The organism is Pseudomonas sp. FP1740 (assembly GCF_030687165.1).
Classification (GTDB): Bacteria; Pseudomonadota; Gammaproteobacteria; order Pseudomonadales; family Pseudomonadaceae; genus Aquipseudomonas.
The window spans coordinates 5,179,823-5,234,815 of record NZ_CP117461.1 but is presented as its reverse complement, the minus strand read 5'-3'; the positions used below and the strand labels follow the sequence as shown (position 1 = coordinate 5,234,815).

Below are 54,993 nucleotides of genomic sequence, written 5' to 3'. Positions count from 1 at the left end.
TCGCCACATCCGTTAGCCTGGAGTTCTACACATGCATCCCCGCGTCCTTGAGGTCACCGAACGGCTTATCGCCCGCAGCCGCGCCACGCGTGAGGCTTACCTTGCATTGATCCGTGGCGCCGCCAGTGACGGCCCGATGCGTGGCAAGCTGCAATGCGCCAACTTCGCCCACGGCGTGGCCGGATGTGGCAGCGACGACAAGCACAGCTTGCGGATGATGAACTCCGCCAACATCGCAATTGTTTCGTCATATAACGACATGCTCTCGGCGCACCAGCCGTACGAAGTCTTTCCTGAACAGATCAAAAAAGCCCTGCGCGAAATCGGCTCCGTCGGCCAGTTCGCCGGCGGCACCCCGGCCATGTGCGATGGCGTGACCCAGGGCGAACCGGGCATGGAACTGAGCCTGCCGAGCCGTGAAGTGATCGCGTTGTCCACCGCCGTGGCGTTGTCCCACAACATGTTCGACGGCGCGCTGATGCTCGGCATCTGCGACAAGATCGTGCCGGGCCTGATGATGGGCGCGTTGCGTTTCGGTCATCTGCCGATGATTTTCGTGCCGGGCGGGCCGATGGTGTCGGGTATCTCCAACAAGCAGAAAGCCGATGTGCGCCAGCGCTACGCCGAAGGCAAGGCGACCCGCGAAGAGCTGCTGGAATCGGAGATGAAGTCCTACCACAGCCCTGGCACCTGCACGTTCTACGGCACCGCCAATACCAACCAATTGCTGATGGAAGTCATGGGCCTGCACTTGCCGGGCGCCTCGTTCGTCAACCCGAACACGCCGTTGCGCGACGCTCTGACCCGCGAAGCGGCGCATCAGGTCACGCGCCTGACCAAGCAGAATGGCAACTTCCTGCCGATCGGCGAAATCGTCGACGAGCGTTCGCTGGTCAACTCCATCGTGGCCCTGCACGCCACCGGCGGCTCGACCAACCACACCTTGCACATGCCGGCCATCGCCATGGCTGCGGGCATCCAGTTGACCTGGCAGGACATGGCCGACCTCTCCGAGGTGGTGCCGACCCTGAGCCACGTGTACCCGAACGGCAAAGCCGACATCAACCACTTCCAGGCAGCGGGCGGCATGTCGTTCCTGATCCGTGAACTGCTGGAAGCCGGCCTGCTGCATGAAAACGTCAACACCGTGCTCGGCCACGGCCTGAGCCGCTACACCCAGGAACCGTTCCTCGATAACGGCGAGCTGGTCTGGCGCGAAGGCCCGATCGAAAGCCTCGACGAAAACATCCTGCGCCCGGTGGCTCGCGCATTCTCGGCAGAGGGCGGTTTGCGCGTGATGGAAGGCAACCTCGGCCGTGGCGTGATGAAAGTCTCAGCGGTCGCCCTGGAAAACCAGGTCGTCGAAGCCCCAGCCATGGTGTTCCAGGATCAGCAGGACCTGGCCGATGCGTTCAAGGCCGGTTTGCTGGAGAAGGATTTTGTCGCGGTGATGCGCTTCCAGGGGCCGCGCTCCAACGGCATGCCGGAACTGCACAAAATGACGCCATTCCTCGGCGTGCTGCAGGACCGTGGCTTCAAAGTTGCGTTGGTGACCGACGGACGCATGTCCGGCGCCTCGGGGAAAATCCCGGCGGCGATCCACGTCAGCCCCGAAGCTTATGTGGGCGGCGCTTTGGCACGGGTGCGTGAGGGCGATATCATCCGCGTCGATGGCGTCAAAGGCACCCTGGAGCTTAAGGTGGACGCCGAAGAATTCGCAGCACGCGAGCCGGCCAAAGGCCTGTTGGGCAACAACATCGGCACCGGTCGCGAACTGTTTGGTTTCATGCGCATGGCCTTCAGCTCCGCAGAGCAAGGCGCCAGCGCCTTTACTTCTGCCCTGGAGACGCTTAATTGAAACTGGCTTTGGTCGGTGACATCGGTGGGACCAACGCACGTTTCGCGTTGTGGAAAAACCAGCAGCTGGAATCGGTCCAGGTGCTGGCAACGGCAGACCACGCCACCCCGGAAGAAGCGATTGCGCTGTACCTGAGCGGGCTCGGCCTGGCGCCGGGTTCGATCGGTTCGGTGTGCCTGTCGGTGGCGGGCCCTGTGAGCGGTGATGAATTCAAATTCACCAACAATCACTGGCGGCTCAGTCGCAAGGGTTTCTGCAAGACCTTGCAGGTGGATCAACTGCTGCTGGTCAACGATTTCTCGGCCATGGCGCTGGGCATGACTCGCTTGCAGCCGGGCGAGTTCCGGGTGGTCTGCGAAGGCACGCCGGAACCGTTGCGGCCAGCAGTGGTAATCGGTCCGGGTACAGGCTTGGGCGTAGGCACGTTGCTCGATCTGGGCGAGGGCCGTTTTGCCGCGTTGCCGGGGGAGGGCGGTCACGTCGATCTGCCGCTGAGCAGCCCGCGGGAAACCCAACTGTGGCAACACATCTACAACGAGATCGGCCATGTCAGCGCTGAAACGGCATTGAGCGGCAGTGGTTTGCCGCGGGTCTACCGGGCGATCTGCGCGGTGGATGGTCACACGCCTGTGCTCGACACACCTGAGGCGATCACGGCGGCCGGGCTGGCGGGTGATCCGATTGCCCTGGAAGTGCTTGAGCAGTTCTGCTGCTGGCTCGGCCGCGTGGCCGGCAACAATGTGCTGACCACCGGTGCACGGGGTGGTGTGTACATCGTTGGCGGGGTGATTCCACGGTTTGCCGACTTTTTCGTTAAAAGCGGTTTCGCCCGGTGCTTTGCCGACAAGGGTTGCATGAGCGATTACTTCAAAGGCATTCCGGTGTGGCTGGTGACAGCGCCGTATTGCGGCCTTGTTGGCGCGGGTGTGGCGCTGGAGCAGGCGCAGTAATGATCGTTCCCACGCTCTGCGTGGGAATGCAGCCCGTGACGCTCCGCGTCACTGGACGCGGAGCGTCCCTTGAAGCGTTCCCACGCAGAGCGTGGGAACGATCGAATTTACACACGATCAGGCATAATCCTCCCCAACACAAACAACAAGGATGCCGCCGTGAGCTCAGTCAACAAGTCGATTTTGTTGGTCGATGACGATCAAGAGATACGCGAGTTGCTGGACACCTACCTGACCCGTGCCGGTTTCCAGGTCCGCACCACGCCCGATGGCGCAGGCTTTCGTCAGGCGCTGAACGAGGCGCCGAGCGATCTGGTGATCCTCGACGTGATGCTGCCCGACGAAGACGGTTTCAGCCTCTGCCGATGGATCCGCCAGCACCCGCGCCAGGCCCACGTGCCGATCATCATGCTCACCGCCAGTTCCGACGAGGCCGACCGCGTCATCGGCCTGGAACTGGGCGCCGACGACTACCTCGGCAAACCCTTCAGCCCCCGTGAGTTGCAGGCGCGCATCAAAGCCTTGTTGCGCCGCGCGCAGTTCGGTCAGGAGCGTTCCGGCGGTGAGGTGCTGGCCTTCGACGACTGGCGGCTGGACATGGTCAGCCATCGGCTGTTCCACACCGACGGCGAAGAAGTGATTCTCTCCGGCGCCGATTTCGCCCTGCTGAAACTGTTCCTCGATCATCCCCAGGAAATCCTCGACCGCGACACCATCGGCAACGCCACCCGTGGTCGTGACCTGATGCCGCTCGATCGCATCGTCGACATGGCGGTCAGCCGTTTGCGCCAGCGTCTGCGCGACACCGAAAAGCCGCCGCGGCTGATCCGGACGGTGCGTGGCAGCGGCTACCAATTGGCAGCCAACGTGGTTGCCGGCAATGGCCACTGAGTTTCTGCGCAAGCTCGCCGGGCGCGTGCCGGTGCCGCGCTCGCTGCTCGGGCGCATGTTGCTGCTGACCCTGTTGGCGGTGCTGTTCGCCCAGACGCTGTCGAGCGTGATCTGGGTTTCGCAATTGCGCGCCACCCAGCTCGAAGGCCTGGTCACCAGCGCCCGCAGCCTGGCCCATTCGATGACGGCCAGCGTCAGTTATTTCCGCTCGTTGCCGGTGGCGTTCAGGCCGCTGGTGCTCGACCAGTTGCGCAGCATGGGCGGCACCCGGTTCGTGGTGACCCTCAACGACAAACCCTTGGGCATGGAAGTGCTGCCGATCACGCCGCGCAAAGAAGCGGTGCTCAAAGCGGTGGACGAGGTGCTGCGCCAGTCGCTGGGCCAGGACGCCGATATTTCGGTGACGTTCGTCAGCCCCGAAGACCTGCGGATCTTCAATAGCGGGCTGAAACTCGATGAATTGCCGCGCTCCTGGGCACACTACGCGTTGACCCTGGAGCCAGTGAACCCACCGGTGCTGGTCACGCAAATCCAGATGGCGCCGGGGGAATGGTTGTACATCGCTTCGTTGTTGCCCGAGCCCTACACCAGTCTCGAAGAGCAAGGCCTGCCGGCGCAGCAAGTCTGGTTCATCGTACTCACCAGCGGCTTCTTGCTCCTGTTCATCGGCCTGCTGGTGCACTGGCAGAGCCGACCGCTCAAGCGATTGGCGCGGGCGGCGCGGGACATGTCCCTGGGCGCCGACGTCGAACCGGTCGCTCAGGGCGGTGGCAGTGAAGTGGTGGAAGTCGGTCGCGCGTTCAATGCAATGCGTGAACGCATCAGCCGTTACCTGACCGAGCGCAGCCAGTTGTTCAGCGCGATTTCCCATGACTTGCGCACACCGATCACTCGGCTGCGACTGCGGGTCGAATTGCTTGAAGACGAAAAGCTGCAAGCCAAGTTCGGTCGCGATCTGGATGAGCTGGAGTTGCTGGTCAAAGGCGCGCTGCAATGCGTGAAAGACACTGACATCCACGAAAACATCGAACCGGTGGACCTCAATCATGTGCTCGACTGCCTGGTGGAACCGTATCTGGCGCCCAACGGCAATGGCCGCGTGACTCAGCAGGGGCGGGCGCTGGCGCCGTATCCCGGCAAGCCACTGGCGCTCAAGCGCTGCATCGGCAACCTGATCGACAACGCCTTGAAGTACGGGCAGAACGCGCATCTGCACATCGATGACGACGAGAGCGCGTTCGTCCTGCATGTCGACGACGAAGGTCCGGGTGTGCCGGAGCAGCGGCTGGAGCAAGTGTTCGAGCCGCACTTCCGCCTGGCCGGGCAGCAGCAGGGTTATGGCCTGGGGCTGGGGATTGCGCGCAACATCGCCCATAGCCATGGCGGCGAAGTCAGCCTGCAAAACCTGCGTGAAGGCGGGTTGCGCGTGACGTTGCAGTTGCCGCGACCAATGGATTGAAAGCGACCCTGAAAGAGGGACTGCTGCGCAGTCCAACGGGGGCAAGCCCCCTCGCCACAAGTAACCACTCACTTCAAAATCAGGGTGAATGTCACAACTCGGTGACAAAAGCCGCCCCCTTCGTTACCTGCCCGCCACCGACCGTTGTTTAGACTGGTCCCAGTCATAACAACAAAAAAGGTACCGCATGGACACCTTCCAACCCGCCTTCAGCAGTTGGCTGAACGCGCCTGCCCATCAGCAATGGCTTGCCGCCGAAGGCCTGCGCCTGCTGGCGTTTGCCAGGGCTTCAAAGCTTGCCGAAGGTTTCGGCAATCTTGATGAAAAGGGGCGCCTCCCAGCCAGCGCCCAAGCTGAAACCATGAACACCGCGCGCATGACCCACAGCTTCGCCATGGCCCACATCCAGGGTTTGCCGGGGTTCGCCGAGCTGGTGGATCACGGCATCAAAGCCCTCAGCGGGCCGCTGCGTGACGCCGAACACGGTGGCTGGTTTGCCACGCCCGAACACCGCGACGGCAATACCGGCAAAGCCGCTTACCTGCATGCCTTCGTGGCGTTGGCCGCGAGTTCTGCGGTGGTTGCCCAGCGTCCCGGTGCGCAAGCCTTGCTCGATGAGGCGATCCACATCATCGACAGCCATTTCTGGAGCGAGGAGGAGGGCGCCATGCGCGAGTCCTTCAACCGCGACTTCAGTTGCGAGGAGGCCTATCGCGGCGCCAACAGCAACATGCACGCCACCGAAGCCTTCCTCGCCCTGGCCGATGTCACCGAGGACCACCGCTGGCTGATTCGCGCGCAGCGCATCGTCGAGCGTGTCATTCATGAACACGCCGCCGCCAACGATTATCTGGTGGTCGAGCATTTCGACCGCGACTGGCAGCCGCTGCGCGACTACAACCACGACAACCCGGCCGACGGTTTCCGTCCTTATGGCACCACACCGGGTCATGGTTTCGAATGGGCGCGGTTGTTACTGCACCTTGAAGCGGCCCGGGTGCAAGCCGGGATGCTCACACCGGGCTGGCTGGCCACCGATGCGCAAAAACTCTTCGAGCACAATTGCCGTCACGGCTGGGACGTCGACGGCGCGCCGGGCATTGTCTACACCCTCGACTGGGACAATCGCGCGGTGGTTCGTCATCGTTTGCACTGGACTCATTGCGAGGCCGGCGCCGCCGCCAGTGCGCTGCTAAAACGCACCGGTGATGAGCAATACGAGCGTTGGTACCGACTGTTCTGGGAATTCTGTGACAGTCATTTCATCGATCGCTGCGATGGCAGTTGGCATCACGAGCTCGATCCGCTGAACCGCCCGAGCGCCGATATCTGGGCCGGTAAACCTGACCTGTATCACGCCTGGCAAGCCGTATTGATCCCGCGCCTGCCATTGGCGCCGAGCATGGCCAGTGCGCTGGCGCAATTGTCCCAGAGCGCTCCTGTGTAACCATGTGGTGACATTCGCGCGTCCCTTCGTTACCTGCGAAGGGCGATCCCCTGTTTAAAATCCTATGCAGCGCAAGCACCAGACTTGCATGCATAACAACAAGAAAGGTACTACTAGATGAATGCGATTTCTCGCCTCGCTACTGTCATTTCTCTCGCTTCACTGCTTCCCGTTGCTGCATTCCCGCTCAGTGCCCTTGCCGCCGATTCCAAAGGTTCGGTGGAAGTCGTTCACTGGTGGACGTCTGGTGGTGAAAAAGCAGCTGTCGATGTGCTCAAGGCTCAAGTCGAAAAAGACGGCTTCACCTGGAAAGACGGCGCAGTCGCCGGCGGTGGCGGTGCCACTGCCATGACCGTACTCAAAAGCCGCGCCGTGGCCGGTAACCCACCGGGCGTAGCGCAGATCAAAGGTCCGGACATTCAGGAATGGGCGTCTACCGGTCTGCTCGATACCGACGTCTTGAAAGACGCTGCCAAAGCTGAGAAGTGGGACAGCCTGCTCGACAAGAAAGTCTCCGATACCGTGAAGTACGACGGTAACTATGTGGCCGTGCCGGTGAACATTCACCGCGTCAACTGGTTGTGGATCAATCCGGAAGTCTTCAAGAAAGCCGGCATCGAAAAAGCGCCAACCACCCTTCAGGAATTCTACGCGGCCGGTGACAAGCTCAAGGCTGCGGGCTTCATTGCGCTTGCCCACGGTGGCCAACCTTGGCAGGACAGCACCGTGTTCGAAGCGGTGGTCCTGTCGGTCATGGGCGTCGATGGCTACAAGAAAGCCCTGGTCGATCTGGATAACGCGGCGCTGACCGGTCCTGACATGGTCAAGGCGCTGACCGAGCTGAAGAAAGTCGCGACCTACATGGACGCCGACGGCAAAGGCCAGGACTGGAACCTGGAGGCGGCCAAGGTCATCAACGGCAAGGCCGGCATGCAGATCATGGGTGACTGGGCCAAGAGCGAGTGGACAGCGGCCAAGAAAGTCGCCGGCAAGGATTACGAGTGCGTAGCCTTCCCGGGCACCGACAAGGCCTTCACCTACAACATCGACTCGCTGGCCGTGTTCAAGCAGAAAGACAAGGGCACTGCTGCAGCTCAGCAGGACATTGCCAAGGTCGTGCTGGGTGAGAACTTCCAGAAAGTCTTCAGCATCAACAAGGGCTCGATCCCGGTTCGAAACGACATGCTGAGCGATATGGGCAAGTACGGTTTCGACTCCTGCGCCCAGACGGCTGCCAAAGACTTCCTGGCGGACGCCAAGACCGGTGGCCTGCAGCCGAGCATGGCGCACAACATGGCGACCACGCTGGCGGTACAGGGTGCTTTCTTTGATGTCGTGACCAACTTCATCAACGATCCGAAAGCCGATCCTGCCACTGCTGCCAAGCAACTCGGCACTGCCATTAAAGCGGCCAAGTAACCGTTAGCCGCGCCCCCCCTGTGGGAGCGGGCCTACTCGCGAAAGTGCAGTGTCAGGCACCCATGTCGGTACTGGCACGACACGCTCGCGAGGGCCGCTCCTACAAGGGAAAGCGCTTGTAATCCTTTCTCTTCGTACTGGATCTTCCCATGAGTTCTGTTGCTGTGTTCAGCAAGGCCTCGCCGTTCGATGCACTGCAGCGCTGGCTCCCCAAGCTGGTGCTGGCGCCGAGCATGTTCATTGTTCTGGTGGGGTTCTATGGCTATATCCTGTGGACCTTCGTCCTGTCGTTCACCACTTCGACTTTCCTGCCGACTTACAAATGGGCAGGTCTGGCGCAGTACCAGCGGCTGTTCGACAACGATCGCTGGTGGGTAGCGAGCAAGAACCTGGCGCTTTTCGGCGGCATGTTCATCGGCATCACCCTGGTGATCGGTGTGTTGCTGGCGGTGTTTCTTGATCAGCGCATTCGTCGCGAAGGTTTCATTCGCACCATTTACCTGTACCCGATGGCGCTTTCGATGATCGTCACCGGTACCGCCTGGAAGTGGCTGCTCAACCCGGGCATGGGCCTGGACAAATTACTGCGTGACTGGGGCTGGGAAGGCTTTCGCCTGGACTGGTTGATCGATCCGGATCGCGTTGTGTACTGCCTGGTGATCGCGGCGGTATGGCAAGCCTCGGGCTTTATCATGGCGATGTTCCTCGCCGGCCTGCGTGGCGTTGATCAATCGATCATCCGTGCCGCCCAGATCGATGGCGCGAGCATGCCGCGCATTTACCTGAAAGTGGTGTTGCCGAGCCTGCGCCCGGTGTTCTTCAGCGCAGTGATGATCCTGGCCCACATCGCTATCAAGAGTTTCGACCTGGTGGCGGCAATGACCGCCGGTGGCCCGGGTTATTCCTCCGATCTGCCTGCGATGTTCATGTATTCCTTCACCTTCAGTCGCGGCCAGATGGGCATGGGCTCGGCCAGTGCGATTCTGATGCTCGGTGCGATTCTCGCGATCATCGTGCCTTACCTGTACTCCGAGCTGAGGGCCAAACGTCATGACTAGTTTCGCTGCCAAACCTGCCATCAGCCTGAGTCGCATCGCGATCTATGGCGTGCTGCTCCTTGCGGTATTGCTGTACCTGATACCGCTGGTGGTCATGCTGTTGACCAGTTTCAAGACGTCGGAAGATATCAACTCCGGCAACCTGCTGAGCTGGCCGACCGTGGTCAGCGGTATTGGCTGGATCAAGGCCTGGGGCACGGTTGACGGGTACTTCTGGAACTCGATCAAGATCACCGTTCCGGCGGTAATGATCTCCACGGCCATCGGCGCGTTGAACGGCTATGTGCTGTCGATGTGGCGCTTTCGCGGGTCGCAGTTGTTCTTCGGCCTGCTGCTGTTCGGTTGCTTCCTGCCATTCCAGACGGTCCTGCTGCCGGCCTCGTTCACCCTCGGCAAGATGGGCCTGGCCAGCACGACGACAGGCCTGGTGTTCGTGCACGTGGTCTACGGCCTGGCGTTCACCACGCTGTTTTTCCGTAACTACTACGTCAGCGTTCCCGATGCGCTGGTGAAGGCGGCGCGGCTCGATGGCGCGGGGTTCTTCACCATCTTTCGCTTGATCATCCTGCCGATGTCCACCCCGATCATCATGGTCTGCCTGATCTGGCAGTTCACTCAGATCTGGAACGACTTCCTGTTCGGCGTGGTGTTCTCAAGCGGTGACTCGCAACCCATTACGGTGGCGTTGAACAACTTGGTCAACACCAGTACCGGGGCCAAGGAATACAACGTTGATATGGCGGCGGCAATGATCGCCGGGCTGCCGACCCTGCTGGTCTATGTGGTCGCAGGTAAGTATTTCGTGCGCGGGCTGACGGCCGGCGCAGTCAAGGGGTAATCATGGCTACGCTCGAACTTCGCAATGTAAACAAAACCTATGGCCCCGGCCTGCCGGACACCCTCAAGAACATTGAGCTGTCGATCAAGGACGGTGAATTCCTGATTCTTGTGGGTCCTTCGGGTTGCGGTAAATCGACCCTGATGAATTGCATCGCCGGCCTTGAGACCATCACCGGTGGCGCGATCATGATCGGTGACCAGGACGTCAGCGGCATGAGTCCCAAAGACCGCGACATCGCCATGGTGTTCCAGTCCTACGCGCTGTACCCGACCATGAGCGTGCGCGAAAACATCGCGTTCGGTTTGAAGATCCGCAAGATGCCCGCCGCCGATATCGACGCGGAAGTCGCTCGCGTGGCCAAGCTGCTGCAAATCGAGCACCTGCTCAACCGCAAGCCGGGTCAACTCTCCGGTGGTCAGCAACAGCGCGTGGCCATGGGCCGGGCGTTGGCGCGGCGGCCGAAGATCTACCTGTTCGACGAACCGCTGTCCAACCTCGACGCCAAGCTGCGGGTCGAGATGCGCACCGAAATGAAACTGATGCACCAGCGCCTGAAAACCACCACGGTCTACGTGACCCACGACCAGATCGAAGCGATGACCCTGGGCGACAAAGTGGCGGTGATGAAGGACGGGATCATCCAGCAGTTCGGTACCCCGAAAGACATCTACAACAACCCGGCCAACCTGTTCGTGGCGAGCTTCATCGGTTCGCCGCCGATGAACTTCATTCCCCTGCGTTTGCAACGCAAGGACGGCCGTCTGTTGGCGTTGCTCGACAGTGGTCAGGCGCGCTGCGAATTGCCGCTGGGCATGCAGGATGCCGGTCTCGAAGACCGCGAAGTGATCCTCGGCATGCGCCCGGAACAGATCGTGCTGGCGAACGGCGAGCCAAACGGTTTGCCAACCATCCGCGCCGAAGTGCAGGTCACCGAACCGACCGGTCCCGACACCCTGGTATTCGTCAATCTCAACGACACCAAGGTCTGCTGCCGTCTGGCACCGGACGTCGCACCGGCCCCGGGCGAGACCCTGACGCTGCAATTCGATCCATCGAAAGTGCTGCTGTTCGATGCCAAGACCGGTGAGCGTCTGGGCGTTGCCGGCCTGCCAAAAACCGAAGCTCACAGCGCCAACGTGGCCCAGTTCAAAGGCCGCTGAAGATCAAATGTGGGAGCGAGCAAGCCCGCTCCCACAGGGGGGATTAGTGGCGGATGGAGACATCCGTCGCAATCGATGTAAACCGCGTTAGATAAAAACAGTTAATAACAATAAAACGAGGATGTAGGGATGAAGAAGAAGAACAACGCTCAGCTGATCTGCCAATTGTCAGCGGTTGCGGCGATGATGCTGGCCGGTAGTGCGCACGCGGCTGACGCGTTCAGTGCCGATTCCCAATGGATGACGGGGGACTGGGGTGGCGAGCGGACCAAGCTGATCGAGCAGGGTATCGACATCAAGGCCGACTATGTCGGTGAAGTGGGCGCCAACCTGCACGGCGGCTACAACGACGACAAAACGGCGCGTTACGCCGACCAGTTTGGTCTGGGCGTGGCGCTGGACCTGCAAAAACTGTGGGGCTGGGATAACACCCAGGCCAAGATCCAGCTCACCAACCGTAACGGTCAGAACATCTCCAATGACCGTGTCGGCGACCCGCGTGCCGGCACCTTGAGTTCCTCCCAGGAAGTCTACGGCCGTGGCCACATGGTCCGTCTGACCCAGCTGTGGATCAAGCACCAGTTCCTCGACGGGAAACTGGACGTCAAGGCTGGTTACTTCGGCGAAGGCGAAGACTTCAACACCTTCCCTTGCGAGTTCCAGAATCTGGCATTCTGCGGTTCCCAGGCGGGTAACTGGGCGACCGGTATCTGGTACAACTGGCCGGTCATGCAGGCGGCGGTTCGCGTGAAGTACAACATCACGCCTGAGTTCTATGCGCAGATCGGCGCGTACAATCAGAACCCATCGCAACTTGAGCACGGTAACGGTTTCAAGCTCAGCGGCAGTGGCACCAAGGGCACCGTCTTGCCGGTTGAATTGGTCTGGTCGCCGAAGGTCAACAACCTGCCGGGCGAATACCGTGTCGGTTACTACAAGAGCACGGCCGACGCCAATGACGTCCGTAAGGACGACGACGGCAATGATGCAGCGACCACCGGCAATGCCTATCGCAGCCATGACAGCAAGCACGGCTACTGGTTCGTGGCGCAGCAACAACTGACCACCCATAACGGTGATGCTTCGCGCGGTCTGAACATCGCGGCCAACGCCACCTTCCACGACAAGGACACCAACTTCGTCGACAACTACCAGTCGTTGATGTTTGTTTACAAGGGCCCGTTCGATGCGCGTCCAAAAGACGACGTCGGGATCGGTTTCTCCCGTATCCATGTCAACGATGACGTGAAGAAAAACTCTGAGTTGGTCAACGCCGCCAATGGTGTCACCGACTACAACGATCCACTGTTCGCGCCACTGCGTAGCACCGAGTACAACTACGAGATCAACTACGGTTTCCACGTTACCAACTGGCTGACGGTGCGTCCTAACTTGCAATACATCACTCACCCGGGTGGTGTGGATGAAGTTGATAACGCGCTGGTCGCCGGCCTGAAAATTCAGTCGGTGTTCTAACGCTGTTGCGATAAGCTCCTCTCTATGTGCGCATATTTGCGGACGGCCATGGCTGTCCGCTTTTTTTTGGGGGTGGCGCGCCCTCGGGTGACAGATGATTTTCAGGACCGTGGCACATGCTTGAGCATCCGCTACAACGCTTCTTCAAATCCTTGCGCGAACGTCCGGTGTTTGCGTGGGAGCGCTATCAGATGCGCGACGTGCTGGTGATCGACCATCCGCTGTGTCAGGCGGTGTTCAGTCGTCAGGGCGCGCAGTTGCTGCACTTCCAGCCAAAGGGTCAGAAACCCTGGCTGTGGTGCGCGGCGAAATGGCCGCACGTGGGTGCTATTCGCGGCGGCGTGCCGGTGTGCTGGCCGTGGTATGGCCGCCACCCAAGCGAAAACGCCTGGCCGTCCCATGGCTGGGCGCGCCTGCTGGACTGGAAGTTACTCGACAGCAGCAGTGACGACGATGGCGTGCACCTGCACTGGCAGTTACAGCTGTGCGACTGGCAAGTGGACTTGCACGCGCACCTGGGCGAACGCATGGATTTGCACTTGAGCACGGAGCATCAGGACGACATGCCGTGCCAGTTGAGTCAGGCGTTGCACGCCTATTGGCGTATTGGTGACGTCGGTGAGGTAGCGCTGTCTGGGCTCGAAGGAGCGCAAGGTTACGACCAGTTAAACCGCCAGGCTTGCCAACAGGAAGGCGAGTTGCGGGTCGACGGTGGGTGTCAGCGCGTGTTCCAGCATGACGGCGAATTGCAGCTCAAGGACCACGCCTGGCAGCGCGAACTGTGCATCGACACCGGTGATCATGCAGACACGGTGGTCTGGCATCCCGGCTCGCGGCCATTGCTGGGCGTGAGCTGGAATGAGATTTCCGAGTTCGTCTGTGTGGAAGCGGCCAGCGGCGGCACCGACAGCCTGTGCCTGGCGCCGGGGGAGCGGGCGCATCTGAGTTTGCAGGCGCGGGTTGGGGCATAGCCGATGCGCACAACCTTTGTGGCGAGGGGGCTTGCCCCCGTTGGGCCGCGAAGCGGCCCCAAAATCACCAGCGCGACATTCTGCTCAAGCCGCGTTTGCCAGGTTTACGACTGCTGCGCAGCCGAACGGGGGCAAGCCCCCTCGCCACAGGGGGTTAATTAAACTCATCCCCAATCGGATACCGACTGGCATTGAGGCTTTCCTTGATCTTGCGCAAATGCGGCTGGAAATCCACGCCTCGGCGCAAGGTCATGCCGGTGGCGAGCACATCGAGCACGGTCAGCTGAATGATCCGCGAGGTCATCGGCATGTAAATGTCGGTGTCTTCCGGCAACGGAATGTTCAGGCTCAAGGTACTGGCCTTGGCCAGCGGCGAACCCTCGGCCGTCAGCCCCAGCACCGAAGCGCCGTTTTCCCGGGCGATGCGTGCCACTTCCACCAGTTCGCGGGTACGGCCGGTGTAGGAGATGATCACGAATAACTCACCGGTGTGGGCCACCGAGGCAATCATGCGTTGCATCAGCACATCGGCATGGGCGGTGACGGCGAGGTTGAAGCGGAAGAACTTGTGCTGCGCATCCAGTGCCACCGGGGCCGAGGCGCCGAGGCCGAAGAAGTGGATCTGCCGGGCCTGGATCAACAGGTCGACGGCGCGGCTGATCAGATTCGGGTCCAGTGCCTGGCAGGCGCTGTCCAGGGACGCGATGGCGCTGCCGAAGATCTTCTGGGTGTAAGCCTCGGGGTTGTCGTCGGCTTCCACCGCACGGCTGACATACGCCGCGCCGCTGGCCAGGCTCTGGGCCAGCTGCAGTTTCAGTTCAGGGTAGCCGCTGACACCGAATGAGCGGCAGAAACGGTTGACCGTCGGCTCACTGACCGACGCGGCCTGGGCGAGGGCGGCGATGCTGAACCGGGTCGCCTGCTGTGGGTTGAGCAGGATCACTTCGGCGACTTTGCGTTCTGCCTTGTTCAGGTCTTCGAGGCGACTCTGGATCTGTTCCAGTAAATTTCGCACGCGGTCCATATGGGGTTCCTAAATTCACCTGCGCAAACAAGCGCTCGGCTATGCAAATTGGGCCTTTGATACGGCCCATAACGGTGGCCTATCCTACTGATGGCTCCGACCGACCACCACTCGGAATCTATATTTTGCGAAAATGTTGTGGTTATTACTACATTTTCCCTTGAGTGATGCCTTGAAAAAAGGTATTTGTAGCTTAACTTGATAAAAGAACAAACATCATGCCTTCGATTACGGTTGAACCGTGCACCTTTGCCTTGTTCGGCGCTCTCGGCGATCTAGCCCTGCGCAAGCTGTTTCCTGCCCTTTATCAACTCGATGGTGCCGGCCTGCTTCATGAGGATACGCGCATTATCGCACTGGCCCGTGAACCTGGCAGCGAGCAGCAGCATCTGGCGTTCATCGCCACCGAGTTGCGTCGCTACGTGGGCGCCAAAGAGCTGGATGAAGCCGTGCTCGAGCGCTTCCTGGCCCGTTTGAGTTACCTGCATGTCGACTTCCTCAAGGCTGACGATTACGTCGCCCTGGCCGAGCAGGCCGGCAGTGCCCAGCGGGTGATTGCCTACTTCGCCACGCCGGCGGCGGTTTACGGTGCTATTTGCGAGAACCTGTCGAAGGTCGGCCTGACCGAAAACACCCGCGTGGTGCTGGAAAAACCCATCGGTTCTGACCTGGAATCCTCGCGCAAGGTCAACGATGCCGTGGCGCAGTTCTTCCCGGAGAACCGCACCTACCGTATCGACCACTACCTGGGCAAAGAGACCGTACAAAACCTGATCGCCCTGCGTTTCGCCAACAGCCTGTTCGAAACCCAGTGGAACCAGAATTACATTTCCCACGTGGAAATCACCGTGGCCGAGCAGGTCGGGATCGAAGGCCGTTGGGGTTACTTCGACAAGGCCGGCCAGCTACGGGACATGATCCAGAATCACCTGTTGCAGTTGCTGTGCCTGATTGCCATGGACCCTCCGGCCGACTTGTCCGCCGACAGCATCCGCGACGAGAAAGTCAAAGTGCTCAAGGCGCTGGCGCCGATCAGCCCGGAAGGCCTGACCACTCAAGTGGTGCGCGGCCAGTACATCGCCGGTCACAGCGAAGGCAAGTCGGTGCCGGGGTATCTGGAGGAGCCTAACTCCAACACCCAGAGCGACACCGAAACCTTCGTTGCCCTGCGTGCCGACATTCGCAACTGGCGTTGGGCCGGCGTGCCGTTTTACCTGCGCACCGGCAAGCGCATGCCGCAGAAGCTGTCGCAGATCGTCATCCACTTCAAGGAACCATCGCACTACATCTTCGCCCCCGAGCAGCGCTTGCAGATCAGCAACAAACTGATCATCCGCCTGCAACCGGACGAAGGCATTTCCTTGCGCGTGATGACCAAGGAACAAGGCCTGGACAAGGGCATGCAGCTGCGCAGCGGTCCGTTGCAGCTGAATTTTTCCGACACCTGGCGCAGCGCACGGATTCCCGATGCCTACGAGCGGTTGTTGCTGGAAGTGATGCGTGGCAATCAGAACCTGTTTGTCCGTAAAGATGAAATCGAAGCCGCGTGGAAGTGGTGTGACCAGTTGATTGCCGGGTGGAAAAAGTCCGGTGATGCGCCCAAGCCGTACGCGGCCGGGTCCTGGGGGCCGATGAGCTCCATTGCACTGATCACGCGGGACGGGAGGTCGTGGTATGGCGATATCTGAATTGAAACTGCCTCAGGGCGTCAGCGCCCATGAGTTCAAAAAACCGATGCTGCTGGCCGAAGGCCTGGCATTGGCAGTGGCCAAACAACTGAGCGACGCAATTGCCGCACAAGGCACCGCGACGCTGGTGGTGTCCGGTGGACGCAGCCCGGTGGCGTTTTTCCAGCACCTGGCCAAGCAGGCGCTGGACTGGTCGAAGGTGGTGGTCAGCCTGGCTGACGAGCGTTGGGTACCGGTGGAGCATGCCGACAGTAATGCCGGTCTGCTCAAGCGTTACCTGTTGCAAGGGCCGGCGGCCAAGGCCCAGTTCCTGAGCCTCTACAGTGCCACCGCCAACCTGGAACAGGCCGCCGAGCAGGCTGATCGCTTGCTCGCCGAATTGCCGACGATCGATGTGCTGGTGCTGGGCATGGGCGACGACGGTCACACCGCGTCGCTGTTCCCCAACAGCCCGAACCTGGCCGATGCCTTGAAAGTTGACGGCACTCGTCGTTGCTGGCCGATGCTGGCGCCGACCGTGCCGCGTCAGCGCCTGACCATGAGTCGCGCGCTGCTGGCTTCAGCCAGGCACACCGTTCTATCGATTTCCGGTCAGTCCAAGTTGACCACCCTGAGCGCCGCACTGGCCGGTGACGATGTCGCCGCCATGCCGATTCGGGCGTTTCTGCAACCTACGTTAGAGATTTACTGGTGCCCATGAACCAAGGATCAGCCGCTATGACAAACACATCCCCGACCGTTTCCATGGCGGACAAAGTTGCCCTGATCGACAGCCTCTGCGCCAAGGCGCGGATCCTGCCGGTGATCACCATCGCTCGCGAACAGGACGTGCTGCCATTGGCCGACGCCCTGGCCGCCGGTGGCCTCACGGCGCTGGAAGTGACCCTGCGTTCGCAGTTCGGCCTCAAGGCCATCCAGATCCTGCGCGAGAAGCGTCCGGAGCTGGTGACCGGTGCCGGTACGGTGCTTGATCGCAGCATGCTGGCCGCTGCCGAAGCCGCCGGTTCGCAATTCATCGTGACGCCGGGCATCACCCGTGACTTGCTCGAAGCCAGTGTCGCCAGCCCGATTCCGCTGTTGCCGGGCATCAGCAACGCCTCCGGCATCATGGAAGGCTATTGCCTGGGTTATCGCCGCTTCAAGCTGTTCCCGGCGGAAGTCAGCGGTGGCGTCGCGGCCATCAAGGCCCTGGGCGGCCCGTTCGGCGAAGTTAAATTCTGCCCGACCGGCGGCGTCAGCCCGGCCAACATCAAGAGCTACATGGCGTTGAAGAACGTGATGTGCGTGGGCGGTAGCTGGATGCTTGACCCCGAGTGGATCAAGAACGGCGACTGGGCCCGCATCCAGGAGTGCACCGCCGAGGCGTTGGCGCTGCTGGACTGATCTGATTTACCGGATTTACCAAACACTTCGTTGTGTGTTCTACGGCTTTACGGTGCGCTTGGTCGGTGCACCGTTTTTTTTTGCCTGGTGAAAATCCCTATGACTGTCGAAATGCTCTTTGTGGGACCGACATCACGCGATACACAGTTATCGCATCTCGCCGCACGTCCAGCGTTAACCTGCGTTCATCTTATGGAAGAGAGAACGTCATGGACGACAACACCTCGGCTGCATCCCCACTACCGGTTTATCAACTGTCACCCGAGCAGATCGCCGGTCCGTATTTTCGAAATCCAAAACTGATCAGGCGAAACGTCAGCGAAGGCATGGACGGCATTCCCTTGGTGCTGCGGCTCACGATCATCGATGCCATGACCGGTCAACCGGTTACCGGGGCATTGGTCGATATCTGGCATTGCAATGCGCGCGGGGCGTATTCGGGCTGGAGCAAGGTCAACCCGGATAAGGAAGTCGATGTGGATGATATCGGGTCGATCCCGCGCACCGACGACGATACCTACCTGCGTGGTGGGCAATTCACCGACAAAATGGGCATCGTGCGGTTTACCACGATTTATCCGGGGTTCTATGCCGGCCGCGCTTTGCACATTCACGTCGCGGTACGCATCACGGCCGGTAATAACTATCTGGAAGAGCGGCACGTCGCCTGGGTCGGCCAGCTTTACTTTCCCGAGGTCGCATCAAGGTCAGTGCTCAACGCCCGTGAGTACAGCGGTCGAGCCGTCTCACCGCTGACCAATGCGCAGGATATGTTTCATCAGCGCATGGGAGGCGAGGCCTCGACCCTGAACATTCATACCATCGGTCGAGACTCGAATGAAGACGGCTTTTTCGGGCACATGACCATCGGCGTCGATACGTTTGCGGTGTCATCGCAAATCAAGCCCGAGGACTTCGACAAGTACACCGTGTGACGTCAGCGTAATTCACTCAGCGCCCGGGCCAGCCCATCCATGTCGGCTGCGGTGGTGGTGAGCCCCGGCGTAATGCGGATGCATGGGCCACATGCCGCGCCGCTGCGCACCACGGTAAACAGGTTGTAGTCGTTGAGCAGGCGCTCGACCATCACTTGTTGGTCGGCATGCCGGGTAAAGCGCATCGAGGTGATGCCGCAATACAGGCGTGGGTCATCCGGGGTCATGACTTCGATCCCCGGTAACGCCCAAACGGCATCGACCCAGCGGTTGCGCAGGTAGTTGAGTCGTGCGCCCTTGGCGACAGAACCGCCCATGGCGCAATGTTCTTCGAGCACCAGCGGCAGGGTCAGCAGGGCGGGGATGTTCGGGGTGCTGTACGGCGTGCGGGCACGAATGTCGGTGACCGGGAAATGCATTTCGCCCATGTCCGGGTCGATGTCGGCCAAGCGCTCGGGCGCGATGTAAATGAAGCCGAGAGTCAGCGGCGCACCGATCCATTTGTGCAGGTTGTAGCCGGCAAAGGCGATGCCCAGTTCATCAAGATTGAACTCGATCTGGCCCAGGGCATGGGCGCCGTCGAGGATTACATCGATGCCATGCTCCCTGGCGGCAGCGGCAATCGCCTGCACCGGCATCACCAGGCCGGTGCGATGGGTGACGTGGGTCAGGGCCATCAGTTTCAGTCGTGGATAATGCACGAACGCTTCGCGGTACGTGGCCAGTAAGCTGTCGAAACTGGCGGGGTGACTGTGCTCGATCTCGATCACTTCCACGCCTCGATAGCGGGCCAGCCAACGAATCGCGCTCTTGACCGTGTCGTACTCCAGATCGCACAGCAGGACCTGGTCGCCCGGTTCCAGGCGATTGTAGTTGCGGATCAGCGATTGCAGGCCGTCCGAGGCATTGCGGGTGAAGGCGACGGCTTCGGCCGGGGCGCCGATCAGTTTGGCCAGCTGCGCGCGAATCTTGACGCTTTCGCCCTGTTCGAAGCGCTGGCGCACATGCACCGAGTTGCCGCGGTTGATGAGCTCGATGTTGCGCTGATACTCCTCGACCACGGTGCGTGACATGCGCCCGAAGTAACCGTTCTCCAGGTTCAGGGGGCCGGGTTCGACAGCGTAGCGGTCGGCAAAGGTCTGCCAAAAGGCTTCATCACGGGCACGGCGGGCGTTATCGGGCATGGGGATACTCGGTCAGAAGGGCAGGTCAGTGACGAGGGGCAGGTTTGCCGTGCTTGGCGCGCAGCGGTTCGAGCAGTTCCGACAGACCGTTGTGGTCGATTTCCTGCATCAACGCCAGCAAACCGCCCAACTCACCGTGAGGGAAACCTTCGCGAGCGAACCAGTTCAGGTACTGGCCGGGCAGGTCGGCGATGATCCGGCCTTTGTACTTGCCGAAGGGCATTTCGCGGGTAATCAGCAGTTCGAGCTTTTCGGGATTCATCATCAGTCGTCTTGATTCAAAGCAGTCTGGAAAATACAGGCATTCTGCATGCAGGCCAATTGACAGATCATGCAAAAGAAGCGGATACAGATTTCGCCTAAAGATTAACTTATTGAAATATAAGTAAAAAAATTCAATTCAAAGCTGGCATGCAGGGTGCAACGATTGATTGCATCTTTCATCAACCGCAAGGAATTGAAAAATGACCGACATCAACAAAGAAGCGATCTCTGTACTCAACGACCTGATTGAAACCAGTAAAGACGGTCAGGAAGGGTTCAAGACTTGCGCTGAAGACATCAAGAATCCAGAACTGAAAAACCTGTTCGTTCAACGCTCCGCCGATTGCGCCACTGCCGCTGCCGAACTGCAGGCCACTGTGCGTTCTCTAGGCGGTGATCCGGAAACCTCCACCAGTGTCAGCGGCGATCTGCACCGTCGTTGGGTGGATGTGAAGGCGATGTTCACCGGCAAGGATGAAGAGGCGGTGCTGAACGAAGCCGAACGCGGTGAAGACCATGCGAAGAAGGCTTACAAGGACGCACTGGATAAAATCAACAAGTACAATCTGGTGGGCATTCGTGACATCGTTGAACGCCAGTACCACGGTGTGCAACGCAACCACGATCAGGTGAAAGCCCTGCGCAACCAGGCTCGCGCACGCTCGTAAGCGTTCGTTACCCATCAAAAACGCCAGCCAGTCTGGCGTTTTTTTGTACCCAGCCTGTGGGTCTCCTATGTGGCGAGGGGGCTTGCCCCCGTTGGGGTGCGCAGCGTCCCTGAAACAGGCGCCGCATTTGACCTGATTAAACGCGGTAGCAGGTTTTACGACTGCTTCGCAGTCGAACGGGGGCAAGCCCCCTCGCCACAGGGAAGGCCTCTCATCACAAGGAAGTGATGAATCAGCCGATGCTGATCGCCGGCAACGTCGGCAACGTCACGGTCTGCTGTTTACGCGGCGCCAGAATCTCCGCCTCGCCATCCACGACCAGTTCATCACGCTGGTTGAACACTCGAGTGGCGATGCGCACACGAAACTTCGGCATTTTCTCGAGAATTTCCAGGCGCACAGTCAGCGTGTCGCCAATCTTCACCGGCTTCTGAAAGCTCATTGTCTGACCGATATAAATAGTCCCCGGCCCAGGCAGCTCGCAAGCCACCGCCGCGCTGATCAACGCGCCGCTGAACATGCCGTGGGCGATGCGTTCCTTGAACATGGAGGCAGCGGCGAATTCGGCGTCCAGGTGCACCGGGTTGTGGTCGCCGGACATCGCGGCGAACAACTGAATGTCACGCTCTTCGACGGTTTTGCTGTAGCTGGCGGTCTGGCCGATTTCGAGGGCTTCGTAAGGGGTGTTGGTAACCTGGGTCATCTGTCTCGATTCCTGTGACGAATTAAATGAATCCACAAAAAAACTATTCGGCTCTGGGTGGCCGACGGTTGCTCAAGGCCTGGGCGATCCAGTTCAGCACGTCGGCAGTCACTTCATCGCGATTGCTCTCATTGAACAGTTCGTGCCGGGCCTGCGGGTAAATATTCAAGTGCAGGCTCTGGCAGCCAGCGTCGCGCAGGGCGTGGGCCAGATCTTTCAGACGCTTGCCTTCGCTCACCGGATCACATTCGCCGCCAATCACCAGCAGCGGCAGGCCCGGATCGATCTGGGCGAGATTGGACGCTTTGCTGATTTGCTGCAAGCCACCGAGCAAATCGATCCATAGCTGATTGGTGCAGCGAAAGCCGCAGAGCGGGTCGTTGGCGTATTTGTCGACCTCGGCCGGGTCGCGGCTCAGCCAGTCAAACGAGGTGCGAGCTGGCTTGAACTTCTTGTTGAACGAGCCGAACGACAGCCATTCGATCAATGCACTGCGGCCCTTGGGGCCCTGGCGCAGGCGTTCGAGACGAGCAATCTGCCGCGCTACGCGATAGAGCGCCACGGGCTGGAAGTTCGAGCCGCTGAGAATCGCCCCGTGCAGGCTGGCGCTGTGGTGCAGCAAGTAAGCCTGGGCGATGTAGCTGCCCATGCTGTGGCCCAACAGCACGATCGGCGTGCCGGGATGCTGTTGGCCGATATGTTGGTTGAGGCTGGCGAGGTCACCGACCACTTTGCCCCAGCCATCGTTGTCGGCGAAGTGGCCCAGGGTGCCGTTTTCAGCGGTTTTGCCATGTCCACGCAGGTCCGGTGCGTAAACACCGTAGCCCTGTTCACAGAGCTTTTCTGCCAGGCGAGCGTAGCGACCGCTGTGTTCCGCCATGCCGTGGGCCAGCAGGATCACGGCTTTGAGGGGCGCAGCCGGCAGCCACTGGTTGACGAAGAGGCGGCTGCGGTCGCTCGCGGTCAGCCAGAAAGTGTCATGGATCATGGCGATTCCTTTGCATGGGACTGCATGCGGCATGGGCGTCGTTGCATTGTATAGCGCATCCCGCGCGCGCCGTCTGATCAGGCCGCGCCGGGGCAGCAAGATTCACGGGATCAATGAGGACCGTGCGCATATTTGCCTGATTCACCATAGCTGCTAGTGTCCGGGAAGCACCGCTTTTCAGAAGTGATAGAAAAAGCGGCCCCGGATAGATTCAGGTAATGAGGACAAGAACAATGCAACCTGATTTCTGGAATGACAAACGCCCGGCCGGCGTGCCCCTGGATATCGACCTTGGGGCCTATAAGTCGGTGATCGAGGTGTTCGAGCGTTCCTGCAAGAAATTTGCTGACCGCCCGGCATTCAGCAACATGGGCGTGACCCTGACCTACGCTGAACTGGAACGTTACAGCGCTGCGTTCGCCGGTTACCTGCAAGCCCACACCGACCTGGTGCCGGGGGATCGCATCGCGGTGCAGATGCCCAACGTTCTGCATTACCCGATTGCCGTGTTTGGCGCCTTGCGCGCCGGGCTGATCGTGGTCAACACCAACCCGCTGTACACCGCGCGGGAGATGCGTCATCAGTTCAAGGACTCCGGTGCCCGGGCGCTGGTGTACCTGAACGTGTTCGGACAGAAGGTCCAGGAAGTGTTGCCCGACACCGACATCCAGTACCTGATCGAAGCGAAGATGGGCGACCTGATGCCCAGCGCCAAGGGCTGGCTGATCAATACCGTGGTCGCCAAGGTCAAGAAAATGGTCCCGGATTATTCACTGCCCCAGGCCCTCTCCTTCAAGAGTGCGCTACGTCTGGGCCGGGGCCTGGGCGTCAAACCGCTGAACGTCGGTCTCGACGACATCGCCGTGTTGCAATACACCGGCGGCACCACCGGGCTGGCCAAGGGCGCGATGCTGACCCACGGCAACCTGGTGGCGAACATGCAGCAGGCGCGGGCATGCCTCAGTCAGCTGGGTGCCGATGGTCAACCGCTGCTGCGCGAAGGCCAGGAAGTGATGATCGCGCCGCTGCCGCTGTACCACATCTATGCCTTCACGGCGAACTGCATGTGCATGATGGTGACCGGCAACCACAACGTGCTGATCACCAATCCACGGGACATCAAGGGCTTCATCAAGGAACTGAAGAACTGGCGGTTCTCGTTGCTTCTGGGGCTCAACACGCTGTTCGTCGCACTGATGGACCATCCCGATTTCAAGACCCTGGATTTCTCCAGCCTCAAACTCACCAACTCCGGTGGCACGGCGCTGGTCAAGGCCACCGCCGAGCGCTGGGAACAGCTCACCGGTTGCCGGATCACCGAAGGTTACGGCCTGACCGAAACCTCGCCGGTGGCCTGCACCAACCCTTACGGCGACAAGTCGCGCATCGGCACGGTTGGCCTGCCGGTGCCGGGCACGACCCTGAAAGTGATCAACGATGAAGGCGTCGAGCAGCCGTTGGGCGAGCGCGGCGAACTGTGCATCAAGGGCCCGCAGATCATGAAGGGCTACTGGCTCAAACCCGAAGCCACCGCCGAAGTGCTGGATGCCGACGGCTGGTTCAAGTCAGGTGACATCGGGGTGATCGACCCGGACGGTTTCGTCCGTATAGTCGATCGCAAGAAAGACATGATCATCGTCTCGGGCTTCAACGTGTACCCGAACGAGATCGAAGACGTGGTGATGGCCCACCCGAAAGTTGCCAACTGTGCGGTGATCGGCGTGCCGGACGAGCGTTCGGGGGAGGCGGTGAAATTGTTTGTGGTAGCCCGTGAGTCGGGGGTCAGCCTTGAAGAGCTGAAGGCTTACTGCAAGGAAAACTTCACGGCGTACAAAGTACCCAAGCACATCGTGTTGCGTGAGTCGTTGCCGATGACGCCGGTGGGCAAGATTTTGCGGCGGGAGTTGCGGGATATCGCATAAACGGTCGTAGACCGAGGTGATGCCAAAAGATCGCAGCCTTCGGCAGCTCCTGCGGGGATCGCATTCCTCTATAGGCGCTGCCGAAGGCTGCGATCTTTTGCGTTGAAAGCCGCGAATTCAGCGGCTTTCAGGGTGGTATAGGATTTTTGCTCTAAAATGACTGCTTGCCATTCTTGAGTCACCAAAGTGACTGTGGGGGCCTATTTAGGCTCTAGTCGGCCCTTGGCAAAGCTGCTACTCTCGGCGCGCTTTGTGACTTCTCGGCCTATGTAAAGCCAGATTCACCAATAGACAAACACCAATAATAATCGCATCAAATGCGGTGTTGAATTCGCGTTGCTGAGGAGTGGGCTTCCATGATCGAAGACTTTTGGAAGGATAAGTACCCAGCTGGAATTGCTGCCGAGATCAATCCAGACGAGTACCCGAATATTCAGGCAGTGTTGAAGCAATCCTGCCAACGCTTCGCTGACAAACCGGCATTCAGCAACCTGGGCAAGACAATCACCTACGGTGAGCTGTACGAATTGTCCGGTGCCTTTGCCGCTTACCTGCAACAGCATACCGATTTGCAGCCGGGCGATCGAATCGCCGTGCAATTGCCCAACGTGTTGCAGTACCCGGTCGCCGTCTTCGGTGCCATCCGCGCCGGGCTGATCGTGGTCAACACCAACCCGCTGTACACCGCGCGGGAAATGGAACACCAATTCAACGACTCCGGTGCCAAAGCCCTGGTCTGCCTGGCAAACATGGCGCATCTGGCACAGACCGTCGTGCCGAAAACCGGCGTCAAGCACGTGATCGTCACTGAAGTGGCCGACCTGCTGCCGCCGCTCAAGCGTCTGCTGATCAACAGCGTCATCAAGTACGTGAAGAAGATGGTCCCGGCGTATCACTTGCCCAAGGCCATCAAATTCAACGACGTGTTGAGCAAAGGCCATGGCCAGCCAGTGGTTGAAGCCAACCCGGCCAGCAGCGACGTGGCGGTGCTGCAATACACCGGCGGCACCACCGGCGTAGCCAAGGGCGCGATGCTGACCCACCGCAACCTGGTGGCCAACATGCTGCAGTGCAAGGCGCTGATGGGCTCCAACCTCAACGAAGGTTGCGAGATCCTGATCACGCCGCTGCCGCTGTACCACATCTATGCCTTCACCTTTCATTGCATGGCGATGATGCTGATCGGCAACCACAATATCCTGATCAGCAACCCGCGCGACTTGCCGGCGATGGTCAAGGAACTGTCGAAGTGGAAGTTCAGCGGTTTCGTCGGCTTGAACACGCTGTTCGTCGCGTTGTGCAACAACGAAGCGTTCCGCAAGCTGGATTTCTCGAACCTGAAAATCACCTTGTCCGGCGGCATGGCCTTGCAACTGGCCGCGGCTGAACGTTGGAAAGCGGTCACCGGCTGCCCGATCTGCGAAGGTTACGGCATGACCGAAACCAGCCCGGTGGCCACGGTGAACCCGAGCCAGAACATCCAGATCGGCACCATCGGTATTCCGGTGCCGTCGACCCGGTGCAAAGTCATCGACGATGCCGGCGTTGAGCAGCCGTTGGGCGGCATCGGTGAACTGTGTGTGAAAGGTCCGCAAGTCATGAAGGGCTACTGGCAGCGTCAGGAAGCCACCGATGAAATACTCGACAGCGAAGGCTGGTTGAAGACCGGTGATATCGCACTGATTCAGCCCGATGGCTACATGCGCATTGTCGATCGCAAGAAAGACATGATCCTGGTCTCCGGTTTCAACGTGTACCCCAACGAACTGGAAGACGTGCTGGCGACCCTGCCGGGCGTGCTGCAATGCGCTGCCATCGGCGTGCCGGACGAGAAGTCGGGGGAGGCGATCAAGATCTTCATCGTTGCCAAACCGGGCGTGACCCTGACCAAGGAACAGGTGATGGAGCACATGCGCGCCAATGTCACCGGCTACAAGGTGCCCAAAGCCGTGGAGTTCCGCGACGCGCTGCCAACCACCAACGTCGGCAAGATCCTGCGCCGCGAGTTGCGCGACGAAGAGCTGAAAAAGCTGGGCGTGAAGAAAGTCAGCGCCTGATCAAACAAAAAGCCCCGCAGATGCGGGGCTTTTTGTTGCCTGACTGATCATTCCCACGCTCCGCGTGGGAATGCCGCCACGGACGCTCCGCGTCCGATGCTGGGACGCAGAGCATCCCGGGCTGCGGTTACCACGCAGAGCGTGGGAACGATCTACAGGGGGGCTTACTGGCGGAACTGCGCGAAATTGACGTTGGTGCCCGCCGGACGCATATCCTGCAGGTAAGAGTCCTTGTCGGCGCTAAGCTCCAGGCTCAGGGCGGCCTTGCGTTTACCCTGGTTACGCACCACCAGGCCTTCCAGCTTCTCGCGCAGGAATACCGTCGGCACTTTCAGGTGCAGCAGTTCGTCGGTGTCCGGGGTGTGCATCAGCAAGTGAATCCATTCGTACTGACCAATGGCCAGGCGCGCAACCGGGATATCGAACCAGAAAATGTTGCGGTTACGGTTCAATTCGGTGAAATGGCAGTTGTTGACGCCAAGCACGGCACCGCCAAGTTCCTGGTTTCTGCGGGCAATGGCCTGCTTTTTATCGAGTTTCATAACGTTCCTACGGGATTGGATCTTCAGCGCCATGGCCTGAATACGTTGCGCATTCTCGGGGCAAAGCCTGCAAACATAAAGCCTAACCTGCCTTGCGCGATGAAATGTTCTGTTGGGAAATAAATGAAACTCCGCGCAAAGGCTTTCGGTCCACCCTTATGTAACGACTTTCCCCGTTGAAATGTTCTCAGGAGACATACCATGAGCAGCACTGGCGATAAAGTTAAAGGCATGGCAAACGAAGCGGTCGGCAACGTCAAGCAAGGCGTCGGCAAGGCCACCGGTAATGACAAAATGCGCGCCGAAGGCGTCAGGCAGGAACAGAAAGGCGAAGCCCAGCAAGCGATCGGTAAGGTCAAGGATGCTCTTAAAAAAGGTATCGACAAGGCTTGATCCGGTCTTTGACGAGTAACAGAAACGGCCATCCGCGGATGGCCGTTTTTGTGTCAGCTTGAACTTGAGCAAGGAAATTGTTTCAAAGTCGCCAAGTAGGCTACTTTGTTGTAGAAAACGGCCCCATGAGTCGCCATGACTTCAACTTTTTTGCGGCGAGACGCTAATGTTTTTCCCGACCATGAAAGGTCTGCCCCTGCATCGCGTGATGATGCGCACGGTCACCGAGTTCGTCGCCGACGAGATGTCGACCTATGCCTCGGCGCTCGCCTATCAGATGCTGTTCTCGCTGTTCCCTTTCATCCTGTTCCTGATTGCCCTGATCGGCTTCCTGCACTTGCCGGACTTCTTCTCCTGGCTGCGCCTGCAATCGGAACTGGTGCTGCCGCCCCAGGCGCTGGAGCAGGTGAACCCGGTGATCGACCAGCTCCAGCAATCCAAGGGTGGTTTGCTCTCGGTGGGTATTGTGATCGCCCTGTGGACCGCGTCCGCTGGTGTGCGGCTGATGATGAGTGCGATGAACGCCGCGTACGACGTGGTTGAAGGCCGTCCGGTGTGGAAGCGTTTTCCGTTGTCGATTTTCTACACCATCGGCATCGCCGGCATGCTGCTGGCCGCCGCTGCGTTGATGGTGCTCGGGCCGCAGGTGATGGCCTGGATTGCTTCGCAAGTGGGCCTTGAAGATTTCATCGTGACCGTCTGGACCATCGCGCGCTGGCCGGTGATCGTGATTCTGTTGATGATGGCGGTGGCGCTGATTTACTACGTGATGCCCGACGTCAAACAAGAGTTTCGCTTCATCACCCCGGGTGCGGTGCTGTCCGTGGTGGTCTGGATTGTCGCTTCGCTGGGCTTCGGTCTGTACGTCAAAACCTTCGCCAACTACAACGCCATGTATGGCAGTATCGGCGCGATCATCGTGTTGTTGCTGTACTTCTACATTTCTGCCGCGGTGCTGCTGCTCGGTGCGGAGATGAACGCGGTGATCGAGCATATGTCGTCCGAAGGCAAGAAACCTGGCGAAAAGGTGCCCGAAGAGCCCAAGCACCATGTTTCGGGGCTGGGACGAGATCACTCAATCAAGCCGACCACTGACGAAGTCATAAAATGATCCGTGAAATTCTGAAAATGGGCGATGAACGCCTGTTGCGCATTGCTCCACCGGTGCCGGCAGAAATGTTCGACAGCCCCGAATTGTGGCAACTGATCGATGACATGTTCCAGACCATGGAAAGCGTCGGCGGGGTCGGCCTGGCCGCGCCGCAGATCGGTGTCGACCTGCAACTGGTGATCTTCGGTTTCGAGCACAGCGAGCGCTATCCGGACGCCGAAGCGGTGCCGCAGACAATTCTGATCAATCCGCTGATCACGCCCTTGAGCCCGACCCTCGAAGAGGGTTTCGAAGGCTGCCTGTCGGTGCCGGGCCTGCGCGGGGCGGTGGATCGCTATCAGCAGATTCGCTATGAAGGCTTTGATCCCAAGGGCGAGCCGATCGTGCGCATTGCCTCGGGATTTCATGCACGGGTGGTGCAGCATGAATGCGATCACCTGATCGGCCGGTTATACCCCTCGCGCATCACCGACTTCAGCAAGTTCGGGTTTACCGAAGTGATGTTCCCGGACCTTGATCCTGCGGCGGACGATTGAATCGCTAAAGGATCGCTGTTCATGCCGAACCTGGTTGCAAACCCATGGCAATCATCGGCTTGCTGCGCGCATAACGGCTCAACCGTTCGGCCAGGGCGTAGGGCAGGGGCGGGTCGAAGGTAAAGCCGCGACGCTCATAAAAGCCACGCAAATCCGGATGGCAGAACAGCCAGACCGGCTCTTCAAGATGCTTGACGGCGTGGGCGATCAACGTCGCGGCGATTCCTTGTTCGCGACAGCTCGGGTCGACAAACAGCCCGGTCAGCCAATGCCCGCCGGCCACCGGCCGCAAACACAGCGCCGCGATGATCTCTTCACGTCTTGCGACCCACAATTGAGCGTCTCGCACCGCTTTCATCGACGATTGGTGGGCGCGGTAAAACTTGTTCATCAACGGCCATGATGGCTCGTCGAGCAAGGTGTACTGGGTGTTGGGCATGGGCTCGGACAGTCGGTGGGCAGGGCGCAGATTATAAAAGAACACGCGCGCCGGGATAGGTGTATACCTGATCTCACATCCCCTGTTAGTGGAGTACGCATCATGTCCAAAGGTATGGAATCAAAGAAAGCCGCGAAGAAAAAACCGGCGAAAACCGCAATTGAAAAACGCGCGGACAAGAAAGCCAAGAAGGTGAATGTGTTCGGCCACTGATCCCGCGTCCATGGAGCCCGAGTCCTCGGGCTCCTGTTTTTTGCGTCTATCGAAATAACCAAACAATCTGCAAGAAATCCCGGCGCCGTTGCACAGAGGGGGACTGGTTCCCGTTCTGAGCAAAGCCATGCCCCATTACTTCGACGCTGCCCACCGTGAAGAAATCGAAACCCTGCGCCAACGTTTCACCGCTCGCACCGAGTGGCCGACCTGGCTGTTGCTGATCGGCGTTTACGTCGGCTGGTTCAGTATTGTGCTGGGCAGTGCCCGGTTGGGGCTCTGGTGGAGCACGTTGTTGCTGATTCCACTGCTGGTGTTGTGGTTGTCGGTGCAGCACGAATTGCTGCACGGTCATCCCACCCGTTGGCCAATGCTGAATAAAGTCCTCGGTTATGCGCCGTTTGCGGTCTGGTATCCCTACACCTTGTACCGCGACAGCCATTTGCTGCATCACCGCGACGAAGACCTGACCATCCCAGGTAGCGACCCGGAAAGCCGTTACCTGAGCGCTGAACAGTGGCAGCGCAGTTCGCTGTTCGAGCAGGGCCTGCACTGGTTGAACAAAACCGTGTTCGGGCGCTTGGTCCTCGGTGCGCCATTGGCCTTGCTGGCGCTGGCGCGGGAGGAGCTGCAACGGCTGAAAACGGGTGAGCGCCAAGCCTGGTTAATGTGGCTGAGCCATGGTGCGCTGACCCTGCTGATGCTGGCGTTCATCGCGCGCTCCAGCGTACTGCCGGTCTGGCATTACCTGTTGCTGATCAGTGTGCCGGCGCTGTCGATTGCGATGATTCGCTCCTACTATGAACACCGTCCGCATGCGCAACCGGAGCAACGCACCGTCATCAATGAAGCGGGGTGGCCGTGGCGCTGGCTGTTCCTGAATCTCAATCTGCACCTGGTGCACCATGACTTGCCGGGGTTGCCTTGGTACGACTTGCCACGGGTGTACCGCGCGCGTCGCGAGCAATGGCTGACGCGCAGTGGCGGGTTTCTGGTGCAGGGTTATGGTCAGTGGGTGCGTCGGCACGGGGTGAGGGCGATTGACAGCCCGCGGCATCCGTTTCACTGATTGCGCATGAGTTCCCCTCGCCACACAGGCTCTCCTACAGGGGACTTTCGTTGTATGGGAAGATTTCGATGACACAACACCTCGCTGAATTACTGATGTACGTCGCTCCCGAGCCGATCCACCAGGCCAACGAGCGTTGGCTGTCGCAGATACTCGAACAGCTCGGCAGCACCCGCCTTGATGCCGAAGAGCTGTCGCTGATGGACCTTTGGCTATCCCCGCACCTGCTGCTGACCCAAACCTGCGGTTACCCGTTGATGACAGCCTTGCGCGGTCGCGTCCGGGTCATCGGTCGTCCTCGTTATGAACTGCCGGACAGCGGCGGCGGCAACCATTGCAGCCTGTTGCTGACCCGCGCCGATGATCCTCGCAGGACCTTGTCGGCCTTGCGCGGCAGTCGCGGTGTGATCAACGGCGAAGACTCCAACAGTGGCATGAACCTGTTGCGTCACCGACTGGCGCCGTTGCACCGCGACGGGCAGTTTTTTACCCGTGTTGCCATCAGCGGCAGCCACCGCGAAAGCCTGCGTTGGCTGCGTGACGACCTGGCGGACCTGGCCGCCATCGACAGCGTGACCTTCGCCTATCTGGCGCAGCACGCCCAGGCAGAAGTCGCTGGCTTGAGAGTATTGGCACGCACCGCGTTCAGTCCGACGTTGCCATACATCGCGGCGGCGGACACCACTGACGTGCAGGCTGAACAGCTTCGACAGGTGATGAATCAGACGTTGAAGGAACTGCCCGAGGTCGCCGAGACGTTGGGCCTGCAAGAAGTTTTGCCCGCCAGCGAGAGCGACTATCAGATTATTCTCGATTATCAGCGGGACGCCGAAGCGCTGGGGTATGGGCGGTTGCGATGAGGCTTGCCCGTGATAGCGACGTATCAGGCGTCATTCGTGTAAATTCATTTATGGAATATAAAAATTAATTTTAAGTATTTTTAACGAATAAGGCTCCTTGCTAGGATCGCGCCACCGGATCACCGGACATTCAGCGACCCCTAACCCAAGGAGCCCCTATGTCCGGCGCCTACGTTTCCCATCGCAACGACGTGGGCGGACTGTTCCGCGCCCACTACACCTGGCTGTGCGCACGTCTGCGCCGATATCTGGGAACCAGTCCCAGTGTCGAAGACATTGCCGCCGAAACCTTTGTGCAATTGCTCGAGTCGCCAGGCCTGACGCCGATTCGCGAACCCCGCGCCTTACTCACCACCATCGCCCAGCGATTGATTTATCAGCTGTGGCGCCGTCGGGATCTGGAACGCCAACACTTCGAGCAGTTACTGCCGGTTGACCCGATTGGCGGGCCATCGCCTGAAGACCTGGCGCAGTTCTCCCAGACCCTGAAGCACCTGAATCGAACCCTCGATCGCCTGCCGGGCAAGGTCAGGGCAACGTTTCTGTTGTCGCGAATCGACGGCCTGACCTACCCACAAATCGCCGCCGAACTGGGCATTTCCCAGCGTTCGGTCAGCGTCTACATAACCCGTTCCCTGGCACTGTGCACGCTGCACAGCGCCAACGAACCCCTGAACCGAACGTCCTTGAACCGAACACCCCAGACCCGGAGGTCCGCATGAGATCGATCAAAAACCTGCTCGGCAGTTCGCTGCTGGCCCTGAGCCTTGTGGCTGGCCACGTTCCCGCCGCAGAAAAAACCACACCCATCCATTTCGGCGACATCACCTGGGAAAGCGGCAGCCTGATCACCGAGATCCTGCGGCTGATCGTCGAGAAAGGTTATGGCTATCCAACCGACACCTTGCCCGGCAGCACCGTCAGCCTCGAAGCCGCGTTGGCCAAGAACGACATCCAGGTGATCGGCGAAGAGTGGGCCGGGCGCAGTCCGGCCTGGGTCAAGGCGGCATCGGAGGGCAAAGTGTTTGGTTTGGGCGATACCGTCAAAGGCGCCACCGAAGGCTGGTGGGTGCCGGAATACGTGATCAAGGGCGACCCGGAGCGCGGCATTAAGCCCTTGGCGCCGGAACTGAAATCCGTCGCCGACCTGGCCCGCTACAAGGACGTATTCCGCGACCCCGAAGACCCAAGCCGCGGACGCTTCCTCAACAGCCCGACCGGCTGGACGTCGGAGATCGTCAACAGCCAGAAACTCAAGGCCTATGACCTGACCGCCAGCTACGTCAACTTCCGCACCGGTTCCGGCGCGGCGCTGGATGCCGAGGTCGCTTCATCGATCCGCCGGGGTAAACCGGTGCTGTTCTACTACTGGTCGCCGACGCCACTGTTGGGTCGCTTCAAACTGGTGAAACTCGAAGAGCCACCGTTCGACGCGCAAGCCTGGAAAACCCTGGCCGATGCCAACAATCCGAACCCCAAGGGCACGCGTTCGATGCCGGCCAACCTGGCCATCGGCGTGTCGGCACCCTTCAAGGCGCAGTACCCGGACCTGGTGGCGTTCTTCGAAAAGGTCGATTTGCCGATCGATCTGCTGAACCAGACCCTGGGGCTGATGAGCGAAAAACGCCAGCAACCGCGTCAGGTCGCCGAAGCGTTTTTGCGCGATCAGCCGCAAGTGTGGAAGGGCTGGGTGCCGGGTGAGGTGGCGAGCAAAGTGAGTGCGAGTTTGTAGTTCAGCGGTGTTTGATAGATAGCTATCGCGGGCAAGCCCGCGAAGCGATCTAAAGCCTTACACCAACTCCGCCGCCAATGCCGCTTTCACGCTCGGCCGCTGATCAATCCGCGCCTGAAAGCGCGCCAACGCCGGCCAATCATCCAGATCAATCGCAAACAGCCGAGCCCAACGCAACACCGTAAACAGATACGCATCGGCAATACTGAACCCGCCGGCCATCAAGTAGTCCTGCCGCTCCAGCGTCCGGCTCAACACGGCAAAGCGCTTGAACAGTTTCTCTGTGATGAGCGCCTTCACCTCGTCCGCAAACTGCGGATTGAACAGCCAACCCAGCCCGCCATGAATCTCGGTCGAAACGAAGTTCAGCCATTCCTGTAACCGCACCCGCTCGAACGTTCCGCTCGCCGGTGCCAGGTTGGCCTCCGGGTGCAGATCCGCCAGGTACTGCAGGATCGCCGGGCCTTCGGTCAGCACATCGCCGTTATCCAGCTGCAATGCCGCGACGTAGCCTTTGGGGTTAATGGCGAGGAAGTCATCGCCGGTGACGGTTTTCTTGCTGCTGTTGTCGACGCGGACCAACTCGAACGGCAGCTCCAGTTCGCGCAGCACAATGTGCGGCGCCAATGAGCAGGCTTGCGGGATGTAATACAACTTCATGGGCAGGGCTCTGGTTGCGGATTTGCGCCAGTGTCATAGTGCGCGGCACCCTCGGTAAAATTAATCTTTCAGAAAACTGCCATAAGGAAAGCTACTGCCATGATGAACTTGATGCATTGGCGAATGGTGGTGGCGGTGGCCGATACCGGCAACATTACCCGCGCTGCCGAACGGGTCGGCATAACCCAATCCGGTGCCAGCCAGGCGCTGGCCTTGATCGAAGAAACCCTGGGCGTTCAGCTGTTCAGCCGGGAAAACCGCCAGACCTTGCCGACCGCCATCGGCTTGCCGGTGATCGAACAGGCACGAACCATGCTCGGTGCCCTGGAAAACATCCGCAGCACCGTCGACGCCGCTAAAGGCATCCAGCGCGGGACGATTCGTCTGGCCAGTTTCCCTATGGTGCTGACGACGTTCCTGCCGCCACTGTTGCGCCAGTTCAATCGGCTGTATCCCGGCATTCAAGTGGTGGCGCTGGAGGTCAGCGACGATGAAGTGGAAACGTTGCTCAGTGCCGGGTTGGTGGATGTCGGTGTGGCGTTGAACCCGGCACCTGCGCGCAATGCCGGGCGTTTGGGGCGTGATGCCTGGGTGGCGATTCTGCCCGGTGGCCATCCTTTGGCGCGTCGCTCGAATGAAGAGGGCGTCTCACTGGCGGAACTGGCGGAGCAACCCTTTGTGCTGGCCACGGGCGGGTGTTCGACCAATGCCCGCAGCCTGGCGGCCGATGCCGGGTTGCAACTGCTGGATGTGCGGGCCGAGGTGCGTGAGTGGAGCAGTGCGTTCACCCTGGTGCGGGAGAACATCGGTGTGACCCTGGTACCGGAAATGACCCTGCCGACTAATCGTCAAGGCTTGCGGATAGTGCCGGTGACACCGCGTATCGATCGCGAGTTTGCCTTGGTGGTTGCGCCTGATAAAGAACCTTCGGCAGCAGTGCAGGCGCTGTTGGGAATGCTTGCCGACCGTCCGTTATCGCCTGACGAGTCGGCGAGTCAAGCCACGATGCTCTCTTTCTAGCAGCTGCCGAACGCAGGCTTCGCCAGCTGCTACGGATAGCCGGAGGGCGCCCGTCCGGTTTCAGTCCCTGGTGAAATCAAGGCACGCCATTACAGGCGTGTGCCATGAACCCCGGTCGCAGCGCCAGTCGTTGGCAATAGGCGTCGACGGCGGGATAGTCCGGGCGCTCCATCGGGGTCATCCGCCAGCGGTTGACCGACAAGCCGATGAGGATATCGGCCAGGGTGAACCGAGGTCCGGCGACATACGCACCGGTCGACGCGAGTTGCTGTTCGAGGATGCCCATTTTCGCGTTCCAGCCGCGAACGCCATCGGCGATCCGCTGCGGATCCTGGAAGTTCGGCAATTGCCGCACCAGCGCAAAAAAGGCGTAGCCCCAGGACGGATTGAGTTCGGTGGCTTGCCAATCCATCCACTGTTCCACGCGAGCCCGCGCCGCCGGCTCGATGGGCAACAGATCGGTGTTTTGGTATTTGCCGGCCAGATAGCGGCAGATGGTGTTGGACTCCCACAGCACGCCGGCTTCGTCGATGAGCACCGGCACCTGTGCGTTAGGGTTGAGCTGGAGAAACTCCGGACTCTGGGTCGAGGCAAAACCGCTGCCCCAGTCTTCCCGTTCGTAGGAAACGCCCAGTTCGTCGCAGGCCCACAGGACCTTTCTGACGTTGATTGACGAGGCCCGACCCAAAATCTTCAGCGCATGTCCCATTGAGCTTCTCCGTTTGCTGTTACAGGTGCCGGGAATTTAGCACGAGCAAAGGGACGATTGCGTATCAGGTACTCTCGCGCACCTTCAATTCAAACCCCATGTCCTGCACCGGTTTGGCCACCGAATTACCGGCCATCAAGGTCAGCATCAACTCCGCCGAACGCCGGCCGATGGCCTCTCGCGGCGTGCTGATGCTGCTCAGGCGCGGGACCATGTGGGCCGAGGCCGGCAGGTCGTTGAAGCCGAGGATCGCTACTTGTTCGGGGATCTTGATCCCGCAGCGCAGGGCTTCGAGCAGTGCGCCCTGGGCCAGGTCGTCGTTGCCGAAGAAGATCGCATCGACCTGCGGATGACTGGCCAGCAGTTGCAGAAACAGCTCACCGCCCAAACCGACGGAGGAGGGGCGCGGGGTCAGCACTTCCAGGTCAGGATCATACAAACCGGCCTTTTGCAGCGCACGACGGAAACCTTCGCCCCGCAGCAACGTGCGCTGATCCAGTTGCGCACCGATATAAGCCAGGCGTTTACGACCGCGTGACAGCAAATGCTCGGCCGCCGTTTCGCCGGCGGCCAGTTGCGAAAAACCGACGCAATTGAGTCCCGCCGCACTGTCCAGCTCCATCATGTAGACGCAGGGAATGTTGCTGGCCTCGATCATCCGCCGCGAACTTTCGGTGCGGTCGAAACCGGTCAGCAGCAAGCCGCGTGGCTGATAAGCCATGTAGTTGCGCAGCAGGTTTTCTTCTTCATCGCGCGAGTAATGGAAGTTACCGATCAGTACTTCGAAGCCCTTTGGTCGCAAAACCTGATGAATGGCTTCCAGCGTTTCGATGAACAGCAGGTTGGATAATGACGGTACCAACACCACGACGGAATGGCTCTGGGCCGAGGCCAGCGCGCGGGCGGCGGGGTTGACCACGTAGTTCAACTCGAGGGCAGCCTTCTGGACTTTTTCCACCAGTTCGGTGGCCACCGTGCTGACGCCACGCAGGGCGCGGGAGGCGGTAATCGGGCTGACACCGGCCAGGCGCGCGACTTCGTTGAGGGTAGGACGGCCAGTGGTTCGTGTATTTTTATCGTTTTTAGGGGTATTCATCGGACGGCTTGCCAAACAAAATTCAAGGCACTAAGGTAGCGCTGTCTCGATGCAGCTGCAAATGCGTGAGCGGGGTTTGCCTGATCCTCGCTTTTCGGCATCGAGAACGAACATGCTGCAACCCACAAAAATGACAAGAAGGCGTCGGCAACATCTGCTTTTGCACTAGAGTTTTACCTAGCAAAGGTAGCGCTGTCTGCGCGCTGAGGTGTTACATGAATCATTCCATCACCGCCCTGGTCATCATGGGCGTTGCCGGTTGCGGCAAGACATGCGTCAGCCAGGCCCTGTGCCAGCTCAGCGGCGCAACCGCCATTGAAGGCGACACTTTCCACCCTGCCGCCAATATCGAAAAGATGAGCGCGGGTATCCCCCTTAATGACGAAGACCGTGCCGGCTGGCTCGACAGCCTGTGCGATGAACTGCGCCGCGTCGACGCCCGTGGCGAGCGCCCGGTGCTGACCTGTTCGGCCCTCAAACACAGTTACCGCGAACGCTTGCGCAGTGCCTTGCCGGGCCTGGGCTTTGTGTTCCTTGAGCTGACCCCTGAAGTCGCCGCCGATCGTGTCTCCCATCGGCCGGGCCACTTCATGCCGTCGACCCTGATCGACAGCCAGTTCGCCACCCTTGAATCGCCCGTTGGTGAGCCCCTGACCTTGGCTCTGGACGCTTCGAGCCACAGCGTCGACGAATTGGCCGCTCAGGCCCACCGTTGGTGGCTCGATCACGGCTTGAAACTCGCCAGTTGAGTTTTGCTGCAAAAGATAGCGCTGTCCTGACGGCTTCTGATTAATCGCTTTAATAACAACAACAAACAGGAGACACCCCCCATGTTTGGCATGTCCCACGAGTCGTTTCTGCTGCTCGATGCAGTGGTCACGGTGATCGGCTTGATTGTCCTGATCACCAAGTTCAAGTTTCACCCGTTCATTGCATTGATCATCGCCGCCGCGTTCCTCGGGCTGACCTCCGGTATGCCGATCGGCACCATCATCAAGGCGTTCCAGGACGGTTTCGGTGGCGTTCTCGGTTTCGTCGGGATCATCCTGGCGTTGGGCACCATGCTCGGCAAAATGATGGCCGAGTCCGGCGGGGCGGATCAGATCGCCCAGACCCTGATTCGAGCCTTCGGCAAGGACAAGGTGCAGTGGGCCATGATGTTCGCGGCCTTCCTGGTCGGCATCCCGCTGTTCTTCGAAATCGGCTTCGTGCTGCTGATCCCGCTGGTGTTCATCGTTGCCCGTCGTACCGGCGTGTCGATCATCAAGATCGGTATCCCGCTGCTGGCCGGTCTGTCCGCCGTGCACGGTCTGGTTCCTCCGCACCCGGGTCCGTTGCTGGCGATCGGCGTGTTCGGTGCCGACATTGGTAAAACCATTCTCTACGGTCTGATCGTTGCGCTGCCGACGGCCATCATCGCCGGTCCTATCTACGGTACGTTCATTGCCAAGTACATTCCCGGTCATCCGAATCAGGAGCTGGTGGACCAACTGGCGCGCGAGTCGGATTCCGCCGATCTGCCGAGCTTCGGCATTACCTTGGTCACCGTGCTCTCGCCCGTGTTCCTGATGCTGCTCAAGACCTTTGCCGATGTGGTGCTGCCGGACGGCAACTTCTTCCGCACCTTCATGGACCTGGTCGGTCACCCGATCTCGGCCCTCTTGCTGGCGTTGCTGCTGTCGCTGTACACCTTCGGCTACAAGCAGGGCATCGGTTCGCAACAGATGCTCAAATGGCTGGACTCGAGCCTTGCACCGACTGCTGCGATCATCCTGATCATCGGTGCCGGTGGCGGCTTCAAGCAGATGCTGGTGACTAGCGGTGTGGGTGATGTGATCGGTCACATGGCGGTGGCGGCTCAGATCTCGCCGATCCTTCTGGCCTGGCTGGTAGCCGCGGTGATTCGCATCGCGACCGGTTCGGCAACCGTGGCGACCATCACTGGCGCTGGCATCGTGGTGCCGGTAGTGGGGATGATTCCGGGTGTGAACCGTGAGCTGCTGGTGCTGGCCACCGGTGCCGGTTCGTTGATCCTGTCCCACGTCAACGACGCCGGTTTCTGGCTGGTGAAGCAGTACTTCAACATGACCGTGGCGGAAACCTTCAAGACCTGGACCGCGATGGAAACCATCCTGTCCGTAGTGGGCCTGGGCTTTATTCTGCTGTTGTCGTTGTTCGTCTAAACACATTTGGCAGGCACAAAAAAACCGCAGCGATGCGGTTTTTTTGTGGGGCTACTGTGATGATCGTTCCCACGCTCTGCGTGGGAATGCCTCTACGGACGCTCCGCGTTCGGCTCTGGAAGGGACGCGGAGCGTCCCGGGCTGCGCTCCCACGCAAAGCGTGGGAACGATCAACGTGTCAGGCGTTGGTTTTGGTTACTAGCCCATCCGCCCGGAACATCCCGCGAATTCCGCGTACGGCCTGACGAATCCGGTCCTGGTTTTCGATCAGCGCGAAGCGCACATGATCGTCCCCGTACTCACCAAACCCGACACCCGGCGAGACGCAGACCTTGGCCTCGGCCAGCAGTTTCTTGGCGAATTCCAGCGAGCCCAAATGTGCATACGCCTCGGGAATCTTGGCCCAGACGTACATCGACGCCTTTGGGTTTTCGACCATCCAGCCCAATTCATGCAGGCCTTTGACCAATACGTTACGACGTTGCCGATACTGCTCGGCGATGTCTTTGACGCATTGCTGATCGCCTTCCAGCGCCGCAATGGCCGCGACCTGCAGCGGGGTGAAGGTGCCGTAGTCGTGGTAGCTCTTGATCCGCGCCAGAGCGTTGACCAGTTCCGGGTTGCCGACCATGAAGCCGATGCGCCAGCCCGCCATGTTGTAACTCTTGGACAGGGTGAAAAACTCCACCGCGATGTCCTTGGCGCCGGGCACTTGCATGATCGACGGGGCTTTCCAGCCGTCGTAGACGATGTCGGCGTAGGCCAGGTCGTGCACCACCAGAACGTCGTACTGTTTGGCGAGGGCGATCACCCGTTCGAAGAAATCCAGCTCCACGCACTGGGCGGTGGGGTTGGACGGAAAGCCCAGGATCATCATCTTCGGTTTCGGGATCGAACCGCGAATCGCCCGTTCCAGCTCGGCGAAGAAATCCACGCCAGGGATCAGCGGCACCGACCGCACCTGGGCGCCGGCAATCACGGCACCGTAGATGTGAATCGGGTAGCTCGGGTTCGGCACCAGCACGGTGTCGCCCTGGTCGAGGGTGGCCAGCATCAAATGCGCCAGGCCTTCCTTGGAACCGATGGTGACGATGGCTTCGTTTTCCGGGTCGATATCAACCTGGTAGCGATCCTTGTACCAATTGGAAATCGCCCGACGCAGGCGCGGAATCCCTTTGGACGTGGAGTAGCCGTGGGTGTCTTCGCGCTGGGCGACGGTGACCAGTTTTTCGACGATGTGCGGCGGCGTTGCCCCGTCGGGGTTGCCCATGCTCAAGTCGATGATGTCTTCGCCACGACGACGGGCGGCCATCTTCAGCTCGGCAGTGATGTTGAAAACGTAAGGGGGGAGTCGATCTATGCGCGCAAAGCGGCGCGGCGAACCTTGTTCGGCCATTGTTGCCTCGAATAACGTAAGCGCCCGGAACCGTCCGAGCGACGCTGGCCACTGCGGTGGCCTGTGGCGGAATGTAAGGGCAGGTATGGCAAACTGTCCAGCCTCTACGTAAACAATTTTTTCCGAAGGAAACGGGTTGATGGAATTTACCAGTGGCTTCCTGCTCAGCCTTTCGCTGTGCCTGGACATCGGCGTGGCCAATATCGCGATGATCACGCTGGCGATGCAGCGCGGCTATTTCCAAGGCTTTGCCCTGGGGCTGGGGACCTGTGTCGGCGACCTGATTTACGCAGTGCTGGCCCTGGCCGGCATGACCGTATTGCTGCAATACGAAACCGTACGTTGGGTGTTGTGGATCGGTGGGTCGGCGTTGCTGCTGTACTTCGCGGCGAAGATGATTCATTCGGCGATCTACCACAGTGCCGTATTGGCCGAGACCGCCGACGTTGGCCACAACTCCCATCGCAAAGAGTTCTTGAGGGGGATTTTCCTCGCCATGTCGTCGCCCAGTGCGATTCTCTGGTTCGCCGCGGTGGGCGGCACCCTGATTGCCCGTTCCGGTGGCGGCGGCACCCTCAGTTCGGCGTTGTTTCTCGGTGGATTCCTCTGCGCGGGAATTCTCTGGTGCGTCACGCTGTGCTTCGCGGCGAGCCATGGCGGCAAGTTGCTCGGTGACAAACTGTTGCGTTATTCCTACATGGCATCAGCCGCGATCTTCTGCTATTTCGCGGTGTACGTGATTCTTTCGGGTTACAACGAGTTTATCGGTGCGCCCACCGCCGGGCAGCTTCCGGGGCTCTGACTGGGCGAATCGGGTTTGGCCTCTATACTCCCAGCCGAACCTTCTTTTTTCGTTCCCAGGAGTCGAGTCATGGATGAGCAAAAACGCGTCGAACCGGCAGAACCACGCTTCGAAAATGGGCACTTCATGCTCATAGCGGGGCTTGGCGGGCGATTTACCCAAGAGACGGCCGGCAAGATTCCCGAGCTCTGGGATAAATTCGTTCCCCACATCGGCAATGTTCCCGGGCAAAAGGGCGAAGTGACCTACGGCGTTTGCTGCAACCCGGATGGCAAGGGCGGTTTCGAATACATCGCCGGTGTCGAGATCAGCAAGCTCGACGATTTGCCCGAGAAATACCGCTGGGTCGAGATTCAGCCCCAGTATTATGCGGTGTTCGAGCACAAGGGCTCGCTGGATACCTTGCCCCAGACTTTTCAGTACATCTGGAACACCTGGTTGCCGCAGTCCGGTCACGAGGCAGCGGATGCCCCGGAGTTCGAGCGCTACAGCGACGATTTCAACCCGAAGCTCAATACCGGCGTGCTGGAAATCTGGGTACCGCTCAAAGCGTGATGAACGGGGCGAGGGGCGGATCGGCGGTCCGCCTCTCTGATCGATATCAACACCTTATTAATTTATGATCCCAGCCTTTCCCCGCCGATTCCGAGCTGCCATGAACACCGTCATCCGCCACGTCATTCCCGCTGACCTGGACCGCTGCTACGCCATCGAAACCGTTGCCTACGAAGGCGACGAAGCCGCCACCCGCGAGAAAATCGCCACCCGCATCGCCACCTGGCCCGAGGGCTTCATCGTCGCCGAAGTGGATGGCGTTGTAGCCGGTTTCGTCAATTCCGGTGCGGCGTTCGAGGTGGAAATGTCGGACGAAGCGTTCAAGGAACTGATCGGCCACGACCCGGCCGGCCCGCATGTGGTGATCATGTCGGTGGTGGTGCATCCGGATTATCAGGGGCAAGGCCTGGCGAAACGCTTGATGGCTGAGTTCATCCAGCGCATGCGCGCACTGAACAAGGCCAGCATCCACTTGATGTGCAAAGAGCGGCACATTGCGCTGTATGCCGGGTTTGGTTTTGCCTACATCAAGCCTTCGGCGTCCGACCATGGCGGGATGGCGTGGCATGAGATGATTCTGGACCTTTGATCGATCTTCTAATAGAGGCTATCGCGCACCCTGGCCGGCGCTTCCCGGTCATACGTCTCGGCATCGAACTGCCCATTATTCAGCCGTTTGTGAAACGCCCCCGCCGTCGGCAGGGCAGAGCGCTCGAGGTAGCGCTCGGGGTTCCACAAATCCGAACGCACAATCGCTTTCGAACAATGGAAATACGCCGCTTCCACCGTCACCAGCATTACCGTGCGCGCCGGTTTGCCATTGACGGCAAAACTCTCCAGCAATGCCGGTTCGGCGCTGATCTGCGCCGTGCCGTTGACCCGCAGCGTCTCGCCGATCCCCGGAATGATGAACAGCAGCGATACCCGTGAGTCGAGCACGACATTGCGTAGCGTGTCGATGCGGTTGTTGCCGGGGCGATCCGGGATCGCCAGCGTGCGCTCATCGATGATCCGCACAAAACCTGGCGTATCGCCACGCGGTGAACCGTCCATGCCGTCGGGGCCGACCGAGCTGATAATCACCAGCGGCGAGGCGCGGACCATCGCCTGATAGTCCTCGTTCAGAAAGGGGATCTGCTTGCGTACCGCGCGTTCATGGGGCAGGCCGTAGATCGCTTCCAGCGCTTCGATTGAGTTCAACATTCGTTCATCCCTCCATGAATCAGAAAACCAGTCCCATCCGTCGTTCGTAACCGATCCGGCCTTTGTACGCTTCGCCGCTGTCGACAAAACCGTATTTGGCATACAGCGCGATGGCCGATTCATTGTCCGCATCCACCGACAATTCCAGCCCTTTGATTTCCGGCCAGGCCTGGCGCGCCACCTCGGGCAGGGCTTGCAGGCAGGCCTTGCCGTAACCTTTGCCCTGGGCACGGTGATCGACTTGCAGGGCGTGCAGGGTGGCGCTGTGTTCGTTCGCCCAGGCCGGCAGCACCGGCGGGCGCTTGAGCAGCAGGAAGGCCACCGGAACCTCTTCGGCCAACAGGGCAAAGCCTTTGACGCCAGGGCACGGTTTGGACAGCAAGGTGTGCAATGCACCGTGGATGTCGCCGGAGAATCTGATTTGTTCGGCGTGGATTTCGATGGCCTCGACCTGTCGGCGCTGCAAGGCGTTCAGGCTTTCGTAAGGCACGAGTCGGGCTGTCACTGGAGTGTCCTTTTTCCAACAAAAATGAGCCTCGGATTCTAGCGAGTTTGCCTCCATGGATTATTTTTATTTCGGTTGTCGATTTGGTTTTTCGCCAGACGACTAAAGGTGTCTTCAACAAAAAACGTGGAGAAGCCTCATGAACGCTCAGACACAAATCCATAACTTGATCGAGAACTACCGCCAGGCGGTCATCGCCAAGGACGTGGAAAAGGTCATGGCCCTGTACGCCGACGACATCGTCTCCTTCGATGCCGTCAAAGCCCTGCAATTCAAGGGCAAGGCGGCCTACCGTGCGCATTGGCAGGAATGCATGGAGATGTGCCCCGGCCCGCATATTTTCGAGTTCCATGAAATCAACGTCGTGCCGTCGCAGGAGATCGCTTTCGCTCACTGGCTGGCGCATTGCGGCGGCACCAATGAAAAGGGTGAAACCCAGGCTTGCTGGATGCGCGTCACCGCGTGCTATCGGCAGGAGGCGGGGCTCTGGCAGATCGTCCACGAACACTGGTCGGCTCCGTTCGACATGACCAGCGGCGCGGCGCTGTTCAACCTGGAACCCTGATGGTCGGGCTGTTTATCGGAAAGCAGCGCCAAAGCGCCAATCGACAGCCATAGTTGATCAGTTCGGTCACGGCAAAGCCGCCTGAAATGGAGAGTCCCATGAAGTATTTATGCCTGGTCTACAGCAACGAGCACGCATTGCACTCGATGCCCGAAAGCCCCAACGACGCCGAGTGCATGGCCTATGCCGAGTCGATCCAGGGCAGCGGCCGGATGATCGCCGCCGAAGCGCTGGAGTCGGTGCAGACCGCGACCACCGTGCGCATGCGCAACGGCAAAATGTCGATCACCGACGGCCCGTTCGCTGAAACCAAGGAGCAGTTGGCCGGCTTCTACCTGATCGATGCCAAGGACCTCAATGAAGCCCTCCAGGTCGCCGGTAACATTCCGGCGGCCCGGGTCGGCTGCGTCGAGGTGCGGCCTGTTCGCCAGTTAAATCCCTGAGTAATCCTCACAACGGAGTTCTTTTATGAGTGCGCAATACGTCCAGCGAAAAATGGCCCCAGGCATGCCGGACTGATGCCGGGCGAATCGGTACGGGCGCAAGTCGAGCAGGTTTACCGCGACGAGTCGCGGCGAATCCTGGCGACCCTGATCCGTTTGCTCGGCGATTTCGACCTCGCCGAAGAGGCGCTGCACGAGGCGTTCTTCGTCGCGGTCGAGCGCTGGCAGCGTGACGGTGTGCCGGACAATCCGCGCACCTGGCTGGTGTCCACCGGCCGTTTCAAGGCCATTGATGTGTTGCGCCGGCGAGCGCGCTTTAACGCGTCCCGGCCATTGTTGATCGCTCAACTGGAGGCGCTGGAGCAGGCCGACTGGAGTGACGAAGACGTGGAAGACGATCGCCTGCGCCTGATCTTCACCTGTTGTCACCCGGCGCTGGCGGCGGACGCTCAAGTGCCGCTGACTCTGCGCGAAGTCTGCGACCTGACCACGGAAGAAATCGCCCGGGCATTTCTCTCGGCACCGGCCACCATCGCCCAGCGCATCGTGCGCGCCAAGGCCAAGATCCGTGACGCGAAAATCCCTTACCAAGTGCCTACCCTGGCGGAACTTCCCGAGCGACTCGACAGCGTGTTGCGGGTGATCTACCTGGTGTTCAACGAAGGGTACTCGGCGTCTGTCGGCAGCGAGCTGACCCGTGAAGACCTGACGCGCGAAGCGATTCGTCTCGGTCGGTTGTTGATGGAACTGTTGCCTGAACCGGAGGTGATGGGGCTGCTGGCGCTGATGCTGTTGCATGAGTCCCGGCGCCCGGCCAGGACCTCCGCGAACGGTGAGCTGATTGTGCTGGATGAACAGGATCGCTCGTTGTGGAACGCCGAGCTGATTGCCGAAGGCTGCGCCTTGATTGAGCGGGCGCTGACCACGCGGCGCTTCGGACCTTATTGCCTGCAAGCGGCGATTGCCGCGGTGCATGCCGAAGCACCCTCGGCGGCAGAGACGGACTGGGCACAGATTGTCGGTCTGTACGACGTGCTGCTGCGGGCGGTGCCGTCGCCGGTGATCGAACTGAACCGCGCGGCGGCGCTGTCCAGGCGCGATGGCCCACAGGCAGGGCTGACGTTGATCGAAGGGATTCTGGCCCGGGGCGAGTTGCTGGATTACCACCTGGCGCATTCGGCACGGGCAGAGTTTTGCCGGCAGTTGGGAAGGGTGGAAGAGGCGCGAGCGGCGTATCAACGGGCGCTGGAATTGACACAGCAGGTGCCGGAGCGGCGGTTTATCGAGGGACGGCTCCGGGCGTTGGAGTGATATGATTTCAATGGCCCCATCGCGGGCAAGCCACGCTCCCACAGGATTGTATCGAATCGCAAAGGTGTGATCGCCTCAATCCTGTGGGAGCGTGGCTTGCCCGCGATAAGGTCCGCAGGACCTTCATTCCAGCATCTTGCCTAATAACCAACTCCCCGCTGGCCCCGGCGGGTGCAAACGCGACCACAGCGCATCGACATACACCGGTTTCGGCCAGCCGCGCACTTTCAATTCCACCAACGAGCCAGCCCCGAACCGTCCCACCAGCCATCGCGGCAACGGTGCCCAGCCGAACCCGCCCTGGGCCATTTCCAGCAGCATCAGGTAACTTGGCGCCGACCAGACCCGCCCCTTCGCGCGGCTTTCATACGGATTGACGATCGTCGCCAGACGCAGTTCGCGGTGCTGTTGCAGCACGTCCTGATCGATGTCGTTCAGCGTCGCCAATGGGTGCGCGTGGGACACGAACAGGGCGATTTCCGTGCGCTCGTCCACCGTCGAACTGACCAGATCCGGCGGGTAGCTGTCCTGCATTTCGGCGAAGGCGACGTGCGCGCGGCCGCGTTGTACCAGTGCCACGAGGTCATCGCATTCGGCGATCAGGCATTCAAGTTCCAGGTCTGGATACCGCTGCTCGAAAGCACTGAGCGCCGCTTCGAAACGGTCGGACTGGTAAGTGTCGGAAATCGCCACGGTCAACTTTGGCTCGATGCCTTGGGACAGTTGGCTGGCGGTCATTTCCAGACGGCTGGTGGCGGCCAGAATCTCCTCGGCCCGTTGCAGCATGACGTGCCCGGCCGGAGTCAGGCTCGGCTTGCGACTGCTGCGGTCGAAGAGGACAAGGTTCAGGTCGATTTCCAGGCTCGCCACGGCGGCGCTGATGGTCGACTGACTGCGCCCGAGCTTGCGCGCCGCGGCGGAAAACGAGCCTTGGGTCGCGGCCTCTACAAACGCCAGCAACACTTCGTGGGAAGCCATGAACTATCGCCTTGATCGATGGTTATTGGTTATGAAGTATCGGTGTGAGGATAGATCATGGCAACCACAGTCACTCAGGGAGTCTGGCCATGAACGCCAACAAATCCATCACTGAACGAATTCTCCAGGCCATCGGTTTCGAACTGCTGGCGATATTGATCTGTACTCCGCTGCTGGCCTGGGTCATGGACAAACCCATGCTGGAAATGGGCGTGGCAACCATGGCGATTGCAGCCCTTGCCTTGGCCTGGAACGTGGTCTTCAACGGCCTGTTCGACCGCTTGCTCAAGCGCTTTGCCATTGTGCGTAACGCTTGGGTGCGGGTGGTGCATGCACTGTTGTTCGAAGGCGGGCTGGTGGCGTTTGGGGTGCCGTTGATTGCCTGGTGGCTGAAGATCAGCCTGTGGCAGGCGTTCCTGCTGGACATTGGCGTGCTGCTGTTTTTCCTGCCGTACACCTACGTGTACCACTGGGGTTATGACGTGGTGCGGGAGCGGTTGATGATGCGCAGGGCGTTGGAAGGGTAAAAGCAGAGATCGCAGCCTGGGGCTGCGATCTTTTGCTCTTTGCTTACAGAAACATCCCCCCCGAAGCCTCGACGCGCTGCCCGTTGATCCACTGGCCATCCGGCGCCAACAGCAACGCAATCGCGCCCCCGATATCGTCCGGTTTACCTACACGACCCAACGCTGTATTGCCGGCGACGTAGCTGTTCACGTCGTTGTTATCGCGCACTGTTCCACCGCCGAAATCGGTTTCGATGGCGCCCGGTGCCAGCGTATTCACCGCAATATTGCGCGCACCGAGTTCTTTGGCCTGGTAGCGCGTCAGCACTTCCATCGCGCCCTTCATCGCCGCGTAGGCGCCATAACCCGGCAGGCTGAAGCGGGTCAGGCCGCTGGAGATATTGATGATGCGCCCGCCGTCAGCCATCAACGGCAGCAGGCTCTGAGTGAGGAAAAACGGCCCCTTCAAATGGACGTTCATCAGCAAGTCGAACTGCGCCACCGTGGTGTCGACGAAGTTCGCGTGAATGCCGACGCCTGCGTTGTTGATCAGAAAATCGAAATGCTGACGATCGAAGTGTTCGCGCAACACCTCTCCAACCCGGGTGCTGAAATCGGCGAAGTGTTCACTCTGGCCGACGTCGAGTTGCAGCATGGCGGCGCGGCCACCGAGTTTTTCAATCTCCGCGACCAGTGCCTGCGCATCGCCAGCCTGGCTGTTGTAGGTGCCGATGATGTCGATGCCTTGCGCTGCCAGATGCAGGGCGGTGCTTTTGCCAAGACCGCGACTGGCGCCGGTGATCAATGCGATTTTACGGTTCATGGGACTTCCTCAAGAGCAGTGAGTGATGATGTGGAGAAAGTTTATTTATCCGCCTCAGGGTGATAAACAGGTTGAAATCGGAATCACTGGTCGATTAATCCGAACAATAGAAGGTCGGCCCATGAACAAACTGGAACTGCTGCGCACCTTCGTCCGCGTCAGCGAAATGTCGAGTTTTACCCTGGCGGGGGAAAGCCTGGGCTTGCCCAGGTCTACGGTGTCCGAGCACATCCAGGCCCTGGAAACACTGCTGGGCACGCGTCTGTTGCAACGCACCACGCGCAAGGTTCAGGCGACGCAGGACGGTCTGGTGTTGTACGAACGCAGCAAGGACTTGCTGTCGCACATGGATGAAATCGAGGGGTTGTTTCGCCAGGACGAGGCTTCACTCGTCGGGCGGATTCGCATCGACATGCCGAACATTCTGGCCCGTCGCGTGGTGATGCCACGCTTGCCGGAATTCATGGCGCGGCACCCTCATCTGGAACTCGAAATCAGCAGCACCGACCGCCGGGTCGATTTGCTCAGCGAAGGGTTTGACTGCGTGGTGCGGATTGGCGCGCAGCCGGATCAATCGGTGGTCGCGCGTCATTTATGCGATTTCGCCATGGTCAACTGCGCCAGCCCCGCGTATTTGCAGCGCTATGGCGTGCCTGAACAAATTGAAGATCTGGCACAGCATCGGCTGGTCCATTACGTCGGTGTATTGGGCGCGCGGTCGGAAGGTTTTCTGTACGAGGAGGGGGGCACACTGCATCGAGTGCCAATGGCAGGCAGCATCACGGTGAACAGCACCGACGCTTATGAGTCGGCATGCCTGGGTGGTTTCGGCTTGATCCAGGCGCCAGTGACGGGGCTGCAGTCGTACCTGCACAGCGGCGAGTTGGTCGCGGTACTGCCGCAGTTCAATGCACCGTCCATGGAAGTCTCGCTGCTCTATGCCCGGCAACGGCATTTACCGTTGCGGGTCAGGGCGTTCATGGACTGGCTGGGGCAAATCATCCAGTCCAACGCATGACCTGTGGGCGCGATACTTCAGAACAGCTTGGTGAACAACCAGTACAAGCTGCCCGACAGCACAATCGCCGCCGGCAAGGTCAGCACCCAGGCCATCAGCAGGTTGCGGATGGTCTTCATCTGCAAGCCGCCACCGTTGGCGACCATGGTCCCGGCCACGCCTGAAGACAACACGTGGGTAGTCGATACCGGCAGGCCGAACATGTCGGCGGCGCCGATGGTCAGCATCGCCACGGTTTCCGCCGAGGCGCCTTGGGCGTAGGTCAGGTGCGTCTTGCCGATTTTCTCGCCGACCGTCACCACGATGCGTTTCCAGCCGACCATGGTGCCCAGCCCCAGGGCGATGGCCACCGCGATCTTCACCCACAGCGGAATGAACCGCGTGGCGTTGTCGATCTGTTGCTTGAACAGTTGCAGCTTGCCGGCGGTGTCGGCGTCGAAGTTGCCGACCTTGTTCTTGTCCATCAGGCGAATGGTTTCGCTGGTCAGGTACATGTCGTTGCGCACGTTGCCCATCGCTTCGGCCGGGACTTTCGACAGCGAGCCGTAACCCTTCACTTCGTTACCGATTTGGCCTGCCAGCGCGGCGAGGGCGGGGATCAGTTGCGGGGTGGCTTCCTTGTTGCGCATGTAGTCGGTCAGCACCGGGCGTGGATCGGTGGGCATCGGCAGTGGTGTGTTTCTCATCAGGGCTTGCTGGGTGACTTCGGCCACCGCGGCGAATTGCAAGGCCTGATCCGCCGGCATGGTGCGGTTCAGCGCATACGCCATCGGCAGCGTGCCCACCAGAATCAGCATGATCAGGCCCATGCCTTTCTGGCCGTCGTTGGAGCCGTGGGCGAAGGACACGCCGGTGCAGGTCAGAATCAACATGCCGCGAATCCACCACGGTGGCGGGGTATCACCCTTGGGCGCCTTGTACAGTGCGCGATTTTTGACGAAGACACGCAACGCCAGCAGCAACAACGCGGCAAATGCGAAGCCGATCAGCGGCGACAGCAGCAACGCGTAACCGACCTTGGTCGCCTGGGCCCAGTCCACGCCACTGGTGCCGTCGCGGCCGTGCATCAAGGCATTGGCCACGCCGACACCGATGATCGAGCCGATCAGGGTGTGCGATGAAGAAGCCGGCAAACCCAGCCACCAGGTGCCGAGGTTCCACAGAATGGCGGCGATCAACAGGGCGAAGATCATCGCGAAACCGGCGGAGGATCCGACCTGCAGAATCAGCTCCACCGGCAACAGGGCGATGATGCCGAACGCCACCGCGCCGCTGGACAGCAACACCCCCAGGAAGTTGAAGAACCCGGACCAGGCCACGGCGAAATTCGGCGGCAAGGAGTGGGTGTAAATCACCGTCGCCACGGCGTTGGCGGTGTCGTGAAAACCGTTGACGAACTCAAAGCCCAAGGCAATCAACAGGGCGACGCCCAACAGCAGAAACGGCGTCCAGGTGGTGACCACCGTGCCGAGTTCGCTCATGTCGTGCATCAGACTGTAGGCGGTGAACAACAGCCCGCTGCCCAGCACGGCAAAGAACATCACGAAGGTGAGCAGGCCGGGTTTTTTATCGAACTGCGGCCTGGCGCTACTGACGGGCGCCTGGGAAGCGGCAGTGAAGGAAGGCGTAGCCATGCCGGAAAATCCTGAGCAGAGAAGGAGTATCGGCCATGATCGTTGCTAAATATTACAGTGAGACTGCGCTGGGTCAGTGTTTGGTTTTTTTTGCGACACCGCGGATCGTTCCCACGCTCCGCGTGGTAACGCCGCCCCGGACGCTCTGCGTCCAGCGTTTGACGCGGAGCGTCAAAGGATGCATTCCCACGCGGAGCATGGGAACGAGCGATCTGGGATAAAGCCTTGGTACTTTGCTTAATAATCGCGCCGCTTACGAAACGCCCAGCGCCCGGCAATCAGGGTAAACGTCGCCACCAGCGCCACCAGAATCCAGAACCCCTCCGGATCACCGGCAAGCGGCACCCCGCCGACGTTCATGCCGAAGAAACCGGCAATGATGTTGATCGGCAGCGCCAGCACCGTGACCACGGTCAGGGTGAACAGTGTGCGGTTGCTCTGCTCGTTGAGATTGGCGGCGATTTCTTCCTGCAATAGCTTGATCCGCTCACCGAGCGCAGTGAGGTCGTTGATGATCAGCGCAAACTCCTCGGTGGATTTGCGCAGCTCCTTGACGTCCTCCTTCTGCAACCATTGCGGCGGGCGATTGAGCAGGCGCAGCAACGAGCCCGGCTCCAGTGCCAGCAACCGTTGCAGGCGCACCAGCACCCGGCGGTTGGCGCCCAGTTCGGCGCGGTTGGTGGACAGGCGCGACGACAGCAATTCATCTTCGATCTGATCGACACTGAGGCTGGTCTTGCGCACGATTTGCGTCAGCACTTCGCCCTGATCACGCAGCAAATGCACCAGCAATTCCAGCGGTGAGCGAAAGCATTCACCGGCCTTCACCGAAGAGCGCAGCTTGTCCACCGAGTGCAGCGGTTGCAGGCGCGCGCTGATGATCAGCCGACTGCGGGCGCAGACCCACAGCGTCGAGACATCCGAGGAAACCATGCTGCTGAGGTTGAACACCACGTCGTTGACCACCGCCAGCAACGCCGAATCGACATGCTCGATGCGCGTCGAACGCGACCCCTCGTGCAAGGCTTCGAAAAACTCGTCGGGCAATTCCAGATGGCTTTTCATCCAGCGCTCGCACGCCGCATGAGCCAGGTTCAGGTGCAGCCAGAGAAACTCATCACTGTCGTCCGGTTGTTGCAGGCAGTGCAGTGCCTTGGCCGAATCGATCTCTCGACCGCGCTCGCCGGGGCGAAAACTGAAACCGTAAAGCAGGCCGAACAGGTCGGAATCGCGATGGCGTTGGTCAATGCTGTGGTTCATGAAGTCTCGCTGCGAGGAGGCGCCTGTCGCGGGTTTCACAGGTTCACTTGAGCCCCATCATTGCAAGCGCTCATGACGGTTGTGTGACGGCGAGGTGTACGCAAACGATTGCGATACCGATGGTCGGATTCTCCTCAAGAACCGCTCTGGAACGCCGATCACGCTTGGGTTACGTTTGCGCGCCTTCGGCCAAGGGCCAATGTGGCAGACAGGGATGTCCGGATACTTTTCACGCCTTCATCAGCGTGCCTCATTCCTGTTTCGAGTACTTCCCGATGTCTTTGCAAAAGTCCCTTCGAGCACAAATTCTCGCCCTGTTGAGTGGCAGCCTGTTGGCGATGTTGTTGATCGCTTTGGCCTGCTTTCACTTTCTGTCCAACGGCGTTCAGAGCTACGCGAATCTGATTGAAGGCCCGTTGCACACTTCGCAATTGATTGATGAAGCCAACCTGCAATTCAAGGTGCAGGTTCAGGAGTGGAAAAACGTCCTGCTGCGCGGCAAGCAACCCGCGGACCTGGACAAATACTGGAAGCAGTTCGAGGAGGGGCAGCGCAATGTGCAGGGTATCCTTGGTGAACTGGCCGGGCAGAAGGGTATGGAGCCGCAACTCAAGACCCGCATCGAACGCCTGCGTGAGGAGCATCGTGTATTAGGTGCGGCGTATCAGAAGGGCCGTGATGCCTACGTGGCGGCCGGTGCCGACCCAGCGGCCGGCGACAATGCGGTCAAGGGCGTGGACCGCGCCGCCAGCGAGCAGATGAATGAACTGGTCGGCGAACTGCGCAAGCAGAGTGTCGAACAATCGAAATTGATCAGTGCCAGTGCCGATCAGACGGTGTTGTCGGGGCTCGCGGTGATGCTGGTGTCGGGCCTGCTGATTGGTTTGTTGAGTCTGTGGCTGGTCAATCGCAACCTGGTGGAGCCGATCCGCAAACTGATTGACTACGTGGCGCAACTCAGTCAGGGCCGGTTCGCCGAACGCGTGGCCAGCACCCGTCAGGACGAGTTGGGCAACCTGGCCAGGGCCGCCAACACCTTGCGCGATTTCCTCGCCGAAACCTTCAGTCGTTTGCAGCGCAGCGCGTCGGACCTGGACAGTGCCAGCGGTGAGCTGAACTCGATTGCCGGCCTTATGGCCAGCGGCACCAACGAGCAGTTCAATCGCACCGATCAGGTGGCCACGGCGATGAACGAAATGTCCGCCACCGCGCAAGAAGTCGCGCGCCACGCCGCCGAAGCGGCACGTGCGGCCGACGATGCCGATCAGTCCGCCCAGCAAGGCGAGAAGGTCATGCAGGGCACCATTCACACCATCACCCAAATGCGTGGTGAAATCGCCAACACCGCCACGGTCATCCGTCGTCTGGAAGAAGACAGCGGGCGCATCGGCAAGGTGCTGGAAGTAATTCGCGGCATTGCCGAACAGACCAACCTGCTGGCGCTCAACGCGGCAATCGAAGCGGCCCGTGCCGGTGAAGCCGGGCGCGGCTTTGCGGTGGTCGCCGATGAAGTACGCAGCCTGGCCCAGCGCACGGCAGCGTCGATCATCGAGATCAACCAGATCATTCAAACCGTGCAAACCGGTGCGGTGGATGCGGCCCAGGCCATCGAAAGCGGCCAGTCGCGCAGTGAGCAAAGCGTCGAGCAAGTGACCCAGGCCGGCGCCATGCTCGAGCGGATCACCCATGCCGTGGAAGCCATTCGCGACATGAACCGCCAGATCGCCACCGCCGCAGAAGAACAGACTTCAGTGGCCGAAGACATCTCGCGCAACCTCACCGAAATCACCAGCATCGCCAGCACCAACCTGGACAACGTGCAGCGCACCGAAGCGGCCAGCCACAACCTGCATGGGCTGTCGGGGCAATTGAATGAGGTGACGGCGCGGTTGAGCGCCTAGTGAAATGGGCTGTGTACCGAATCGGTTACCGAGTCGGTACACAGTCGCTCTCAAGTTCGTGCCGCGCCTGACGATGACGCAAGTTACCCAAACTGCATACTGGATAACGCCCATGGTCAGCATCAGCTCCGTTTCAATCAACCAGACCCTGTCGACCTCTTCAAGCCAGGTTTCGATCAGCGACAGCACCGAAGACAGCACCGTCGCGGCATCCACCGAGGCCTCCAGTGACACCACCAAGGCTGCCGCTGGCGGTGCAGCCGCGTCGAGCGAAAGCAGCTCCAGCAGCAGTGAGTCCGATACGGTGAAAGAACTGCGCAAGCAGCTCGCCGAACTGCAAAAACAGTTACAGGAACAACAGCAGCAGTTGCAAGCGGCGCAGGCCAAGCAGGAAAGCAGCGAAGCCAAGGCGGCAGAGGTCGCGGCGGCTCAGTCGCAAATTGCGGCCACGTCAGCTTCCGTGCAAACGGTGACGGCGGCGTTGTTGCAGGCGTTGCAGGATGAGGGTGGCAGTACGTCGGGTTCGGTGGTCAGCACCACCGCTTAAGTCCTGGGGGGCAAGCTGAAGGTAAATGTCGTGCCCTGCGGCTCGGTCGATTCCACCTCCAGTTTGCCGCCATGGGCCAGCGCAATCTGGTTGGCAATGTACAACCCCAACCCGAGGCCGGCCTGTGGTGTTCCGCCGGTCGGTCGCGAGTAGGGCTGGAACAGATGCGGCAGCGCATCCTCGGCAATCAGCCCCTGGTTTTTCACGCTCAACACGAAGTGCCCTTCGTTGACCTGCGCACTGACCTCGACCGGGCCGTCGGGATCTCCGTGGACAACGGCATTCGCCAGCAGGTTGGACAGCAACTGCGCGACCCGTTCGCGATCGCAATGTATGTCGCTCAGGTCGTCAATCGACGCCTGAATATTGCGCTTGGGGTGAATGCTCTGGATCTCGGCGATCACATGCCGCAGCACATCCCCCAAGTCAGGGCACGGTTCGATATTCATCGGGATGCCGCGACCCAATGACCCGCGCGCGAAGTCCAGCACATCATCGACCAGTTTGGTCGCACGCCGGGCGCTGGTGAGGATATGCCGCACCCGTTGCTCATTTGGCGGGTCTTTGAGTTTGCGCAGGAGCATTTCGGCACCGGCGCTGATGGCGAACAAGGGGTTGCGCAGGTCATGGCCGAGCA

At 60.1% G+C, this 54,993-nt stretch carries 56 protein-coding genes (1 of these 56 running past the window's edge); 38 read left to right on the top strand and 18 right to left on the bottom strand.

What is annotated here, in order from left to right:
* Nucleotides 1-31 precede the first annotated feature (31 nt).
* From edd to PSH69_RS23370, 11 genes are all read left to right on the top strand, one after another.
* Nucleotides 32-1,858 (top strand): phosphogluconate dehydratase, encoded by a 1,827-nt coding sequence (gene edd, locus PSH69_RS23420; protein ID WP_305409972.1) that lies wholly within the window; start codon nucleotides 32-34, stop codon nucleotides 1,856-1,858.
* Nucleotides 1,855-2,808 (top strand): glucokinase, encoded by a 954-nt coding sequence (locus PSH69_RS23415; RefSeq protein ID WP_305409971.1) that lies wholly within the window; start codon nucleotides 1,855-1,857, stop codon nucleotides 2,806-2,808. The genes edd and PSH69_RS23415 overlap by 4 nt, the downstream gene beginning before the upstream one ends.
* 159 nt (nucleotides 2,809-2,967) lie before the next feature.
* On the top strand, nucleotides 2,968-3,699 hold the full coding sequence (locus PSH69_RS23410; protein WP_007934711.1) for a response regulator: 732 nt from the start codon (nucleotides 2,968-2,970) through the stop codon (nucleotides 3,697-3,699).
* Nucleotides 3,689-5,158 (top strand): ATP-binding protein, encoded by a 1,470-nt coding sequence (locus tag PSH69_RS23405; RefSeq protein WP_258672610.1) that lies wholly within the window; start codon nucleotides 3,689-3,691, stop codon nucleotides 5,156-5,158. Before PSH69_RS23410 ends, PSH69_RS23405 begins: the two co-directional genes overlap by 11 nt.
* A 187-nt stretch (nucleotides 5,159-5,345) precedes the next feature.
* A complete protein-coding gene (locus PSH69_RS23400; RefSeq protein WP_305409970.1) occupies nucleotides 5,346-6,605 on the top strand; it encodes an AGE family epimerase/isomerase in 1,260 nt (419 codons plus the stop codon).
* A 117-nt stretch (nucleotides 6,606-6,722) separates the two neighbouring features.
* On the top strand, nucleotides 6,723-8,024 hold the full coding sequence (locus PSH69_RS23395; RefSeq protein ID WP_018926471.1) for an ABC transporter substrate-binding protein: 1,302 nt from the start codon (nucleotides 6,723-6,725) through the stop codon (nucleotides 8,022-8,024).
* 149 nt (nucleotides 8,025-8,173) lie between these two features.
* On the top strand, nucleotides 8,174-9,082 hold the full coding sequence (locus tag PSH69_RS23390) for a carbohydrate ABC transporter permease (protein WP_018926470.1): 909 nt from the start codon (nucleotides 8,174-8,176) through the stop codon (nucleotides 9,080-9,082).
* Nucleotides 9,075-9,920, top strand: coding sequence for a carbohydrate ABC transporter permease (locus tag PSH69_RS23385; RefSeq protein ID WP_305409969.1), 846 nt, complete (start codon nucleotides 9,075-9,077; stop codon nucleotides 9,918-9,920). Before PSH69_RS23390 ends, PSH69_RS23385 begins: the two co-directional genes overlap by 8 nt.
* A gap of 2 nt (nucleotides 9,921-9,922) precedes the next feature.
* A complete protein-coding gene (locus PSH69_RS23380; RefSeq protein ID WP_019581463.1) occupies nucleotides 9,923-11,083 on the top strand; it encodes an ABC transporter ATP-binding protein in 1,161 nt (386 codons plus the stop codon).
* Between the two features lie 129 nt (nucleotides 11,084-11,212).
* Complete coding sequence (locus PSH69_RS23375) at nucleotides 11,213-12,559, top strand: carbohydrate porin (RefSeq protein WP_305409968.1); 1,347 nt, start codon at nucleotides 11,213-11,215, stop codon at nucleotides 12,557-12,559.
* 116 nt (nucleotides 12,560-12,675) lie between these two features.
* Complete coding sequence (locus PSH69_RS23370) at nucleotides 12,676-13,530, top strand: D-hexose-6-phosphate mutarotase (RefSeq protein WP_019581461.1); 855 nt, start codon at nucleotides 12,676-12,678, stop codon at nucleotides 13,528-13,530.
* 154 nt (nucleotides 13,531-13,684) lie between these two features.
* Here the strand turns inward: PSH69_RS23370 and PSH69_RS23365 are convergent, their stop codons facing one another.
* On the bottom strand, nucleotides 13,685-14,545 hold the full coding sequence (locus PSH69_RS23365) for a MurR/RpiR family transcriptional regulator (protein WP_172901244.1): 861 nt from the start codon (nucleotides 14,543-14,545) through the stop codon (nucleotides 13,685-13,687).
* 227 nt (nucleotides 14,546-14,772) lie between these two features.
* On the opposite strand from PSH69_RS23365, the gene zwf reads away from it, so the two are divergent.
* From zwf to PSH69_RS23345, 4 genes are all read left to right on the top strand, one after another.
* Nucleotides 14,773-16,242 (top strand): glucose-6-phosphate dehydrogenase, encoded by a 1,470-nt coding sequence (zwf, locus tag PSH69_RS23360; RefSeq protein ID WP_018926464.1) that lies wholly within the window; start codon nucleotides 14,773-14,775, stop codon nucleotides 16,240-16,242.
* Nucleotides 16,229-16,942 carry a 6-phosphogluconolactonase gene (pgl, locus tag PSH69_RS23355; RefSeq protein WP_305409967.1) on the top strand — a complete coding sequence of 238 codons (714 nt, stop codon included), beginning with the start codon at nucleotides 16,229-16,231 and terminating at the stop codon, nucleotides 16,940-16,942. Before zwf ends, pgl begins: the two co-directional genes overlap by 14 nt.
* A gap of 17 nt (nucleotides 16,943-16,959) precedes the next feature.
* Nucleotides 16,960-17,625: a bifunctional 4-hydroxy-2-oxoglutarate aldolase/2-dehydro-3-deoxy-phosphogluconate aldolase gene (locus PSH69_RS23350; protein WP_018926462.1), complete on the top strand. Its 666-nt coding sequence runs from the start codon at nucleotides 16,960-16,962 to the stop codon at nucleotides 17,623-17,625.
* A 209-nt stretch (nucleotides 17,626-17,834) separates the two neighbouring features.
* Entirely contained in the window at nucleotides 17,835-18,560 is a 726-nt protein-coding gene (locus tag PSH69_RS23345) for an intradiol ring-cleavage dioxygenase (RefSeq protein ID WP_019581459.1), read from the top strand.
* A gap of 2 nt (nucleotides 18,561-18,562) precedes the next feature.
* Here the strand turns inward: PSH69_RS23345 and PSH69_RS23340 are convergent, their stop codons facing one another.
* A complete protein-coding gene (locus tag PSH69_RS23340) occupies nucleotides 18,563-19,744 on the bottom strand; it encodes an aminotransferase class V-fold PLP-dependent enzyme (RefSeq protein WP_305409966.1) in 1,182 nt (393 codons plus the stop codon).
* Nucleotides 19,745-19,769: 25 nt separating this feature from the next.
* Nucleotides 19,770-20,006 carry a DUF3820 family protein gene (locus PSH69_RS23335; protein ID WP_007949456.1) on the bottom strand — a complete coding sequence of 79 codons (237 nt, stop codon included), beginning with the start codon at nucleotides 20,004-20,006 and terminating at the stop codon, nucleotides 19,770-19,772.
* A 202-nt stretch (nucleotides 20,007-20,208) separates the two neighbouring features.
* On the opposite strand from PSH69_RS23335, the gene PSH69_RS23330 reads away from it, so the two are divergent.
* Nucleotides 20,209-20,676 carry a PA2169 family four-helix-bundle protein gene (locus PSH69_RS23330; RefSeq protein WP_305409965.1) on the top strand — a complete coding sequence of 156 codons (468 nt, stop codon included), beginning with the start codon at nucleotides 20,209-20,211 and terminating at the stop codon, nucleotides 20,674-20,676.
* Between the two features lie 232 nt (nucleotides 20,677-20,908).
* On the opposite strand, the gene PSH69_RS23325 is transcribed toward PSH69_RS23330, so the two are convergent.
* Nucleotides 20,909-21,379, bottom strand: a complete 471-nt coding sequence (locus PSH69_RS23325) for a MaoC family dehydratase (protein ID WP_019581456.1) — start codon at nucleotides 21,377-21,379, stop codon at nucleotides 20,909-20,911.
* A gap of 43 nt (nucleotides 21,380-21,422) precedes the next feature.
* Nucleotides 21,423-22,367 carry an alpha/beta hydrolase gene (locus PSH69_RS23320; RefSeq protein WP_305409964.1) on the bottom strand — a complete coding sequence of 315 codons (945 nt, stop codon included), beginning with the start codon at nucleotides 22,365-22,367 and terminating at the stop codon, nucleotides 21,423-21,425.
* 233 nt (nucleotides 22,368-22,600) lie between these two features.
* Here PSH69_RS23320 and fadD2 point away from each other — a divergent pair, with 233 nt between their 5' ends.
* Together fadD2 and fadD1 are read left to right on the top strand one after the other, a co-directional pair.
* On the top strand, nucleotides 22,601-24,289 hold the full coding sequence (gene fadD2, locus PSH69_RS23315; protein WP_305409963.1) for a long-chain-fatty-acid--CoA ligase FadD2: 1,689 nt from the start codon (nucleotides 22,601-22,603) through the stop codon (nucleotides 24,287-24,289).
* 356 nt (nucleotides 24,290-24,645) lie between these two features.
* Complete coding sequence (gene fadD1 / locus PSH69_RS23310) at nucleotides 24,646-26,346, top strand: long-chain-fatty-acid--CoA ligase FadD1 (RefSeq protein WP_018926455.1); 1,701 nt, start codon at nucleotides 24,646-24,648, stop codon at nucleotides 26,344-26,346.
* A 164-nt stretch (nucleotides 26,347-26,510) separates the two neighbouring features.
* Here fadD1 and PSH69_RS23305 read toward each other — a convergent pair whose 3' ends face one another.
* Nucleotides 26,511-26,888, bottom strand: coding sequence for a hypothetical protein (locus PSH69_RS23305; protein ID WP_018926454.1), 378 nt, complete (start codon nucleotides 26,886-26,888; stop codon nucleotides 26,511-26,513).
* Nucleotides 26,889-27,089: 201 nt separating this feature from the next.
* Between PSH69_RS23305 and PSH69_RS23300 the strand changes: the two genes are divergently transcribed.
* The 3 genes from PSH69_RS23300 to def all read left to right on the top strand — a co-directional run bounded on the left by PSH69_RS23300 (nucleotide 27,090) and on the right by def (nucleotide 28,928).
* On the top strand, nucleotides 27,090-27,281 hold the full coding sequence (locus PSH69_RS23300; protein ID WP_018926453.1) for a CsbD family protein: 192 nt from the start codon (nucleotides 27,090-27,092) through the stop codon (nucleotides 27,279-27,281).
* 166 nt (nucleotides 27,282-27,447) lie between these two features.
* Nucleotides 27,448-28,392 carry a YihY/virulence factor BrkB family protein gene (locus tag PSH69_RS23295; RefSeq protein WP_305409962.1) on the top strand — a complete coding sequence of 315 codons (945 nt, stop codon included), beginning with the start codon at nucleotides 27,448-27,450 and terminating at the stop codon, nucleotides 28,390-28,392.
* Nucleotides 28,389-28,928 (top strand): peptide deformylase, encoded by a 540-nt coding sequence (def, locus tag PSH69_RS23290; protein WP_018926451.1) that lies wholly within the window; start codon nucleotides 28,389-28,391, stop codon nucleotides 28,926-28,928. Before PSH69_RS23295 ends, def begins: the two co-directional genes overlap by 4 nt.
* A gap of 19 nt (nucleotides 28,929-28,947) precedes the next feature.
* On the opposite strand, the gene PSH69_RS23285 is transcribed toward def, so the two are convergent.
* Nucleotides 28,948-29,367, bottom strand: a complete 420-nt coding sequence (locus tag PSH69_RS23285; RefSeq protein ID WP_305409961.1) for a GNAT family N-acetyltransferase — start codon at nucleotides 29,365-29,367, stop codon at nucleotides 28,948-28,950.
* Between the two features lie 340 nt (nucleotides 29,368-29,707).
* Here PSH69_RS23285 and PSH69_RS23280 point away from each other — a divergent pair, with 340 nt between their 5' ends.
* The 4 genes from PSH69_RS23280 to PSH69_RS23265 all read left to right on the top strand — a co-directional run bounded on the left by PSH69_RS23280 (nucleotide 29,708) and on the right by PSH69_RS23265 (nucleotide 33,241).
* Complete coding sequence (locus PSH69_RS23280; RefSeq protein ID WP_305409960.1) at nucleotides 29,708-30,649, top strand: fatty acid desaturase; 942 nt, start codon at nucleotides 29,708-29,710, stop codon at nucleotides 30,647-30,649.
* A gap of 68 nt (nucleotides 30,650-30,717) precedes the next feature.
* A complete protein-coding gene (locus PSH69_RS23275) occupies nucleotides 30,718-31,509 on the top strand; it encodes a phosphate/phosphite/phosphonate ABC transporter substrate-binding protein (protein ID WP_305409959.1) in 792 nt (263 codons plus the stop codon).
* A 158-nt stretch (nucleotides 31,510-31,667) separates the two neighbouring features.
* Entirely contained in the window at nucleotides 31,668-32,231 is a 564-nt protein-coding gene (locus PSH69_RS23270; RefSeq protein ID WP_305409958.1) for a sigma-70 family RNA polymerase sigma factor, read from the top strand.
* On the top strand, nucleotides 32,228-33,241 hold the full coding sequence (locus tag PSH69_RS23265; protein WP_305409957.1) for an ABC transporter substrate-binding protein: 1,014 nt from the start codon (nucleotides 32,228-32,230) through the stop codon (nucleotides 33,239-33,241). Before PSH69_RS23270 ends, PSH69_RS23265 begins: the two co-directional genes overlap by 4 nt.
* Nucleotides 33,242-33,298: 57 nt before the next feature.
* Here PSH69_RS23265 and gstA read toward each other — a convergent pair whose 3' ends face one another.
* Nucleotides 33,299-33,901 (bottom strand): glutathione transferase GstA, encoded by a 603-nt coding sequence (gstA, locus tag PSH69_RS23260; protein WP_305409956.1) that lies wholly within the window; start codon nucleotides 33,899-33,901, stop codon nucleotides 33,299-33,301.
* Nucleotides 33,902-34,000: 99 nt separating this feature from the next.
* Between gstA and PSH69_RS23255 the strand changes: the two genes are divergently transcribed.
* Nucleotides 34,001-34,921 (top strand): LysR family transcriptional regulator, encoded by a 921-nt coding sequence (locus PSH69_RS23255; RefSeq protein ID WP_305409955.1) that lies wholly within the window; start codon nucleotides 34,001-34,003, stop codon nucleotides 34,919-34,921.
* A gap of 76 nt (nucleotides 34,922-34,997) precedes the next feature.
* On the opposite strand, the gene PSH69_RS23250 is transcribed toward PSH69_RS23255, so the two are convergent.
* Entirely contained in the window at nucleotides 34,998-35,630 is a 633-nt protein-coding gene (locus PSH69_RS23250; RefSeq protein WP_305409954.1) for a glutathione S-transferase family protein, read from the bottom strand.
* A gap of 64 nt (nucleotides 35,631-35,694) precedes the next feature.
* A complete protein-coding gene (locus tag PSH69_RS23245) occupies nucleotides 35,695-36,726 on the bottom strand; it encodes a LacI family DNA-binding transcriptional regulator (protein ID WP_305409953.1) in 1,032 nt (343 codons plus the stop codon).
* A gap of 215 nt (nucleotides 36,727-36,941) precedes the next feature.
* On the opposite strand from PSH69_RS23245, the gene PSH69_RS23240 reads away from it, so the two are divergent.
* Nucleotides 36,942-37,475 (top strand): gluconokinase, encoded by a 534-nt coding sequence (locus PSH69_RS23240; protein WP_019651720.1) that lies wholly within the window; start codon nucleotides 36,942-36,944, stop codon nucleotides 37,473-37,475.
* Nucleotides 37,476-37,556: 81 nt separating this feature from the next.
* The gene (locus tag PSH69_RS23235) at nucleotides 37,557-38,909 is read left to right on the top strand and encodes a GntP family permease (RefSeq protein ID WP_305409952.1); all 1,353 of its coding nucleotides are present in this window, start codon (nucleotides 37,557-37,559) and stop codon (nucleotides 38,907-38,909) included.
* Nucleotides 38,910-39,087: 178 nt separating this feature from the next.
* On the opposite strand, the gene alaC is transcribed toward PSH69_RS23235, so the two are convergent.
* Nucleotides 39,088-40,305 carry an alanine transaminase gene (gene alaC / locus PSH69_RS23230; RefSeq protein ID WP_305409951.1) on the bottom strand — a complete coding sequence of 406 codons (1,218 nt, stop codon included), beginning with the start codon at nucleotides 40,303-40,305 and terminating at the stop codon, nucleotides 39,088-39,090.
* 139 nt (nucleotides 40,306-40,444) lie between these two features.
* Between alaC and PSH69_RS23225 the strand changes: the two genes are divergently transcribed.
* From PSH69_RS23225 to PSH69_RS23215, 3 genes are all read left to right on the top strand, one after another.
* The gene (locus PSH69_RS23225) at nucleotides 40,445-41,107 is read left to right on the top strand and encodes a LysE family translocator (protein ID WP_064616407.1); all 663 of its coding nucleotides are present in this window, start codon (nucleotides 40,445-40,447) and stop codon (nucleotides 41,105-41,107) included.
* Between the two features lie 69 nt (nucleotides 41,108-41,176).
* A complete protein-coding gene (locus PSH69_RS23220; RefSeq protein ID WP_305409950.1) occupies nucleotides 41,177-41,662 on the top strand; it encodes a GyrI-like domain-containing protein in 486 nt (161 codons plus the stop codon).
* 100 nt (nucleotides 41,663-41,762) lie between these two features.
* A complete protein-coding gene (locus tag PSH69_RS23215) occupies nucleotides 41,763-42,251 on the top strand; it encodes a GNAT family N-acetyltransferase (RefSeq protein WP_305409949.1) in 489 nt (162 codons plus the stop codon).
* Between the two features lie 8 nt (nucleotides 42,252-42,259).
* Here PSH69_RS23215 and PSH69_RS23210 read toward each other — a convergent pair whose 3' ends face one another.
* On the bottom strand, nucleotides 42,260-42,865 hold the full coding sequence (locus PSH69_RS23210) for a pyridoxamine 5'-phosphate oxidase family protein (RefSeq protein ID WP_305409948.1): 606 nt from the start codon (nucleotides 42,863-42,865) through the stop codon (nucleotides 42,260-42,262).
* 19 nt (nucleotides 42,866-42,884) lie between these two features.
* Nucleotides 42,885-43,370, bottom strand: a complete 486-nt coding sequence (locus PSH69_RS23205; RefSeq protein WP_305409947.1) for an N-acetyltransferase — start codon at nucleotides 43,368-43,370, stop codon at nucleotides 42,885-42,887.
* Nucleotides 43,371-43,509: 139 nt separating this feature from the next.
* On the opposite strand from PSH69_RS23205, the gene PSH69_RS23200 reads away from it, so the two are divergent.
* The 3 genes from PSH69_RS23200 to PSH69_RS23190 all read left to right on the top strand — a co-directional run bounded on the left by PSH69_RS23200 (nucleotide 43,510) and on the right by PSH69_RS23190 (nucleotide 45,689).
* Complete coding sequence (locus tag PSH69_RS23200) at nucleotides 43,510-43,935, top strand: nuclear transport factor 2 family protein (RefSeq protein ID WP_018926431.1); 426 nt, start codon at nucleotides 43,510-43,512, stop codon at nucleotides 43,933-43,935.
* Between the two features lie 98 nt (nucleotides 43,936-44,033).
* Nucleotides 44,034-44,378, top strand: coding sequence for a YciI family protein (locus PSH69_RS23195; protein WP_305409946.1), 345 nt, complete (start codon nucleotides 44,034-44,036; stop codon nucleotides 44,376-44,378).
* 75 nt (nucleotides 44,379-44,453) lie between these two features.
* A complete protein-coding gene (locus PSH69_RS23190; RefSeq protein ID WP_305409945.1) occupies nucleotides 44,454-45,689 on the top strand; it encodes an RNA polymerase sigma factor in 1,236 nt (411 codons plus the stop codon).
* A 123-nt stretch (nucleotides 45,690-45,812) separates the two neighbouring features.
* On the opposite strand, the gene PSH69_RS23185 is transcribed toward PSH69_RS23190, so the two are convergent.
* Nucleotides 45,813-46,667, bottom strand: a complete 855-nt coding sequence (locus PSH69_RS23185) for a LysR family transcriptional regulator (RefSeq protein WP_018926428.1) — start codon at nucleotides 46,665-46,667, stop codon at nucleotides 45,813-45,815.
* An 89-nt stretch (nucleotides 46,668-46,756) separates the two neighbouring features.
* Here PSH69_RS23185 and PSH69_RS23180 point away from each other — a divergent pair, with 89 nt between their 5' ends.
* Nucleotides 46,757-47,194: a multidrug/biocide efflux PACE transporter gene (locus tag PSH69_RS23180; protein WP_305409944.1), complete on the top strand. Its 438-nt coding sequence runs from the start codon at nucleotides 46,757-46,759 to the stop codon at nucleotides 47,192-47,194.
* 43 nt (nucleotides 47,195-47,237) lie between these two features.
* Here PSH69_RS23180 and PSH69_RS23175 read toward each other — a convergent pair whose 3' ends face one another.
* On the bottom strand, nucleotides 47,238-47,996 hold the full coding sequence (locus PSH69_RS23175) for an SDR family NAD(P)-dependent oxidoreductase (RefSeq protein ID WP_305409943.1): 759 nt from the start codon (nucleotides 47,994-47,996) through the stop codon (nucleotides 47,238-47,240).
* A 121-nt stretch (nucleotides 47,997-48,117) separates the two neighbouring features.
* On the opposite strand from PSH69_RS23175, the gene PSH69_RS23170 reads away from it, so the two are divergent.
* A complete protein-coding gene (locus PSH69_RS23170; RefSeq protein WP_305409942.1) occupies nucleotides 48,118-49,014 on the top strand; it encodes a LysR family transcriptional regulator in 897 nt (298 codons plus the stop codon).
* A 17-nt stretch (nucleotides 49,015-49,031) separates the two neighbouring features.
* Here PSH69_RS23170 and PSH69_RS23165 read toward each other — a convergent pair whose 3' ends face one another.
* Nucleotides 49,032-50,648: an inorganic phosphate transporter gene (locus PSH69_RS23165; RefSeq protein ID WP_305409941.1), complete on the bottom strand. Its 1,617-nt coding sequence runs from the start codon at nucleotides 50,646-50,648 to the stop codon at nucleotides 49,032-49,034.
* Nucleotides 50,649-50,885: 237 nt separating this feature from the next.
* A complete protein-coding gene (locus PSH69_RS23160; protein ID WP_019581436.1) occupies nucleotides 50,886-51,908 on the bottom strand; it encodes a transporter in 1,023 nt (340 codons plus the stop codon).
* 275 nt (nucleotides 51,909-52,183) lie between these two features.
* On the opposite strand from PSH69_RS23160, the gene PSH69_RS23155 reads away from it, so the two are divergent.
* Together PSH69_RS23155 and PSH69_RS23150 are read left to right on the top strand one after the other, a co-directional pair.
* A complete protein-coding gene (locus tag PSH69_RS23155) occupies nucleotides 52,184-53,809 on the top strand; it encodes a methyl-accepting chemotaxis protein (protein ID WP_019581435.1) in 1,626 nt (541 codons plus the stop codon).
* Between the two features lie 112 nt (nucleotides 53,810-53,921).
* Nucleotides 53,922-54,356: a hypothetical protein gene (locus PSH69_RS23150; RefSeq protein ID WP_305409940.1), complete on the top strand. Its 435-nt coding sequence runs from the start codon at nucleotides 53,922-53,924 to the stop codon at nucleotides 54,354-54,356.
* Here PSH69_RS23150 and PSH69_RS23145 read toward each other — a convergent pair.
* Nucleotides 54,353-54,993: the 3' portion of a GAF domain-containing sensor histidine kinase gene (locus PSH69_RS23145; protein ID WP_305409939.1), read on the bottom strand. The gene runs 520 nt beyond the window's last position; 641 of the gene's 1,161 nt are visible here — the last part of the coding sequence; its start codon lies beyond the right edge, outside the window — the gene reads right to left on this strand; the stop codon is at nucleotides 54,353-54,355. The genes PSH69_RS23150 and PSH69_RS23145 overlap by 4 nt on opposite strands.

Excerpts from the sequence above, each read along its gene's own strand:
- edd (WP_305409972.1), top strand. The coding sequence starts at position 32 with ATGCATCCCCGCGTCCTTGAGGTCACCGAACGGCTTATCGCCCGCAGC.
- PSH69_RS23405 (WP_258672610.1), top strand. The coding sequence starts at position 3,689 with ATGGCCACTGAGTTTCTGCGCAAGCTCGCCGGGCGCGTGCCGGTGCCG.
- PSH69_RS23400 (WP_305409970.1), top strand. The coding sequence starts at position 5,346 with ATGGACACCTTCCAACCCGCCTTCAGCAGTTGGCTGAACGCGCCTGCC.
- PSH69_RS23395 (WP_018926471.1), top strand. The coding sequence starts at position 6,723 with ATGAATGCGATTTCTCGCCTCGCTACTGTCATTTCTCTCGCTTCACTG.
- PSH69_RS23390 (WP_018926470.1), top strand. The coding sequence starts at position 8,174 with ATGAGTTCTGTTGCTGTGTTCAGCAAGGCCTCGCCGTTCGATGCACTG.
- PSH69_RS23385 (WP_305409969.1), top strand. The coding sequence starts at position 9,075 with ATGACTAGTTTCGCTGCCAAACCTGCCATCAGCCTGAGTCGCATCGCG.
- PSH69_RS23380 (WP_019581463.1), top strand. The coding sequence starts at position 9,923 with ATGGCTACGCTCGAACTTCGCAATGTAAACAAAACCTATGGCCCCGGC.
- PSH69_RS23375 (WP_305409968.1), top strand. The coding sequence starts at position 11,213 with ATGAAGAAGAAGAACAACGCTCAGCTGATCTGCCAATTGTCAGCGGTT.
- PSH69_RS23370 (WP_019581461.1), top strand. The coding sequence starts at position 12,676 with ATGCTTGAGCATCCGCTACAACGCTTCTTCAAATCCTTGCGCGAACGT.
- zwf (WP_018926464.1), top strand. The coding sequence starts at position 14,773 with ATGCCTTCGATTACGGTTGAACCGTGCACCTTTGCCTTGTTCGGCGCT.
- pgl (WP_305409967.1), top strand. The coding sequence starts at position 16,229 with ATGGCGATATCTGAATTGAAACTGCCTCAGGGCGTCAGCGCCCATGAG.
- PSH69_RS23350 (WP_018926462.1), top strand. The coding sequence starts at position 16,960 with ATGACAAACACATCCCCGACCGTTTCCATGGCGGACAAAGTTGCCCTG.
- PSH69_RS23345 (WP_019581459.1), top strand. The coding sequence starts at position 17,835 with ATGGACGACAACACCTCGGCTGCATCCCCACTACCGGTTTATCAACTG.
- PSH69_RS23340 (WP_305409966.1), bottom strand. The coding sequence starts at position 19,744 with ATGCCCGATAACGCCCGCCGTGCCCGTGATGAAGCCTTTTGGCAGACC.
- PSH69_RS23335 (WP_007949456.1), bottom strand. The coding sequence starts at position 20,006 with ATGAATCCCGAAAAGCTCGAACTGCTGATTACCCGCGAAATGCCCTTC.
- PSH69_RS23330 (WP_305409965.1), top strand. The coding sequence starts at position 20,209 with ATGACCGACATCAACAAAGAAGCGATCTCTGTACTCAACGACCTGATT.
- PSH69_RS23325 (WP_019581456.1), bottom strand. The coding sequence starts at position 21,379 with ATGACCCAGGTTACCAACACCCCTTACGAAGCCCTCGAAATCGGCCAG.
- PSH69_RS23320 (WP_305409964.1), bottom strand. The coding sequence starts at position 22,367 with ATGATCCATGACACTTTCTGGCTGACCGCGAGCGACCGCAGCCGCCTC.
- fadD2 (WP_305409963.1), top strand. The coding sequence starts at position 22,601 with ATGCAACCTGATTTCTGGAATGACAAACGCCCGGCCGGCGTGCCCCTG.
- fadD1 (WP_018926455.1), top strand. The coding sequence starts at position 24,646 with ATGATCGAAGACTTTTGGAAGGATAAGTACCCAGCTGGAATTGCTGCC.
- PSH69_RS23305 (WP_018926454.1), bottom strand. The coding sequence starts at position 26,888 with ATGAAACTCGATAAAAAGCAGGCCATTGCCCGCAGAAACCAGGAACTT.
- PSH69_RS23300 (WP_018926453.1), top strand. The coding sequence starts at position 27,090 with ATGAGCAGCACTGGCGATAAAGTTAAAGGCATGGCAAACGAAGCGGTC.
- PSH69_RS23295 (WP_305409962.1), top strand. The coding sequence starts at position 27,448 with ATGTTTTTCCCGACCATGAAAGGTCTGCCCCTGCATCGCGTGATGATG.
- def (WP_018926451.1), top strand. The coding sequence starts at position 28,389 with ATGATCCGTGAAATTCTGAAAATGGGCGATGAACGCCTGTTGCGCATT.
- PSH69_RS23285 (WP_305409961.1), bottom strand. The coding sequence starts at position 29,367 with ATGCCCAACACCCAGTACACCTTGCTCGACGAGCCATCATGGCCGTTG.
- PSH69_RS23280 (WP_305409960.1), top strand. The coding sequence starts at position 29,708 with ATGCCCCATTACTTCGACGCTGCCCACCGTGAAGAAATCGAAACCCTG.
- PSH69_RS23275 (WP_305409959.1), top strand. The coding sequence starts at position 30,718 with ATGACACAACACCTCGCTGAATTACTGATGTACGTCGCTCCCGAGCCG.
- PSH69_RS23270 (WP_305409958.1), top strand. The coding sequence starts at position 31,668 with ATGTCCGGCGCCTACGTTTCCCATCGCAACGACGTGGGCGGACTGTTC.
- PSH69_RS23265 (WP_305409957.1), top strand. The coding sequence starts at position 32,228 with ATGAGATCGATCAAAAACCTGCTCGGCAGTTCGCTGCTGGCCCTGAGC.
- gstA (WP_305409956.1), bottom strand. The coding sequence starts at position 33,901 with ATGAAGTTGTATTACATCCCGCAAGCCTGCTCATTGGCGCCGCACATT.
- PSH69_RS23255 (WP_305409955.1), top strand. The coding sequence starts at position 34,001 with ATGATGAACTTGATGCATTGGCGAATGGTGGTGGCGGTGGCCGATACC.
- PSH69_RS23250 (WP_305409954.1), bottom strand. The coding sequence starts at position 35,630 with ATGGGACATGCGCTGAAGATTTTGGGTCGGGCCTCGTCAATCAACGTC.
- PSH69_RS23245 (WP_305409953.1), bottom strand. The coding sequence starts at position 36,726 with ATGAATACCCCTAAAAACGATAAAAATACACGAACCACTGGCCGTCCT.
- PSH69_RS23240 (WP_019651720.1), top strand. The coding sequence starts at position 36,942 with ATGAATCATTCCATCACCGCCCTGGTCATCATGGGCGTTGCCGGTTGC.
- PSH69_RS23235 (WP_305409952.1), top strand. The coding sequence starts at position 37,557 with ATGTTTGGCATGTCCCACGAGTCGTTTCTGCTGCTCGATGCAGTGGTC.
- alaC (WP_305409951.1), bottom strand. The coding sequence starts at position 40,305 with ATGGCCGAACAAGGTTCGCCGCGCCGCTTTGCGCGCATAGATCGACTC.
- PSH69_RS23225 (WP_064616407.1), top strand. The coding sequence starts at position 40,445 with ATGGAATTTACCAGTGGCTTCCTGCTCAGCCTTTCGCTGTGCCTGGAC.
- PSH69_RS23220 (WP_305409950.1), top strand. The coding sequence starts at position 41,177 with ATGGATGAGCAAAAACGCGTCGAACCGGCAGAACCACGCTTCGAAAAT.
- PSH69_RS23215 (WP_305409949.1), top strand. The coding sequence starts at position 41,763 with ATGAACACCGTCATCCGCCACGTCATTCCCGCTGACCTGGACCGCTGC.
- PSH69_RS23210 (WP_305409948.1), bottom strand. The coding sequence starts at position 42,865 with ATGTTGAACTCAATCGAAGCGCTGGAAGCGATCTACGGCCTGCCCCAT.
- PSH69_RS23200 (WP_018926431.1), top strand. The coding sequence starts at position 43,510 with ATGAACGCTCAGACACAAATCCATAACTTGATCGAGAACTACCGCCAG.
- PSH69_RS23195 (WP_305409946.1), top strand. The coding sequence starts at position 44,034 with ATGAAGTATTTATGCCTGGTCTACAGCAACGAGCACGCATTGCACTCG.
- PSH69_RS23190 (WP_305409945.1), top strand. The coding sequence starts at position 44,454 with ATGCCGGGCGAATCGGTACGGGCGCAAGTCGAGCAGGTTTACCGCGAC.
- PSH69_RS23185 (WP_018926428.1), bottom strand. The coding sequence starts at position 46,667 with ATGGCTTCCCACGAAGTGTTGCTGGCGTTTGTAGAGGCCGCGACCCAA.
- PSH69_RS23180 (WP_305409944.1), top strand. The coding sequence starts at position 46,757 with ATGAACGCCAACAAATCCATCACTGAACGAATTCTCCAGGCCATCGGT.
- PSH69_RS23175 (WP_305409943.1), bottom strand. The coding sequence starts at position 47,996 with ATGAACCGTAAAATCGCATTGATCACCGGCGCCAGTCGCGGTCTTGGC.
- PSH69_RS23170 (WP_305409942.1), top strand. The coding sequence starts at position 48,118 with ATGAACAAACTGGAACTGCTGCGCACCTTCGTCCGCGTCAGCGAAATG.
- PSH69_RS23165 (WP_305409941.1), bottom strand. The coding sequence starts at position 50,648 with ATGGCTACGCCTTCCTTCACTGCCGCTTCCCAGGCGCCCGTCAGTAGC.
- PSH69_RS23160 (WP_019581436.1), bottom strand. The coding sequence starts at position 51,908 with ATGAACCACAGCATTGACCAACGCCATCGCGATTCCGACCTGTTCGGC.
- PSH69_RS23155 (WP_019581435.1), top strand. The coding sequence starts at position 52,184 with ATGTCTTTGCAAAAGTCCCTTCGAGCACAAATTCTCGCCCTGTTGAGT.
- PSH69_RS23150 (WP_305409940.1), top strand. The coding sequence starts at position 53,922 with ATGGTCAGCATCAGCTCCGTTTCAATCAACCAGACCCTGTCGACCTCT.